Annotated in this window: 55 protein-coding genes (2 of these 55 running past the window's edge); 34 read left to right on the top strand and 21 right to left on the bottom strand. The window is 46.9% G+C overall.

Annotated elements, in window-relative coordinates:
• The 12 genes from ACXAH1_RS05980 to ACXAH1_RS05925 all read left to right on the top strand — a co-directional run.
• On the top strand, positions 1–254 hold the 3' portion of the coding sequence (locus ACXAH1_RS05980; RefSeq protein ID WP_253111266.1) for a hypothetical protein. It extends 64 nt beyond the left edge of the window; 254 of the gene's 318 nt are visible here — the last part of the coding sequence; its start codon lies beyond the left edge, outside the window; the stop codon is at positions 252–254.
• A 600-nt stretch (positions 255–854) separates the two neighbouring features.
• Positions 855–1,445 carry a hypothetical protein gene (locus ACXAH1_RS05975; RefSeq protein ID WP_475194771.1) on the top strand — a complete coding sequence of 197 codons (591 nt, stop codon included), beginning with the start codon at positions 855–857 and terminating at the stop codon, positions 1,443–1,445.
• Between the two features lie 120 nt (positions 1,446–1,565).
• Positions 1,566–2,291, top strand: coding sequence for a hypothetical protein (locus ACXAH1_RS05970; RefSeq protein WP_475194769.1), 726 nt, complete (start codon positions 1,566–1,568; stop codon positions 2,289–2,291).
• A gap of 344 nt (positions 2,292–2,635) precedes the next feature.
• Positions 2,636–3,169: a hypothetical protein gene (locus tag ACXAH1_RS05965; RefSeq protein ID WP_475194767.1), complete on the top strand. Its 534-nt coding sequence runs from the start codon at positions 2,636–2,638 to the stop codon at positions 3,167–3,169.
• Between the two features lie 96 nt (positions 3,170–3,265).
• The gene (locus tag ACXAH1_RS05960) at positions 3,266–3,634 is read left to right on the top strand and encodes a hypothetical protein (protein WP_475194764.1); all 369 of its coding nucleotides are present in this window, start codon (positions 3,266–3,268) and stop codon (positions 3,632–3,634) included.
• Between the two features lie 569 nt (positions 3,635–4,203).
• Complete coding sequence (locus ACXAH1_RS05955) at positions 4,204–4,584, top strand: hypothetical protein (RefSeq protein WP_128064665.1); 381 nt, start codon at positions 4,204–4,206, stop codon at positions 4,582–4,584.
• Between the two features lie 92 nt (positions 4,585–4,676).
• Entirely contained in the window at positions 4,677–5,135 is a 459-nt protein-coding gene (locus ACXAH1_RS05950) for a hypothetical protein (protein WP_475194762.1), read from the top strand.
• Between the two features lie 284 nt (positions 5,136–5,419).
• Positions 5,420–5,770 carry a hypothetical protein gene (locus tag ACXAH1_RS05945; RefSeq protein ID WP_475194760.1) on the top strand — a complete coding sequence of 117 codons (351 nt, stop codon included), beginning with the start codon at positions 5,420–5,422 and terminating at the stop codon, positions 5,768–5,770.
• A 142-nt stretch (positions 5,771–5,912) separates the two neighbouring features.
• Positions 5,913–6,317, top strand: coding sequence for an MAPEG family protein (locus tag ACXAH1_RS05940; RefSeq protein ID WP_475194758.1), 405 nt, complete (start codon positions 5,913–5,915; stop codon positions 6,315–6,317).
• 61 nt (positions 6,318–6,378) lie between these two features.
• Positions 6,379–6,762, top strand: coding sequence for a hypothetical protein (locus ACXAH1_RS05935; protein WP_475194755.1), 384 nt, complete (start codon positions 6,379–6,381; stop codon positions 6,760–6,762).
• Between the two features lie 745 nt (positions 6,763–7,507).
• Positions 7,508–7,927 carry a helix-turn-helix domain-containing protein gene (locus ACXAH1_RS05930; RefSeq protein WP_475194752.1) on the top strand — a complete coding sequence of 140 codons (420 nt, stop codon included), beginning with the start codon at positions 7,508–7,510 and terminating at the stop codon, positions 7,925–7,927.
• Positions 7,928–7,998: 71 nt separating this feature from the next.
• Positions 7,999–8,406 carry a VOC family protein gene (locus ACXAH1_RS05925; protein ID WP_475194750.1) on the top strand — a complete coding sequence of 136 codons (408 nt, stop codon included), beginning with the start codon at positions 7,999–8,001 and terminating at the stop codon, positions 8,404–8,406.
• Positions 8,407–8,576: 170 nt separating this feature from the next.
• On the opposite strand, the gene ACXAH1_RS05920 is transcribed toward ACXAH1_RS05925, so the two are convergent.
• Together ACXAH1_RS05920 and ACXAH1_RS05915 are read right to left on the bottom strand one after the other, a co-directional pair.
• Positions 8,577–9,755: a hypothetical protein gene (locus ACXAH1_RS05920; RefSeq protein ID WP_475194747.1), complete on the bottom strand. Its 1,179-nt coding sequence runs from the start codon at positions 9,753–9,755 to the stop codon at positions 8,577–8,579.
• Between the two features lie 19 nt (positions 9,756–9,774).
• Complete coding sequence (locus tag ACXAH1_RS05915; protein ID WP_475194745.1) at positions 9,775–10,299, bottom strand: hypothetical protein; 525 nt, start codon at positions 10,297–10,299, stop codon at positions 9,775–9,777.
• Between the two features lie 390 nt (positions 10,300–10,689).
• Between ACXAH1_RS05915 and ACXAH1_RS05910 the strand changes: the two genes are divergently transcribed.
• From ACXAH1_RS05910 to ACXAH1_RS05900, 3 genes are all read left to right on the top strand, one after another.
• Entirely contained in the window at positions 10,690–11,439 is a 750-nt protein-coding gene (locus ACXAH1_RS05910; protein ID WP_475194743.1) for a type 1 glutamine amidotransferase domain-containing protein, read from the top strand.
• 420 nt (positions 11,440–11,859) lie between these two features.
• The gene (locus ACXAH1_RS05905) at positions 11,860–12,042 is read left to right on the top strand and encodes a hypothetical protein (protein WP_475194741.1); all 183 of its coding nucleotides are present in this window, start codon (positions 11,860–11,862) and stop codon (positions 12,040–12,042) included.
• A 339-nt stretch (positions 12,043–12,381) separates the two neighbouring features.
• Positions 12,382–13,272, top strand: coding sequence for a DUF1444 family protein (locus ACXAH1_RS05900; RefSeq protein WP_475194736.1), 891 nt, complete (start codon positions 12,382–12,384; stop codon positions 13,270–13,272).
• Between the two features lie 93 nt (positions 13,273–13,365).
• Here the strand turns inward: ACXAH1_RS05900 and ACXAH1_RS05895 are convergent, their stop codons facing one another.
• A complete protein-coding gene (locus ACXAH1_RS05895; protein ID WP_138544338.1) occupies positions 13,366–14,022 on the bottom strand; it encodes a VC0807 family protein in 657 nt (218 codons plus the stop codon).
• Between the two features lie 182 nt (positions 14,023–14,204).
• Positions 14,205–15,743 carry a choice-of-anchor A family protein gene (locus ACXAH1_RS05890; protein ID WP_475194733.1) on the bottom strand — a complete coding sequence of 513 codons (1,539 nt, stop codon included), beginning with the start codon at positions 15,741–15,743 and terminating at the stop codon, positions 14,205–14,207.
• A 376-nt stretch (positions 15,744–16,119) separates the two neighbouring features.
• On the opposite strand from ACXAH1_RS05890, the gene ACXAH1_RS05885 reads away from it, so the two are divergent.
• The 3 genes from ACXAH1_RS05885 (at position 16,120) to ACXAH1_RS05875 (ending at position 25,896) form a co-directional block, all read left to right on the top strand.
• The gene (locus ACXAH1_RS05885; protein ID WP_475194729.1) at positions 16,120–17,157 is read left to right on the top strand and encodes an acyltransferase family protein; all 1,038 of its coding nucleotides are present in this window, start codon (positions 16,120–16,122) and stop codon (positions 17,155–17,157) included.
• A gap of 260 nt (positions 17,158–17,417) precedes the next feature.
• The gene (locus ACXAH1_RS05880) at positions 17,418–24,185 is read left to right on the top strand and encodes a leucine-rich repeat domain-containing protein (protein WP_475194727.1); all 6,768 of its coding nucleotides are present in this window, start codon (positions 17,418–17,420) and stop codon (positions 24,183–24,185) included.
• 283 nt (positions 24,186–24,468) lie between these two features.
• The gene (locus tag ACXAH1_RS05875; protein WP_475194724.1) at positions 24,469–25,896 is read left to right on the top strand and encodes an MATE family efflux transporter; all 1,428 of its coding nucleotides are present in this window, start codon (positions 24,469–24,471) and stop codon (positions 25,894–25,896) included.
• A gap of 46 nt (positions 25,897–25,942) precedes the next feature.
• On the opposite strand, the gene ACXAH1_RS05870 is transcribed toward ACXAH1_RS05875, so the two are convergent.
• Positions 25,943–26,887: an endonuclease/exonuclease/phosphatase family protein gene (locus tag ACXAH1_RS05870; RefSeq protein ID WP_475194722.1), complete on the bottom strand. Its 945-nt coding sequence runs from the start codon at positions 26,885–26,887 to the stop codon at positions 25,943–25,945.
• Between the two features lie 224 nt (positions 26,888–27,111).
• Between ACXAH1_RS05870 and ACXAH1_RS05865 the strand changes: the two genes are divergently transcribed.
• Positions 27,112–27,720: a TetR/AcrR family transcriptional regulator C-terminal domain-containing protein gene (locus ACXAH1_RS05865; protein ID WP_475194720.1), complete on the top strand. Its 609-nt coding sequence runs from the start codon at positions 27,112–27,114 to the stop codon at positions 27,718–27,720.
• Between the two features lie 212 nt (positions 27,721–27,932).
• Positions 27,933–28,406, top strand: a complete 474-nt coding sequence (locus tag ACXAH1_RS05860; protein ID WP_475194717.1) for a DM13 domain-containing protein — start codon at positions 27,933–27,935, stop codon at positions 28,404–28,406.
• 69 nt (positions 28,407–28,475) lie between these two features.
• On the opposite strand, the gene ACXAH1_RS05855 is transcribed toward ACXAH1_RS05860, so the two are convergent.
• Entirely contained in the window at positions 28,476–28,634 is a 159-nt protein-coding gene (locus ACXAH1_RS05855) for a YqaE/Pmp3 family membrane protein (RefSeq protein WP_046006022.1), read from the bottom strand.
• Between the two features lie 132 nt (positions 28,635–28,766).
• On the opposite strand from ACXAH1_RS05855, the gene ACXAH1_RS05850 reads away from it, so the two are divergent.
• The 3 genes from ACXAH1_RS05850 (at position 28,767) to ACXAH1_RS05840 (ending at position 32,137) form a co-directional block, all read left to right on the top strand.
• Complete coding sequence (locus ACXAH1_RS05850; RefSeq protein WP_475194715.1) at positions 28,767–29,216, top strand: MgtC/SapB family protein; 450 nt, start codon at positions 28,767–28,769, stop codon at positions 29,214–29,216.
• A complete protein-coding gene (locus ACXAH1_RS05845) occupies positions 29,209–30,555 on the top strand; it encodes a DUF2254 domain-containing protein (RefSeq protein ID WP_475194713.1) in 1,347 nt (448 codons plus the stop codon). The genes ACXAH1_RS05850 and ACXAH1_RS05845 overlap by 8 nt, the downstream gene beginning before the upstream one ends.
• A 151-nt stretch (positions 30,556–30,706) precedes the next feature.
• On the top strand, positions 30,707–32,137 hold the full coding sequence (locus ACXAH1_RS05840) for a glycerophosphodiester phosphodiesterase family protein (RefSeq protein ID WP_475194711.1): 1,431 nt from the start codon (positions 30,707–30,709) through the stop codon (positions 32,135–32,137).
• A 63-nt stretch (positions 32,138–32,200) separates the two neighbouring features.
• Here ACXAH1_RS05840 and ACXAH1_RS05835 read toward each other — a convergent pair whose 3' ends face one another.
• From ACXAH1_RS05835 to ACXAH1_RS05815, 5 genes are all read right to left on the bottom strand, one after another.
• Positions 32,201–32,971, bottom strand: a complete 771-nt coding sequence (locus ACXAH1_RS05835; RefSeq protein ID WP_475194710.1) for a MipA/OmpV family protein — start codon at positions 32,969–32,971, stop codon at positions 32,201–32,203.
• A gap of 119 nt (positions 32,972–33,090) precedes the next feature.
• Entirely contained in the window at positions 33,091–34,443 is a 1,353-nt protein-coding gene (locus ACXAH1_RS05830) for a DUF1501 domain-containing protein (protein ID WP_253110731.1), read from the bottom strand.
• A 10-nt stretch (positions 34,444–34,453) separates the two neighbouring features.
• Positions 34,454–36,319: a DUF1800 domain-containing protein gene (locus ACXAH1_RS05825; RefSeq protein WP_475194706.1), complete on the bottom strand. Its 1,866-nt coding sequence runs from the start codon at positions 36,317–36,319 to the stop codon at positions 34,454–34,456.
• Between the two features lie 506 nt (positions 36,320–36,825).
• A complete protein-coding gene (locus ACXAH1_RS05820) occupies positions 36,826–38,208 on the bottom strand; it encodes a HAMP domain-containing sensor histidine kinase (RefSeq protein WP_475194703.1) in 1,383 nt (460 codons plus the stop codon).
• Complete coding sequence (locus tag ACXAH1_RS05815) at positions 38,201–38,884, bottom strand: response regulator transcription factor (protein WP_475194702.1); 684 nt, start codon at positions 38,882–38,884, stop codon at positions 38,201–38,203. The genes ACXAH1_RS05820 and ACXAH1_RS05815 overlap by 8 nt, the downstream gene beginning before the upstream one ends.
• Positions 38,885–39,020: 136 nt before the next feature.
• On the opposite strand from ACXAH1_RS05815, the gene ACXAH1_RS05810 reads away from it, so the two are divergent.
• The gene (locus ACXAH1_RS05810; protein WP_138544277.1) at positions 39,021–39,215 is read left to right on the top strand and encodes a hypothetical protein; all 195 of its coding nucleotides are present in this window, start codon (positions 39,021–39,023) and stop codon (positions 39,213–39,215) included.
• Between the two features lie 43 nt (positions 39,216–39,258).
• Here the strand turns inward: ACXAH1_RS05810 and ACXAH1_RS05805 are convergent, their stop codons facing one another.
• A complete protein-coding gene (locus ACXAH1_RS05805; protein ID WP_475194700.1) occupies positions 39,259–39,765 on the bottom strand; it encodes a lactoylglutathione lyase family protein in 507 nt (168 codons plus the stop codon).
• A gap of 94 nt (positions 39,766–39,859) precedes the next feature.
• Here ACXAH1_RS05805 and ACXAH1_RS05800 point away from each other — a divergent pair, with 94 nt between their 5' ends.
• From ACXAH1_RS05800 to ACXAH1_RS05790, 3 genes are all read left to right on the top strand, one after another.
• Positions 39,860–40,729: a LysR family transcriptional regulator gene (locus tag ACXAH1_RS05800; RefSeq protein WP_475194698.1), complete on the top strand. Its 870-nt coding sequence runs from the start codon at positions 39,860–39,862 to the stop codon at positions 40,727–40,729.
• Positions 40,730–40,844: 115 nt separating this feature from the next.
• The gene (locus ACXAH1_RS05795; protein ID WP_138544280.1) at positions 40,845–41,180 is read left to right on the top strand and encodes a zinc ribbon domain-containing protein YjdM; all 336 of its coding nucleotides are present in this window, start codon (positions 40,845–40,847) and stop codon (positions 41,178–41,180) included.
• 331 nt (positions 41,181–41,511) lie between these two features.
• Positions 41,512–42,003, top strand: coding sequence for a lipocalin family protein (locus ACXAH1_RS05790; protein WP_475195123.1), 492 nt, complete (start codon positions 41,512–41,514; stop codon positions 42,001–42,003).
• Between the two features lie 8 nt (positions 42,004–42,011).
• Here ACXAH1_RS05790 and ACXAH1_RS05785 read toward each other — a convergent pair whose 3' ends face one another.
• From ACXAH1_RS05785 to ACXAH1_RS05765, 5 genes are all read right to left on the bottom strand, one after another.
• A complete protein-coding gene (locus ACXAH1_RS05785) occupies positions 42,012–43,301 on the bottom strand; it encodes a sensor histidine kinase (RefSeq protein WP_475194697.1) in 1,290 nt (429 codons plus the stop codon).
• Between the two features lie 2 nt (positions 43,302–43,303).
• Positions 43,304–44,671 carry a sigma-54-dependent transcriptional regulator gene (locus ACXAH1_RS05780; protein WP_475194695.1) on the bottom strand — a complete coding sequence of 456 codons (1,368 nt, stop codon included), beginning with the start codon at positions 44,669–44,671 and terminating at the stop codon, positions 43,304–43,306.
• A gap of 61 nt (positions 44,672–44,732) precedes the next feature.
• Positions 44,733–47,120 carry an ABC transporter permease gene (locus tag ACXAH1_RS05775; RefSeq protein WP_475194692.1) on the bottom strand — a complete coding sequence of 796 codons (2,388 nt, stop codon included), beginning with the start codon at positions 47,118–47,120 and terminating at the stop codon, positions 44,733–44,735.
• A complete protein-coding gene (locus ACXAH1_RS05770) occupies positions 47,117–47,824 on the bottom strand; it encodes an ABC transporter ATP-binding protein (RefSeq protein ID WP_475194689.1) in 708 nt (235 codons plus the stop codon). Before ACXAH1_RS05770 ends, ACXAH1_RS05775 begins: the two co-directional genes overlap by 4 nt.
• A 10-nt stretch (positions 47,825–47,834) precedes the next feature.
• Complete coding sequence (locus tag ACXAH1_RS05765) at positions 47,835–49,082, bottom strand: HlyD family secretion protein (RefSeq protein ID WP_475194686.1); 1,248 nt, start codon at positions 49,080–49,082, stop codon at positions 47,835–47,837.
• 792 nt (positions 49,083–49,874) lie between these two features.
• On the opposite strand from ACXAH1_RS05765, the gene ACXAH1_RS05760 reads away from it, so the two are divergent.
• The 3 genes from ACXAH1_RS05760 to ACXAH1_RS05750 all read left to right on the top strand — a co-directional run bounded on the left by ACXAH1_RS05760 (position 49,875) and on the right by ACXAH1_RS05750 (position 51,386).
• On the top strand, positions 49,875–50,219 hold the full coding sequence (locus ACXAH1_RS05760; RefSeq protein ID WP_475194682.1) for a hypothetical protein: 345 nt from the start codon (positions 49,875–49,877) through the stop codon (positions 50,217–50,219).
• A 257-nt stretch (positions 50,220–50,476) separates the two neighbouring features.
• Positions 50,477–50,830, top strand: a complete 354-nt coding sequence (locus tag ACXAH1_RS05755) for a DUF1428 domain-containing protein (RefSeq protein WP_475194679.1) — start codon at positions 50,477–50,479, stop codon at positions 50,828–50,830.
• A gap of 151 nt (positions 50,831–50,981) precedes the next feature.
• Positions 50,982–51,386, top strand: coding sequence for a GFA family protein (locus ACXAH1_RS05750; protein WP_475194675.1), 405 nt, complete (start codon positions 50,982–50,984; stop codon positions 51,384–51,386).
• Positions 51,387–51,414: 28 nt separating this feature from the next.
• Here the strand turns inward: ACXAH1_RS05750 and ACXAH1_RS05745 are convergent, their stop codons facing one another.
• The 4 genes from ACXAH1_RS05745 to ACXAH1_RS05730 are packed head-to-tail and all read right to left on the bottom strand — an operon-like array spanning position 51,415 to position 54,041.
• On the bottom strand, positions 51,415–52,290 hold the full coding sequence (locus ACXAH1_RS05745) for a phosphotransferase family protein (protein WP_475194672.1): 876 nt from the start codon (positions 52,288–52,290) through the stop codon (positions 51,415–51,417).
• 29 nt (positions 52,291–52,319) lie between these two features.
• On the bottom strand, positions 52,320–52,877 hold the full coding sequence (locus ACXAH1_RS05740; RefSeq protein WP_475194669.1) for a carboxymuconolactone decarboxylase family protein: 558 nt from the start codon (positions 52,875–52,877) through the stop codon (positions 52,320–52,322).
• Between the two features lie 24 nt (positions 52,878–52,901).
• Positions 52,902–53,450, bottom strand: coding sequence for a redoxin domain-containing protein (locus tag ACXAH1_RS05735; RefSeq protein ID WP_138552379.1), 549 nt, complete (start codon positions 53,448–53,450; stop codon positions 52,902–52,904).
• Between the two features lie 9 nt (positions 53,451–53,459).
• The gene (locus tag ACXAH1_RS05730) at positions 53,460–54,041 is read right to left on the bottom strand and encodes an NAD(P)H-dependent oxidoreductase (RefSeq protein WP_475194666.1); all 582 of its coding nucleotides are present in this window, start codon (positions 54,039–54,041) and stop codon (positions 53,460–53,462) included.
• A 108-nt stretch (positions 54,042–54,149) separates the two neighbouring features.
• On the opposite strand from ACXAH1_RS05730, the gene ACXAH1_RS05725 reads away from it, so the two are divergent.
• From ACXAH1_RS05725 to ACXAH1_RS05710, 4 genes are all read left to right on the top strand, one after another.
• The gene (locus ACXAH1_RS05725; RefSeq protein WP_138544303.1) at positions 54,150–54,509 is read left to right on the top strand and encodes a winged helix-turn-helix transcriptional regulator; all 360 of its coding nucleotides are present in this window, start codon (positions 54,150–54,152) and stop codon (positions 54,507–54,509) included.
• A gap of 331 nt (positions 54,510–54,840) precedes the next feature.
• Positions 54,841–55,161 (top strand): 2Fe-2S iron-sulfur cluster-binding protein, encoded by a 321-nt coding sequence (locus tag ACXAH1_RS05720; protein ID WP_054015748.1) that lies wholly within the window; start codon positions 54,841–54,843, stop codon positions 55,159–55,161.
• Positions 55,154–56,542 carry an FAD/NAD(P)-dependent oxidoreductase gene (locus ACXAH1_RS05715; protein ID WP_475194662.1) on the top strand — a complete coding sequence of 463 codons (1,389 nt, stop codon included), beginning with the start codon at positions 55,154–55,156 and terminating at the stop codon, positions 56,540–56,542. The genes ACXAH1_RS05720 and ACXAH1_RS05715 overlap by 8 nt, the downstream gene beginning before the upstream one ends.
• A 5-nt stretch (positions 56,543–56,547) precedes the next feature.
• A protein-coding gene (locus ACXAH1_RS05710; RefSeq protein WP_290444347.1) for an NAD(P)/FAD-dependent oxidoreductase crosses the window boundary here: on the top strand, positions 56,548–57,671 show its 5' portion. It continues 103 nt past the right edge of the window; 1,124 of the gene's 1,227 nt are visible here — the first part of the coding sequence; it begins with the start codon at positions 56,548–56,550; its stop codon lies off the right edge, out of view.

Below are 57,671 nucleotides of genomic sequence, written 5' to 3'. Positions count from 1 at the left end.
CAGATTGTCCCGCAGCCAAAGTTCTTAATATTCAAATTGAAGGACAGAAAGTAATGTATCAACAAGAAGGAGCCAGTTGGAGAACTCTAGGGTTTCTTAATAAAGATGACGGTACGAAAGAAAGGTATAGTGCATTACTCACGGCGCAAGCAACCGGAAAAAAAGTTGTGATAGGTTATTCCGTTGATAATTATGATTGTTCAGCCGCTAATTATATGACAGAAGCTCATATGATCAGGATCTATAATCAATAAGTAAATATAAAAAATTGCTTAATCGGACATAAAAAAGTTGGCTATTTCACCTTCTTCAATATTGTAGTCAAACTATTTTAAGCCGCTCAACAAAGCTCTGGGGGGATCCCCTCATAATTGAGGCCTCCAGAGCCGATATATCAAGCACACGTATTCGCGCATAGCCCAGTATAATTGTACTCCCGTCATAACATAATTTTTTCGTCACCTAACCTCTTTACCAAATCTGACAGTAGACAGCAACGCACGAGCCCTGATTGTATATACTTGGAACTTTCTTCGCCAATTTAAGTGCTGAGCATACATGGCGAGCCACCAGTAAATAATCGTTGCAACTCAACTGTAAAACACCGCGCGAGTAATAACTGAATGTCGAGCCGGTTTGGGCATTGACTTTTACTATGTCTCAGGCACTGTCCGTTTGTGGGCTGTTTTTCTGGGCATATTTCATGTAGAGTGGGGTATCACATATGGTGTTGTTATCTGGTTTATTTTTTGCTGTATCAGTTTGACTAAACAAGTCCGTTTGTTCATCATGTTAACTTGAAAAACAAGTACCCGGCGGCTTGAGGTTGCGGTGGTAAATGCCTAGGGAGAGATATGCGATATATACTGTTTTTGGCGTTTGTTTTATCCCTAAACGCCTACTCTAAGTCCATGTTAATTCCATCTGTACATAGCTTGAAGCTAGGGCAGGCAGAAATTCTTCCATTCAGCATTAATTGTATAAATGAGTGCTTTTTCTCTTTTCACCTTGTTGTGAGTAAATTTGATATGGATAGTAGCGCTGAGTCCGGGGCTATGTACCGACTTTGGAATAAGGAAAAAACGGCCGGAATATTGCTCGGCTTAGCTGTAAATAAAAAATCAAAAACGCCTGAAATGACTGTCCAATATTTTGGAGAGGGTAGTACAAATAAAAAAGTTGTAATGGGTGGCTCTAAAATTGAGGAGTGGGAAGGTTTTAAAGTATCCTGGAACGAATCAATATTTAATATCACTAATATGAGAGTGAAAAAATATAAGGGTTACAGTCAGCTAAAGGAAAGTGGCATTTCTCATAAAGGCAAGCTATTTTTTAAGCCGCACTCGGTGGAGTACCTTTTTCTTGGGGTTGACTTAAAGCACTATTTGGATATTGGTGAGCAAAATATCAATGAAGACTGGCGCTACAGTGTAAGCGGCAATTAACAAAATTTAGTCGGGTTCGTAACAGTTGGTTAGTTCCACTTCGTTTGGCATTAAAGCCAGCTGTTACTGAACATTTACGCCGACGTTCGATACCACAAAAATGGATATTTTGGAGTCCACATGAAAAAAAATAGAATTACAATATTATTCCTGTTATTGGTCTTAGGTGGTTGTGCGTCCTATACCACTCCGGGTGGTGGTGTGCAGCTTAGCAATTTGGCAGACGCAGACATCAATGAGTTAATGTCAAAAGAACCGGCGGCTTCTTTTCCTGCGAGACTATCAGTGGCACGAGTCCAGGCGCCCGGATATCAATCATACAAATTAAATAGCTTTGGTCATGGTCGATATAGCGTGGTTACAACACGTGAAGTGGAGTCCGAAGATGATTTCAGAAAGCTTTCCGAGCTTCCTCAAATTCAAGGCATTGCCCCGTTAAACAGAATTTTACTGCCAACAAACCTGGATTCAATCAAATCACTCCGCGAAGCTTCAGCGCGCTTAAAAACGGACATTCTGCTTATATATACCTTTGATACTTCCTTTCATGCAGGCGAGCAAAAATTTGCTCCGTTAAACGTCATTTCACTTGGCTTTCTTAAGAACAAAGAAGTTTCGGTTACAACCACGGTATCAGCTGCATTTTTTGATGTACGTACAGAGTATTTATTCGGTTTGTCTGAAGCAACAGCACGAGAGAGTAAAAACGCAAGCATTTGGGGCACATCTGATGCTGTAGATGATATGCGAGTCACAACAGAAAAAGCGGCTTTTCAAAAACTGCTGCCAGAAATTGAGAAAACCTGGGCAGGTATAGTGCAACAATATGCGAGTAAAGGCGTCTAACACGTGCGGTCAACATTGATGCACGCATTATGCGCTATGAATAAGTTATTTGCTTTTGCTCTTTTACTACTTGCGCACTCAACCGTTTGGGCGCAGTGTTCTTCTTCACAACAGGCAGCAGCGCTTGAATTAGATGTGAAACATATTCCCGCCGGCACTGCAGCTGGGGGGAATCACGAGCATATCGTGTAGGAGGATAGCACACGCATGGGGTGTTATCTGGCTAGTTTTGGCTACATAAACTAGATTAAATAAGGCTGTATGTATCTAACATATAGACTATAAATACAAATTTCTGAGGGATTCCTCAAAGCAGAGCGTTAATCGCAAATCAAGGAGAGGTTATGAAAAAGCTTTTTTTAGTTTTTGTAGCACTATGTCTATTTGGCTGCTCGAGCATTCCGATCTCGACCATGCTTAAATATCGCAACTTTGACGAACAGAGTTTTACTGCGTTAAACCCTTCGCAAATACGCTCGAAAGTTAAGGTATCCAAACCTTTTACCTTAAACATGGAAAAAATGAATCTAAGTCTCAGTTTAGAGAATGAAAAAGGGGTTAGTCATTTTACGTTTCCACTCATTCTCGAAAAACAGGATAGGATAGATGCGCAAGAAGGCTTCTTTTCATCTGAACCTGCAAAAACTGAATACACATTCAGGCTGTCAGAGCTCGCAGTCAACAATTTCCTGAAAACGCAAAATTTATTGTCACAAGAAGTACAACAAAAAATTTCTTTCTCTATCGGTGCTGGCTTCAACGAAGAACCACAAGAAAGGCAAACTGTTCATATTTCAATTTCGCTTCAACTCGATGATAAGGAAGGGTATTTTACACTCATTGATGAAGCCGAGGTCGAACTTGGACAGGACGGCTGACAAGGGCTCAAAAGGATGCAAAACGCTTGGCTTTCATTCTAGGGTAGTTAATTTTAGCCAGACACCTATACACCCAGTAGTAATGCGTTTGGAGCTATGAATAATCCGTTAATTACACTGTTACTTGGGACTTTGACATCCCCAGGAGTGGCTGAAAACGTGCTGTGGCGTGCCGATAACGGTGCTCAAGCTCATTGTATCAAAGATAAAGACACTGTTTGCTTTGTTGCGATTAATGGAACTACCACCCAAGTGCGTGAAATTGAAAGTAAGAATACTGGTAAGCTGGGCATTACACCTAAAGCGCATTACGAGAAAGTCGTTACGTTTCCATCAAAATGGATAAGCTCTACTAATCAAGGCGACCTGATTGAGTTCACAACACTGGCTTGGTTAAAGAGTGAAAGGTATACAGTCAGAGGCGTGGTTTTCGTTGATAATAATGGCAAATATACACATCAATAATAGCGCACCTCACATACCAATTTAGTACTTGCCTGGTCGGTGTTGCTGGAATGACATAGGGCTGTTGAGTAACGGTAGGACTCTTCATATTTAGCCCCGGCTTGGTAAGCCAAACTGATAGGTATCGAGCAAAGTTTCGGTTGCCAGTATTAATGTATTGAGAGGTCAGGCATGAATTTTCTGGTTTTAATGAATCTTTTAGTCTCAGTTAGCTTGCATGCAAGCACATTCAAACTGGTCGGAGAGACTAGCGGCTCAATGAGTCTGATTTTAGAACAATTGGGTAACCCCACTGAACGTGGAGAGTTTACCGCGCCAAACTTTCAAATTAGAGGGATTGTCCCGGCGACATGTTCTGTAAACTCTTTGCAAGAGATCGAAGTTTGGGCTTACAAAAGAGAGGGTGGCTTCTATCAACTAATATTTAAGGAAAACGACTTGGTATGTTTAAGATGGTCGTCGGGACCCGAATCCTTTTCAAATATACAACTATAACAATAGAATATGGCGTCTATAGCTAGTTTCTTGGAATTCCCGAGGCTTCAGTATTTAAAATTGAGAGTATGTTTATGAAAAAATGGCAACTTCTTTTCGGCTTTGCAGCATTTGTTACTGTGAGTGAGCTAATTGGCCTGCCATTTAAAGAGAATGTTGATCTTAGTAATTTCGTATCCCTCATTGTGTCAGGTATTTTACTAATCCCCTTGTATGGGTATGCTTTCAATGTGGCAATTGGGAGTAAAGCCATAGCGATTGCCATATTTGTATTCACTGCAGTAGTGCCTGGTGGCTTCACTCTTATTTTCGGTGTTGCTTTTACTATTCAGCATTTTAGTGTTGTGCAGCTTGTATTTTCAACAGGCTCATTCGCCTTGCTACTTTTCATGCTTTACCCCGTTTTTATGTACGCATTTAAGTCTGATGAACTTTGGTTAAAAAACACCAAGTAATGCCATTGAGTAATGAGAAAAAACAGGCCTGTACCTGGTTCTCGTCTGGCATATCTACTACTTTATTAATCCTATCAAGGTGTTATCTCTGTATGATTAAATTTTCTAGTGCGCTTTTGATATTCATGCTTCTTCCTCAGCTTGCCTGCGCTTGCATGTTTCCAGAGCAAGGAGAGGAATATGATGCGTTAATTAAAATTGAAAAGCAGCAGGGTGAAAATACGTATAAACTCTCAGTTCCGCGGCTCGTTAAAAATTCTAGTGGCTGGCCAACTGTTACTTTAATCTACTCTTCTGATGATTCAGATAAAAACTGTAGAGAAGAAACTCTTAGTGACGGGACGCTGCTGTCGTGCTTCCCACAAAACGTTATTCGCGAGGAAATAGTTCTGAATAGCGCTTGGGGAAAAGCAATAGACTGGATATCAAGCAAACCTCTATATGAAGGAGTGTTTGAAGTTATAGAGCGAGAAAACTTTTCCGTAGAATTATCCGTGATGTGGGAAACCGAGGTTTGTTTAACAGTTGGGCGTGCAGAAATTATCAAGTAGCGTGCGCTGCAATGGACTAAGTCGTCAACCGATCACTATAAATGTTTAATCTGCTTGTATTTAGTTGCTATTGAGGAAAATTTCGGTTGCCTATATTAATGAATTGGAGAGCTGTATTTTCTGAGCACATTGTGCAGGCTAGGTGTATTACACTCTATGTTGTTAATCTGCGTTCCTGTCGGCAAAATAAATTGGAGCAGGCAACACCATGTGTGGCTATCATATTGACTTTAATTATAAACTCTGGGAATTGCTCTGGTGAGTGGGGTTATTTGGGAGAGCCGGTGACTAAGTTAATTATTTCAGTATTATTTTTTGTTTTTCTAAATACCCACTCCAGAGGGTCAGCGTTAGACGTCGATTTCTTTTATCTTCAGTACATTATGGAGAGTGTTCAAGACAACTCTCCCGGAAAAAATAAATGCAGATACGCATCAGGCGATGAAACACTACTAAATGAGTTTTTGAACGCAAACAATAAAGGTGTTATCAGGGCTAAGTATTCTGGCATTGATAAAAGCGAGATAAGAGTATTTGTACCTCTTCTTAAGTGGAAAAGGCCGGGGCTATATTTGACTATCCAGTTAAGCGGTAATCTTTGCGAAAGTTTTACACTGAGTGAGGTGATGAATTAAGCTAAGCCCGTAAAAATGACAAGAGGCTATGGCGGAAATTGCTAAATTTCCATAGGTTACGCTTTTCCGATGCTTTTCAAATTTGCTTGTAGATATACAAAGAATGCTCATATTGAATGTGAGCTGACCGAGGGAACTAAAAATGGATGCGCTTTTAACACCAATGCTTATGCACATTTTGTTGTGTGCAGTACTTTATGTACTCTTAACGGTTGCCAGAGCGCCTGCTGTTTGGGGTCTGGGTTCCAGGCAAGATGGCTCAAACCCTTTCGTAGATATCCAGCCCAGGATCAGTGCCAATCTCAGTAACCAGTTTGAATGGCCAATATTTTTCTATGTTGTTTGTTTAGCCCTAATTTTTACAGGTGAAGCCATTAATCCAATTCAGGTATACCTGGCATGGGGCTTCGTCCTTGGCCGCTTTGTCCATAGCTGCGTTCAAGTCTTTACATCTAATGTTAGGATGCGGGGCATTGTGTTTACTATTAACTTTGTTGCGGTATTGGCGATGTGGGGCGTGCTTTGCATTGACAGGGGCATTATATAAATTAGGTTTTATAGGTGTTTTTACACAAAAATCAGAGATGAAACGATAGGGCAGTCTGGTCATGTCACCAAGTATTTTTTTGCTTGCGCTATGTGTTCGTTTTAATAAAAAACTGAGGGCTCCAATGAGGGTTTCTAAAACAGAAAAGCGGTTTTTGATTTGTAATTTGCTGGGAGCTTGCGCTTTTATCTGGATTGCTTCTAAAACCTGGATTCACCCTGAACTTGTCGATGTGGGTGGGGCCAGTGCTGGAAACGCAGTGGTTTGGTTTTTCACTGCATTGCCTGTTTTAATTGTGTTTCTTGTAATTAATTCTGTGATAATAGTATTTGCCATTGTACGCTGGGTGACAGCACAAAGTTGGCCACTAACTTATGTTTCGTTACTATCTCTGTTGATATGGCCTTTAGTTATTATGATTGATAGTTCCAGGCATGGATTGTAAAAAGATTATATTTAGCATGAAATATTGATTGCTAGCATTCCCCCTAAGCTAGGTAGTGTTAGGCATTAATATGCCCATGTTGGAGCATTGTTTACAGATGAAATATTTAACCACAGCGCTAATCTCTTTGTTTTTGAACTTTATTGTCGAAGCTGCCGATTGTAAGAAGATATACTCAAACGAGTACTTTTATCTATGTACTGAAAACAATGTGGATGGTACGTTGTTTCCTTTTCCTGTCTACGATGTTTATGCTGTTCACCTCAAAACTGGAAATAAAAGCTTTATTGCGTACGAGAGCTTTGTTAATGATGTCTCTAAGATAACCAAAGTAAGCAACGACGAGTTTTTCTATAAAGCTTTTATGGGGGGGCAATAGTCCACCATCTGAAAATCGTCACGTATTACTGGTCATCAATCAGCTTGAAGTTAAAAATGCAGGCGTGTTTTCTGGGTATGAAGATATAGACAATGATGGCAAGCTCGACTACTTTTTACTGTCTTTATCTGAATCGGGTTCAGCGAGTGCTTTTGACACATATACTAAAAGTAAGCTAATACTCAAAAGCAATGAGTTAGTGAGAACAGAGTAATATTTTAGCAAGGGCACTACAAGGCTGCTCTCCAAAGTGCACCCCTTTGTTGTTAGCTCTTACCTGCGTTAATTTCTCTGGAAGTTAGTTTGAAAGGTCTCTATGAGCTATTGTAAATGCTTCATATCTACATGGACTGACAGGTATATTTTATGGCAACACACAACAAAATTAAAAAATTGAATGCTGGCAGGGACTATATTGCAGATCATTTTCAGGGGCAGCTCTGTCTATCCGATATCGCCAGGAGTTCATACATGTCTCCTTATCACTTTTTGCGTGTGTTCAAGGAAATGTATGGAGAAACCCCCAACGAGTTTCTGGTCCGGCTTAGAATCGAACAAGCTAAGAAAATGCTCATTACCGAAAACCTGAGTGTTTCCGAGGTTTGCGAACAGGTAGGATACGCAAGTCTTGGTAGCTTCTCTTCGTTGTTTGCAAAGCAAGTGGGTATGGCTCCGACTTCCTATCGCCGTAAACTTTGGGCTTTGTCTTCAGAGGCTTATCGCTTCCCCGCGCAAGCTATACCGGCATGTTATGCCTATCACTTTTTGGGTAAACTGACAAAGTGAGCAATATTGGAGAAATATCTTTTTGATTGTTTCTATACAATAAAGATAAATCAACTACAGGAAATAGGAAAATGATCACATCTATAGCGCATGCCACAGTATATGTACTAAATCAGGAAGAAGCGCTTGATTTTTATAAAAATAAACTCGGATTTGAGGTGGGTGACGATATGAAAGTGGAAGGGGACTTTCGATGGCTCACTGTTTACCCGAAATCTAAGCCACAGCTTCAGCTGGTATTGGCTGAGCCCAAAGAAGGCCCAATGTTCAGCAAAGACGCTGCCGAAAAAATACGCGGTTTAATTGCAGAGGGCGCATTTGGGGCGGGTGTGTTTGAAACCGAAAACTGCCAAAAAACCTACGAAGAACTGGTGGCCAAAGGCGTGGAGTTTATCCAGCCACCAACAGAGCAGCTTTACGGTATCGAGGCGATGGCGCTGGACAACTCCGGGAACTGGTTTAGCTTGGTGCAACGATAACGCAAAAGTCAGCGTATCAAACTTGCAGGAGGCCTGTTTATACCAATCCAATTAGTACTTAACCAATTGGGGAGAGTTACTCGCCTCAAGATTGGCTAATTGATTATGCGAATTGGTATTATTTGCGAGGTTCTCCTTGTTATTCAGATCTCTTAACCTGAGTCATTAAGCTAATTCTCAGTCTGTCCTTCATATGCCGAGTGCTGACAAATCTTTTCTCGTTTGCGATATTTTCCTTTGCAGCTTCGATTAAAGCCCGCTAAAAAGTATCCAGCTAATGCTCTGCTTTCGAATTGTTCAGACAGTTTATCCATTATCTGAAAGTAATGCCTGGAATTATTCACGCTATACAAATAGGGGGCACCTGTATAGTCGAGCATGTTTTCCGGGGTTCCTTCTGACTTGAATGTATAAGCTGAATTTGTTGAGGTGTTAATGAGTGCCACAGATTCAATAAAGGTCCTTTTTTCAAATATATCCGACTCATCACAGCGATAGACTATTTGTGCGGCGTAAGTCGTTTGAGTATTTGGCTCCATCCGCCTGTCTACGACATCGTATAACTTGTAAATTACTTCTTTGCCCGGTCCGCCATAGCCACGTTTGAATTGCAGATTGCCACCACCCCCTATCGTTGCGACACCAAACGCAGCAATAAGGGTTTTATCCACTTGAGAGATGTTATCCACTTTTTTCCTGTCATCTCGCTTTATTGTTTGCCCGCAAGACGTGTTTATTGACTTCGCCTCGGTGCTGGTATGCCCATACCTGGGATGGCGAAGTGTTGCATAGGTAACAACAGACTTATGATTGAGCTTTTCCAGCTGGTCTTTGGTTATGTAGCCCGTAATTTCATCTATTGAGTTTCTGTTTCCCCGGTTTCCTACTAGCTTAAATATCTCAGTGCCTGCAATAGTGAGCGGCTCTGCTCTAAATACTTCACCAGCATTAATTTTTAGTGACTGATCATCATCTTGTGGATCACACAAAATGGTAAAGCACACAGAATGGGCTTTGTTGAAAATAATGTCCTGTTCGCCATATACGGTTTTGAAAGGCCCTTTTGACACTGCTTGTTCAAGGAGAAATACTCTTACACCATCCTGAGTTGTTGCGGCCAAATATTGCTTTCCAACTTTTAAATCGGGCTCTTCTTTATCTATGTCAAACAGTAAAAAAGTTCTGGGTATAAAAGTAACGACCCTATACTTGGCGCCTTCTTTTTGGGTTGCTAAGCCAAAAGTTTCGAACAGAGTCACATGGGCTTCTTCTGAGCCATTTGCAAAGCTGTGTATAGGAATTAGCGACGCAATCGCCACTGAAACTGGAGCAAATATGGTTAAATGCATGTGAGTTCCCTCTGATTAACTATGTGTTACTCGGTAATTTATTGATGGCTGAGGTTTTAATGACTCCAAGAAGGGCCGCGTACTGTCTTTTCAAACTATTCAGGTCAGCCTGGTACTCATTGGTCTTGCTGCCATCAAACGCTCTAAACTTTTGGTTTAATGATCCCACAGCTGAAACAAAGGCCGCGGATTCATCGGTGATCTGATGCCTGTGCACTGACAGAACTTCTATGCTGGATTCTATTTTTACCCTCAACAGAAATAGCTGTTGTTGCGTCTCTTCTGTTGGCGGAAGCGCTAATGATATTGACTCGGCAAGCAATGAAATGTAGGCCGAAAAAGTAGTTTGTAATACCTTAGCTTCGCCCAGCACAAACTCACTGTCGAGCCTGAGTATGGCTTCTTTTTCTATCTGTTCTTTGCGGCTGGTGTCAGAGCATTTTTGTACGCCAAAAACGATCAATGCAGCGATCAGCCCAAAGATAAGTTTATCGATAAGTTGCTTAATGATTTCTTCTTTTGCTAGCTGGCGGAGATCACTCATGTGCTTTCTCCCCGTGTATAAGGTTTGGGACAGGGAACACGGGCAGAGGCAGGCCCGGATTAATCGTTAATGGGTCATCCTGAAAAAAAGGTTGTGTTATATCTTTTTTATCCATAACCAGGCCAACAAATCCTTAGCTATCTGCGCCTTGCGCTCTGGCAAGGTGTCTCCTACAAATGCTAGATACTTCAGGTCATCCTGACCCAGGAGCTATCCGTTACCAGTGGATCCGCAATTTCAGACTATTACTGTTTTTAGTATAGTTCATACTGTGACAGTTTTTGACTTAGATAGCTTTTCTGCTTTAAGCGCTAATTTTATATCTGTTTAAACCTTTTCAATATGCTCTGCGTCTTATCAAAAAAATACCCATTTAAATTAAGGAAAGAAATGAAAATTATAACCTTTGTATTGGTGGCCCTGTTCCTAATTTCTTCTCATGTTGTTGCACAACCAAATAAGAAAGTACTGGTTGTGGTGTCGAATGAAGTTGACATGGGAGACCCTGAAAAGCATGACGCCAGAAACAATTTATGGGAATTTGCACCGCCATATCATATTTTTGTAAGCCATGGTTTTGATGTTGATTTCGTCTCACCCAAAGGAGGCAAAGTAGAATTTATGATGGATCCGCTGGGGATCAGCAGTTATACCATCAAATATGAAGGTTTTCTGGAGCGAGCAAACCGCTCATTGACACCTGCCCAGGTCAATCCAAGTGACTACTGGGGTGTCTTTATCGGTGGCGGTTATGGGGTAATGTTCGACGTAGCAGATAATACAGGCATACAGTCTATCATTAGACGAGTTTACGAGTCGGGCGGTATTGTTGGAGTTGGTGGTCATGGTGCGGCAGGCATTGCGAACGTCACGCTATCGAACGGTGAGTTCCTGGTTAAAGGCAAAAAAGTAGCCGGCTTCCCTAATTCGACTGAACAGTCAAAATCCTGGGCTAAGCAGGGCACGCTGTTGCCTTTTCTGATTGAAAGTCAGCTGAACAAAAACGGTGCTATCGCGCAAAATAAACAGACGCTCAAGGATAAGCATGCTGTGATTGTCGATAAGCGGATAGTATCAACGATGTTTCTGCCCTCTGCGGCGTTGGTTGCTAAAGAAATGATCATCGCAAACGCACAATAGAAGTATTTCATCTTGGAGTGGTTGGTATCAGCTACCATCGCAGATACCAGCTACTTCAGCCTGTTACCCTCCATCTAAAAAAATGCATTGATTGAAACCACTTTATTACGCGTGGCTTTTATCAGCGGGTATTAACCATCAACTGTTGTTTTTCAGTTCTTCCGATCTTACTAAGCGCTGCAACTCAGACCTCTTTATCTCAACTTACAAGCGGGTAGGCCAGCTCTGCGAGGTTAGCCACTGTGTGATGAAGTGGATGTACAAAAGCTGGGTTAATGTACTTCTTTTCTCAATTTATCAGATAGTTGAGAAAGTTTTTTCCTACTACATGGTGTAAAATCCGGCGACTTAATTAGGTGAGTGAAGATATCGCCACTAACTAATTCGGCGCAAAAGGCGCTGTAACTATGGAAAGACTTAATGGCTAAGTGCCATTTTATTCCTGATTCATTTGACCCGCCAGTTCGCTTTGAAACGCAGCACTTCTATTTTCGTGTTTTAGATAGCAGCGTCGCAGCACTTGGTTACGAAGCCGTGATGTCGAGCCTGCGCAGGTTGCAGGGGTCTTTGGTCCAGACTTTGACTGGCCTAAGGCAGACATGACGTTCAATGAGGATCAACAAAGCCTGAAAGTGCATGAGCGTGAGTTTGAATTGCGTCAGGCGTTTGCATATTCAGTATTTGACCCTACTCAGGGTAAATGTCTGGGCTCTGTATAAACAGACCCAAGTCGATCGCCACATTACGACTGTGAGGTGTACATGTGGATCCGCACTGATAGCCAAACGCAGGATGAGTTGCTTTTCAACACAGTTCAAAGCTGGTTAAAGACGTGCTGGCCGTTTGATAAAGCCGCGTTCCCGGGCAGAACACTCTCATGGGAAGAATGGACACAGAGTTAGGTGATGTGCGGCATAAGACTAATTTATAACAGGAAAGGTAATGAATAAAATATTGATAATGCTGGTGGCATTTTTCTTATCGGCGAGTGCATTTTCAACAGAGTCGCTCTTAAGTGAGCGAGCGTTCACTGAAAATTTCATAAAACATATTAAGAAGAACGGGAGTAAAGGGGACTATGAATTTGAAAGTGAACTAAAAATCAGAGCAAAAGATGATAAGAGTGGTGAGCATATTATTTATATGGGGAATGCTTACGATACTTACCGCTCTGGGCACAAAACCTTAGAGCAGGTCTATACGAGCTATTCTGCGGCGTTAAACAATCAACTAACTGCACTGAAAAATACAGAAGTTCAGACCATCATGCCTGTCATTAAGCCAATTGATTATCTTGAAGGCGTTAAAAGACAGCTCAAGGAAGCTGGCTATGAGGGAGAGGCGCTGCCATTTTTCTACCAGCAACTCAACGAGGACCTAATCAGGCTGTTTGCATTTGACTCTGAGGATAGCATGCGATTTGTATCGCCTGATGATGTTAAGCGGCACGATATTGAAGCCACTATCTCGGATATTGCCGGTCAAAATATGCGTCGTTACTTTGAGAGTTTTGATACTGGGGTACAGAAGCTGGATACCGAAGGTGAGGGAGACGTCTACGTATTTGTGGCTGATGATAACTATGAAGCCTCTGTGCTAACTGTCTTCGATCATTTGCAAAGTAAATTGAATCTGAAAGGCGAGCCAATCATCTTCGTCCCCGCAAGAAATATTGTCATTATTGCCGATATAACGGAGCTCGCTGCGGTACAAAAAGCACATATGATAGCCGTGGGCGTCTACTCAGAGTATAGCTATACAAGTTCACCTCATGGCTACGTTTATCAGGGGGGAGAGTGGATAAGGATCACGCCTGACTTGTCAAAGGAATAAGTTAATACTCAGTGTGTCAGGCGTGTTTTCTACAGCAGGCAATATGAAGTGCTATACAGAGCATTTATGCTCGGTATAGCACTAAGCATGCAATCACTCCTGATCGTGAAACATTTCTTCGAGCTTAAGCCCGGTCAATTTTTTCAATGAATTGAGCAGGTAATAGAGTGCGATAAAAAAGACGATCATCGTCGGCACCATGATCACCGGATAGCTTAGAGCGGTCATTCGACCCAGCTCATTATTGTAAGCTTCTGTACCCGCAGGGCTGACCACTATCATTTTGGCCAGGATATAGTTCAGCGCAGAAGACAGGAAAAACGCGCTGGCGAGAATTTTTGACGCGCCCATCTGAACCTTGCTCAACTTATCGCTATTGCCCTTTTCTGCCAGTGCTTTTTCTATTCCTTCAATGTCCATAACCGTGTCGTTAAACATCAGGGTTTTCAGCAAAGGGTACTTAGTATATTGGCTGACAATAATACCAATACCGATAAGACCCGGGATCAGCGCTTCCTTGATGGCGATGTACTTAGCATCCAGCTCCAGCAGGCTGATCCCTCCGGTGAGCAGTACAGAGACGATCCCCAGTCCGGAAATAAAACTAAACTTGCCGGTATTCTTGCGCTCCCAAAGGCCAAATCCGAGAGGAAAAAGCAGTGCGATGACCACACCGAGTGCCGGACCCAGATATTGCTCGCCCGAAAATTTAGTCAGGATAACCACTGGAATAATAATGTTAAATATCATCTGGCTGAAAAAGCCACTTTGTTTCTTATTGGACGACGACACTTTGTCCCCTGTAGTTCTAAACAACGAATGGCCTGAGTTTACGGCAAAGCGGGGCAAAAGGGCAACTTTGGGCGTAAGACGAGTAGCTGATAAAAAAGAAGCTGCATATAGCAGCTTCCAGATAGCAAGAGAATGAAGGGTTAGTTACAGAAGTTCTTAACCCAGGTTAGATCATTCACTCGATGCGGAACATGGAACAGTTTGGTTGCGGCAGCTGTTTGAGGATCGAGCTCGTAAATCGCTGCATCGGCATTGCGCTCACGACCTGAAACGTACAGTGTCCCCTCAGGTGAAATAGCCAGTCCGGAAGCCCAGTTTACGCCATGCTTGCCTATCAATGTCAGTTCTAGGTTTGCATCTGCGCTGTACAGTGCAGTGCCGGTCAGGACATACAGAGTATTGCCGTCTGCTGAGTAGGCAATATCACCATTTTTAAAATCTTCATCTGAGGCTTTCATTTTACCCAGTACGCGCTTTTCACCCGTTGTTACGTCATAATCGTAGGCGTAAGTGCGGCTGGTGGCTTTTAGCACGTCACCGGATACGTCGTAAGCCAGTCGGATCACTTTATAGCCGTCGGTGACAGACTCCAGTGCTTGTGTCTGCGTGCTGAGGTCATAGCTGTAAATATGAGAAGCGCGTGTTTTACTGCTCTGCTGATCAATAAAATACAGTTTGCCGTTGTATGAAGCGATATTCGACGCAGTATTGTTCAGGTTGATCACTTTGTCAGACTGACCTGAGCTTAGATCTATCTGGTGAACATAACCCTGTTCGGCATCGCCGTAATAGTTAATGGCATATAACCCGCCCTTGCAGACAGCGTTGTCACTTGGGAGCTGACCAATGAAGGCTCCGCCGCGTAATTCCATAGAGCCGCTGAAGCTGTTCGCAACAATGGGCATAGTCGCCGTGCCATGGGGAGCCGTAATATCTGCTTGAGGTGCTAAAATCACGCCTTCCGTTTGCAAACCCGCCAGATTAAGTGTGGTTGCATTCGTAAAGTTAAAAATAGTGCGGTGCCTATGCTGGGTCAGCGTCGCGTAGCTCTTGTTATTTAGCGGAGCGAAGTTATGTCCGTCACCTGAAATATTGAAAACAATCGTGGCATTGTCTGGAATACCTGATACATCAAAGGTATGGCTAGCCTGAACGTCGTGGCCAGACAAGTTAAATACTTGCAGCTCGTTGCTGTTATCACCTGTCAGGTATAAACCACCCCATTGTTTCAGGATGTCACCAGTTTGTGGCAGGGCTGCCAGGCTGGCTGAGAGTGCCAACATATCAGACTGAGCATCAGCAAAGTCAACAGGCAAGGTCGTGGCATTGGCAGTCACCTGAGCACCGGCTTCCAAACCTAAACGCACTGCTTCGCTGATTTTATCTGTCTGGCCACCAGCAATAATATGACCGACATATTGTCTGCCATTGATGTACTGAATGTCGCCACCTGCAACCAGGTAGTGTGTGTTAAGGGCACTGCTATGGCCATATCCGATAGAATAGCCATTGAGGCTGACGTCATCGCCTGCAAATACGGCACCCAGTGCATTTCCCGATGTTGAATAAAAATCATCAAATACCAGCGCGGCATAACCTTTATTCAGATCATGCTCAGATGATGCGCTTACCGAAAATGCACAGGCAACCAGTGCGCCTGCGAACAGCTTTTTCTTCATTAAGTTCTCCACGAGTTAGGCCTGCGGCTATGCTTAAGCGCAGCTGCCCTTGTCAAAAATTCGCCTATTCTAGTTCTTTTATACTAATTTGTCTTTATTTTTCTTTGCGTTTGTACCTTATTTGTGATTTTTTCGGGTTCAGCGTGAGCCAGGGGAGAATGAAAAGTGAGCTATGCCAGGAGCATGAAGCAAACAATGCTGCGCCACTTTGATACTGAGATACTGCTAAAAAATGCCTGGCTAGATTTTGCAACAGACTGGTGCGCTTTTGTGTATAAAGTGCCTGAGTTGTTTAATCCAGTGGATCAAATAAAATGCACCCGTTGGGCATCAAAGTGCCCCTCAAGGATAATAACAATAATTACAGGACCTCATCATGGAGATCAGAAAGCTCAATACCCTGAGAGGAATAGCCGCACTCATCGTATTTATAACGCATTTCAGTGATATCACACATTGGCTGGACGGCGCGCTGGGAGGCGGGGCAGGCGCATATGGCGTGATGCTGTTTTTCCTGCTGAGTGGCTTTTTAATGTCTTACCTTTATCTGGATAAGGACTTTGGTACAAACAGTGTAAAGCGCTACCTGGTTGCGCGCTTTGCCCGTGTTGTGCCGCTTTATGTGCTGGTGGTCTTGGCGTCGTTTGCGCTGACAAAGGTTGGCAGCGATCTGCTCTATCATATTCCCGATCATCAGGCATTGCTGGGGCACCTTTTGTTCCTTTACGGCGACAGCGTGCTCTGGTCTATTCCACCCGAAGTTCAGTTTTATTTTGTGTTTGTGCTGCTGTGGGCACTCGCCGTGAACCGGCGTGGTTATATTTACCTGCTGATTGTTGGGTGCCTGTTACTGTTATTTTTTACAAACTTTCCTCGTATCTATGGCGACATTTACGGTGTGCCATATAATCAGTTCACCGTGCTGCGCAGTTTGCCTTATTTCTTTATTGGCGTGGTATTCGGATTACATTACAAAACCCTGACTATTCCTGCGTATCTGAAGAAACATCGGTTTGTGTTTGTATTGTGTCTAATTCCCCTGATGTACCCAGAGTTATCGCCCATTACTTCGGACGCCAAAAACCGCATGTGGCTCAGTTATGAGGTACTGTTGGTCATGAGCTGTGTGTTTTTCTGTGTGGTTTTTCTGGTACCCGACAACAATATCCTGCTGGCCAACAAGGTTGGGGACTTCTTTGGCAAAATCTCTTATTCCCTGTATTTGTTACATATGCCAGTGATCACTTTGATACATCAATTTGACTGGGCTGTTGAGATTAAACTTATCGTTTCATTTGCATCGAGCACGGCGATTGCGTTTGTGTCTTTCGTTTGTATTGAAAAGCCAGTTGCCGGCTTTGTCAGACGTTCAGCTGATATGGGTAATTCGATACGACCCATTAGAGGGGTCTAAAGCAGGGCGTTTGTAACCGGGTGTGCCTAAGAGCATCGCGAAAATAATGCGGCACAAAGTCTTCGCGAGTCGAGCACAGACCAGCCGATTGTATTTTCTTGTATCTAATATAGAAATGACCACTATTTTGAAGCTTGGTGAGTTTTCTCAACAAAATATTGTGCAAAATAGCATCGTTTTTATTTGACCTGTACGGCGATTCAATTAGAATCGCCTCTTTTTTGTTCGAGTATCTGTTGCTGAAAGTGAGGCATTGCATAGTGGTAAACAATATCGTTGGTGTAGCGAGAAGGTCCCTGGTGATCGCGCTGCTGGGTTTTGGGCTAAGTGCTTGTGGAGGAGGTGGCGGTGATTCATCAACGGGATCTCAAACAAACACTCAAACAGGCAATGGCGGGTCTACGGTTTCTCCGAAAAACACAGTACCGACTGTGTCAATCACCGGAGCGCAAAGCGTAAACGAAAATGAAACCTTGACTCTAACTGCCGTTGCCGATGATCCCGATGGCCAGATTAGTAGTTATGCGTGGTCATATCAGTCTGATGCTCAATTGCAGCTAAGTGGTGAAGACAGCTCGACGCTAAATATTATAACTAAAGGTATCGATGAAGATACCCAGGTAACAGTATCTCTGACCGTCACTGATAACCTGGGCTCGCAGGCAACTGCCACTTATCCGGTGACTATTAAGAATGTGTTGGAACCATTCTCGATTGAGGTAATCGGTGAAAGCGCATATAAAGAACAAACCGACTTTAAACTCACCGTTGTGCCTTCTGTGGATGCCAGCCAAATCTCGCAGATCACCTGGACACACGATGCCGCGGTTGAGTTGCTGCTCAGTGGTGCGGATAAACCTGAGCTCACCGTTAGCCCCCCGGATCTGACGGATAATTTGGGTGTAAATTTTACAGTCGATGTTGAGCACATTGATGGTCGAATACAATCTGAGTCGCATTGGGTACAAATCCAGGCATTCCCGAATGTCTTGCCGGTGGTTTCTGTGTCTGCGGTTGAAGAAGTGACAGAGGGAGTCACCTTCACTTTGACAGCCGATGCCTCAGATAGTGATGGTCAGATAGCGAACTACTCCTGGTCATATAACTCTGAGCTGCAACTGGTTGTGTCAGATGTCACAGAGCGAACCTTGCAGGTGACAGTGCCCGATATAACCTCAGACAAGACCGCTCACTTTCGTGTGACAGTTAAAGACAATCAGGGAGCAACGGCGACGGCTGCACATTCTGTCGTTGTTCGGGCACTCCCTAATGTTGCGCCAACGGCAGTCATTCAGGGTGAAACAACTCTGCTTGAAGGCCAACAGCTAATACTCACAGCACAGGCCAGTGACAGTGATGGTGAAATTGAGCAGTATAGCTGGAGTCATACAGCATCTGTTGACCTGGTATTAGACACCTCAGTGGAGGGGCAGCTTAGCCTTTCAACCCCTGATATTATGCTTGATAGTACTGCCACTGTGTATCTTGAAGTCACCGATAATCAAGGTGCGGTTACTAAAGTTGCACATAACATAGAGATAAAAGCGCTGCCAAATGTTGTACCGCAAGTGAACATTAGTGGTCCGGTACAGGCCAGCGAACGCACAACTTTCTCTCTGGTGGGTGATGCGAAAGACTCTGATGGTGAAATTGTCGCTTATCAGTGGTATCACGATTCAAATCTGGCTCTGATATTAGACGGAAGTGAGCATGCCAGCCTGTCGGTGACCAGCCCGGATATTCAGCAAGCGCAAGAAGTCACATTTACCTTGACTGTAACGGATAATCAGCAAGCGCAATCCAGTTATACTCACCTGGTAACCATTGAACCCAATAAGGTCGAACTCACCATACAGGGTAAGGTGACGGATGCCCCGATCCCATTTGCCGATGTCGTGCTGGACGTCGCACAGAGCAGCTTTACCGCGCAGGCAGATGAACAGGGCGATTACCAGCTGACCTTTAGTGTCGATGAGAGTGAAGTAAATGCGCTGGGTACTTTGCGCGCAACCGACGCCCAAACGCAAGGGCGTGTAGAGCTTGTATCGCAGTTGGGCGCCGTGTCTGAGCTTCAGGAGGCTGCCGGAGAAGACAGTACACTCAGTAGTGATGAGCTATTCGAGGTGAACATCACTAACGTGACTACAGCAGAGTACGCTTTACTTCGGCGTATACACTCAACCGGTTTCAATGATACAAGCGAGCTCAAAGAAGCACGTAAGCACATTGCCGCGGGCGAAAAACTCTCGATTGCGTCACTATTAAAAGCAGTGATTGACCACGGGGTTGCTCTACCAGAAGGAGCTGCTTCGACACTGGCGCTTGCACAAAATGCCGAGTTGCTCGCTCAGCTGACGGACTCCCTGGACACAGAGCAGCCCGCGTTATTGGCGCAAATTGAAGAGGAAATTAAACAGGATGATACCTTAGTTGATGTCTCTGGTTTTTCGCCGTCAGGAACCTATTACTTGCTTGAAACTGGGGTTGTTGATGGTTTTGGCGCCAGCCTGGAGTTTTACGAAGACCAGACAGGTTCCCTTGCAGGCAGATCTCTGTCCAACTTCACTTGGGAGACACAGGGGCAGCAAATCCTGATCAACCTGGAGAGTGAACTTGATGTCAATACCAGCCAATTTAGCACCCGGGCGGGCTTTAAGACGACCCAGCTTACTCTGACTATTTTCGACAGTGCGGAGCACGCTCAGGCTGTCACTCTTGATTTTGTGCCAACCCAGGAATTGCCCCAGGCACCTGATGGCAGAGTCTCTGTCAATGCCCAATTGTTTGATAGCCGCCAGATCACTCAGCTAGCAGACGATGAGTTTATTGGTAAATGGTCGCTGCTTTTCAGTGATGACTATAGTGGACAAAGGCGTATTCGTTTTGACATGAATGCCGGTAATCAAAGTGAGGTGTTCGCTGATGAACCAATGCTCTCCGATGACGGAGGCTTTAAACTCATAGGTACTTGGTATTACACCCGGCCCTGGGAAGAGGTCAGGATCAATGCTCCCTTTTTTAACTTCGGATTTGTGCCGGTCAGGGAGACTGAATTTGGTTATCAGGGCCTGATGTTGTCGGGGTTCGATGAACACAGGCGGGTCGTTCAGGCAAATCTAATTAAGCATCAGGACATTAGCTTCGACGACATTGATTACCAGAAAATGTGGCGTCAGATAGCTAATAAGGGAGCGCAAAGCCAATTTAAGGTTGATAGCAAAGACAACTACCATTATCGGTGGCACAGAGATATTGAAGGGGTTAAGGAGAATGGGTCTTTGCATCAGTATCATTATGAGTTCGCCAATCAGACCGTGGCGTACTGTGACACCAGCCAACCAGAATGTGAGATTAGCAAAGTATTCCGTCACACACTGCTTGCTGTTCATGGTGATCACATTGCCGTGGAGCTTGCCACAGATGAATATAACAGAGGTGATTTCGGCATATCCTATGATATCTCAAGAAGTATACATTTTTATCGCCTGTCTGACAGAGACTGGAAACTGGGGCAGTTTGACAAGTCGCTCTACAAGACTGATCACTTTGGACAAGCACTAGATCATGGTCTGGGTCTTTATTATGTTAGTGATGATGGTGTGTCGCATATTGAACGAGACTCTCATTGTCCGACTAGCCCGTCACCAGCTCAATTGTGTTCCGACACCTTAATTATAAATGGCGTTGAGTACAAAGCACGGCTGGATGGCGCTCGAATCGAGCTTGAGCATCTTGTAACTGAAGCACGTTCGTATTTGTTGATCCAAAATGAATCTGAGTCTGAACTGGTGTTGTGTCATGTTACAGAGGGAGAATCCTGTCATGCCAATAATACGTTCCGCTTTAGCTACACCAAGCCGGCATTAAGCATTAGCTTTGCTATTGAAGGCCTAGGGGAGTTATCGCCAAGTACCTCTGACTATTATTATGGTGAAGCGTTCTTAGTTGCTGTGAACGTGCAGGAAGGTTCACGCCTGGCAAATATTGAAGGGTGTAATGGTTATCTTACTGAACTTCAGGGACAAGCCTATTATCGGGTAAATAACCCGGTTGCAGATTGTGAAATCAACGCCAGCTTTATTGAGGATTTTGTGCCGACAGAGTCATCCTTACTCGTCGATACAAGCGCGGAGGCTATCCCGACGGGTTGGTACTATGAAATGACGGGTGATAACCGTGGGGTATTTTATGGTACAGACACTAGTGCTAGTTTCTCAGTGACACAGAGTGAAGGTACTTCTGTCTTTACCTTCGATGATCAAAAGAAAGTAGCAGTACAGCTTAATTATAGCGAGTTAAAGTGGGTGAATGGGTTCACACTCACTCATCAGGGCCAGGATGTGGATATTCGCTGGAGTGCGTCTGACTGGCAATGGGGGAAGGTCAGTATGACGGAAGTGCGCTCTGTACAACCCAGTCACTATCTGGCGCCGCTTGACATAGGCAGAGATAATTTGATCGGTGAATGGTCAGTCACTTCTATTGAGCACGGAAAAACAGTTCGGCTGACTCTCAATGATGACCATACCGGAGTGTTATCGAGAATTGAGCCGGGAGTGGGTGTACCGTCACAGCTTACCTGGGAGTTGACCGCGCAGGGTGAAATCCGCTTGTATGGCGAACAGTCTGGTGATTCAGCCACAGTGAAGCTATATGAACAAAGGGAAGGGGGCTATGCCTTTGCCGTCGAGCAGGTTGAATTAGGTGGCATGTCAAGTGGTGCTAAGCCAACCTGGTTGAGTTACGGGGCAGGTTTGCTGGTTCCACTTAAAGGCATGACTATGGATGATTTGGCTGGGAGCTGGCGTTTCAATCTCAATGATTCATATTATGGTTTTGAATTGTATCAGGGCGGTGAGGTTCGCTCGGGTCGCTTTAGCGGCGCCGCGACAGCCAAGTTGGACAACCATCAACTCACAGTGACCGCTTTTTATAATGATATTTTAGCAAGGCATGATGCGTTATGTAGCGCTGACAGAGCAGAGTGTCAAGAGCAAATAGTTGGTTCGTATACTGTTTTATCCTTTATCTCAGGTCGCCTTTATGTGTATGAGCATAACGAATCGGGGTCAGCCGGGACTCTGGTAAAAGTGGATATTGACCCGGATGGCAAGCTCAATGGAATTGACTACTCCATGAGGTCAAACAACCAGTATTATCAGAAAACAGGGTCCTCACTTCGAAAGTGGTCTTTCTATCACCAAAGTGGTTATTCACATGGCACTTTGTTGATCGATGATAAATTCCCGCAGACCAAATATCTCGTCGACGAGCAAAATGGTCTTATTGAGTTATTGGATCTGAGTGGCGAGTTAGTTGACCAGTATAAAGTAATCGATAACGACGTTGACTCTATTACCTTGTGTCGATTAACTGATGGTCAATGCAATCCTGCTGAGCACGTTATTTTGTACTATCAGCCAGCCATGGTTGAAGTGGCTATTACTGCACCACAAAGTGTAAACATATCAAGTAACCTCACTTTACCTTATATCCAATATGGTAGTCATTTGGAGGTCTCTGTTTCTCTTGATTGGGACAGTGGTTTGTTTGTGTCGTCTTTCGAAGGCTGTGGTATCGAAAAGCCCAGGTATATTTTTGGCAACGGGTTATCTTTCAGAGTCGATTCGGTCACCGAGTCCTGCGATTTCAGGATAACCGTGGAGCAAGAGCCTGAGTCGCACGCTGACAGGTTAGGTATTACAGATGACTACCTGCGTGGTTGTATTGATGCTCAATCAGGCAACTATATTGAATATAGTTCTGAGTTGTCTTGCTATTATAACCGAGAAAATCAACCAACAGATTTAACTGGCTTAGAGAAGCTGCGGTACCTGCAATGGCTCCGTTTAGAAAATACCGTATTGAGTTCGGATGGGCTGCGCACAATTGAAAAACTGACAAACTTAAAAGAGCTGACCATCCGAAATGGTGAAAAGGACGATGGCGTGATTGAGATGGATTTAGCTAACCTACCGTCTCTTCGAACAATTGACTTAAGTCTTGGGAGCTTTGGTTCGGTTACGTTGCACAATGCACACTCACTGACAAAGCTAAATATCTCCGGGTCTGACGTTAGCGAGCTTGATATAGAAGAAGCTACGGGACTACAAACTCTCTCTGCATCGGGTATAAACGCGACCAGTTTGGATATCAGTCATAATACGCAGTTAACTGAATTGGACATATCTTATTCTCAGGTACTCGAAGTGGTTGGTGTGACGCAAGCGCACATGCTTGAATCCCTCTCGGCTATGAACTCCCAGTTAAATTACCTGGATTTAGGTCAATTCACGCACCTTGAAAAATTGGATATTCGAAGGACGCAGGTTGCAGCACTGGATATCACTTTTGCACAAAACCTGGTTGAGCTGAAAGCGTCAGATACGCCACTGAGTGTTCTGACACTCAGTCGAGAGTCAAATATCACTCTTTTGGAAATTAGAAATGTCCCTGTGACACAACTAAATACCCCGTTCATGAAAAAATTACGCAAACTTGTTGCGACGCGTTCTATGCTCTCGAGTCTCGACTTATCACTCAACTCTGAGTTGTCGACAATCTGGCTAGCAGACGCTCAATTAACGAGCGTTATCATGCCTGAAGAGGGGGGCAATATTTCAACCGTGGATTTGCTGAACAATCCCCTGACGGAGTTTATTGCCAATAAGCTTGATACCGATAGTTTAGTTCTGCGCGGTACCAGATTAACCTCGCTCGATTTGACAACAGTGAAGCGTGTTGACAAGCTAATTATATCTGAGACTAATATTAGGCAAGTAACCTTGCCTTCTGGCCTGAGTAGTTTGAGTGCATCCCGTGTCCCAATGACAGAGTTCACTATTCCTGATAATTCACAGTTAGATTATGTGGTTTTTCAGCACAATACGCTCAATGCGATTCATGGACTTGATGCTTTCATCGAAAGTGGCAGGCCATTAGCTCTATATCTGTATGACACTCAGGTGGATGAAGACCTACTGACACGGCTTGAATCGATAGAATCAATCTCAATTTTAGGCCGGTAAAAACCAGGTTGAGCGAAACTGGTCTGTGTTACCAGTTTCGCTCAGCTCCATCTGTTCGTTAATTCTGTCCAATTTGTTGCCAGCAAGAATAGACGGTTGTGACACCCATAAGTTATTCACCCCCCAATCTTGTTCGTTAATCGAATTCCCTCTCACACTGCGTGAACTATTGCCCTGGATCCGGGTCAGGTTTATTGGTAGCCAGTGACTGTCAGGTTAACTGCTGGCGAAGCACCAAATCTTAGGTAATACAACGTGTTATTCAGGGAGTAACTTCTCAATTATGGGTTCTGACAATTCACCGGCATTGAGCCTGGGCGAGCCGCTCCAGGTGTGTGATAAGCAAAGAAAACGGGCGGTGCGTAAGCGCTGGATCTTAACCGGCTCTACCAGCGCGGTTTTAAAGCAGCTGACCTTGCCTATGCTGTGGGCGATTCTGGCCTTATTCAGCGCCGACCTGATAGAGCTCTATTTCGCTTCTCGTCTGGGAGTGGATGAACTGACGGCAATGAGTTTTACCTTGCCTATTCAGGCAACCTTATTTGCATTTGCCATTGGTCTTGGCATTGTGGTTGCCACCCGGCTGACACAGGCTAAAGAAGTGGAGCAGCTGGCTGCCGTGAGCCTGATATTCACGGTACTGGTCGGCGCCGTGCTTGCGCTTGTTATTTGGCTGGGTTTACAGTCGCTGTTGACGATGCTGGGGTTTTTAGAATTTACCGCACGGGAGCAAGTTTGGCCTGCGCTTGAGCGCTATATGCAGTATCGCCTTGGCGCTGTAGTGTTTTTTTTCATCGTAATGGTTGTATTTGGGGTACTTCGAGCCTTTGGTAATATGCGTGGCGCCGCGCAGTTATTGGTGTTATTTGCTGGGTTACAGATAGTGATGAGCGCTGCACTATATACGCCCTGGGCGCAATCAGCTTTACCCTTAAGTGGGCTGGAGCGTCTTGGGGTTGCCCATTTTGTAGCGGCAATGAGTGCAAGTTTGTACGCTCTTTACTTGCTGCGTGTTAAAGAAAATATAGCGCTGAAAGTTCATTTGTTGTCACAGCAAAGTCGCCAGGCGTTTCGTCGTTTGTTCAGACTCTTCATTCCGGTTGTCGCTATGCAACTACTAACACCGCTGGCCCAGTCGTTATTAATGATGATCGTGGCTTCTCAGGGCAGTGACGCCGTTGCAGCCTTTGGCGTGGTGATGCGCATAGAGCCGCTTGCGCTGCTGTTGCCTATGGTGCTGACCACTTCACTGCCTATCTTCGTCGGCCAAAACTGGGCGGCGAACAAATCATTGCGGGTGCGCAGAGGAATAAAACAGGCGCTGGCCGTTTGTATTGTCTGGCAGGGCGCCATAGCCATTGCCTTATTCTGGGGGGCCGATATGCTGGGAGTTGGCTTTTGTAAACAGTCTTTTGTTAGCCAATCAATTGAGCTGGCGATGTGTATTCTGCCGATATCTTATGCGGCACTGGCAGGTGTGATGCTGTATGTGAGTTGCTGTAATGCCATAGGTCGCAGCGGGTTAGCGCTGAATGTCACGCTGGTGCGCTTGTTTGTATTATCGCTGCCGGGGGCGTTTATTGGCGCTCAGCTTAATGGCTTTCAGGGTATTGTCTGGGCACTGGCACTGGCAAACTTTTTGGTTGGAGCGTGGTTGTTGTATGGGGCCATGCATTCACGCAGTATGCAGCCAAGGGTAGCCACAGGCTGATAAGATACGCTGGGCCTGATAAGTCAGGCCCTGTGACCGAGCGGTGTTACTTCAGGTCGATACTTAATGCACAGTGATCTGCAAGCATATTGTCTGGGGTCATGTCAGCAAAGTAGTGGAACTGAGCACTCCCTGTCTGATAATCCTCTTTCATGGACTTAGCGACAAGAATATGATCAATCGGTGCCGGGTAGTATGGGTGGCAACCGGTCAGCATTTGATTTGCGTTGAACACCGGGGCTTTATCCATATTATTCGGGTGGGCATTTGCGGCACCCTGAGGGTAATACAGATCTCTGCTCAAACGATTGTAAGGTGCAGTCAGCCTGTGGTTAAAGTCACCCAGTACGATAAAGTTGGCTTGCGCTTTGGTTTTATTCTCGACCCAGTTATCTAAAATGGGCGCCTGCTGCGACAGGATCTTACAAGCTTCCTTATCGGAGCGTTTGTAGTCATCCACAAAGCAGCCACTTTTCAGGTGCACGTTCAATAAGTGAAGTGTTTCTCCCTGATAACTAAGCTGGATCTCAAGGCCATTTCTGAGGCCCGGCTTAACAGCTGAGAAAGTACTATGCTGGACGACTTTATCAATGGTCAGGGGCTTTTTCACCACGAAGGCCACTTTTTGTTGCGTTGAGTCGTTACCACTTTTACGACAGGTATAGGTTTTACTGTCGGCCCTGTCCGACATGACGATATGCCAGTGCTTATCCGAAAACACCTGACTGACGGCTGCTGCAGAGGCTACTTCCTGTAGCGCAATCACATCTGCGTTTAAGGCATGTGCGTACTGTTTTAAAGCGGTGATTTCGCCTGCCTCTCTTGGTTTACATCCGGTTTTATCCGATGCGGAAAGGTGCTCAATATTCCAGGTTGCGATACGCAGTTCTTGATTCGGCGTTGCATGACCCTGATGAGAATGAGACATAGCTGGTGCGGTAACTAGTAGTGCACAGAGTGCCAAAATCTGGGAGTGTACTGAGGGGATCATCGTGCTTCTAAATTCATAAAATTGCAATAGTGTTATAGTGTATCAAGATTATTGCTATTTGATGATACAAGTTAGAATATTTGCGTTAAATTCATCAAAAAATCAGATGCTCTGTTACTGGGTTTCCGGACAGGCTATTCAGCGTGACCAAGGATAAATTGAAAAGTAAACTAGTTAGTGTAAAAATACCCTCAGTATAATCCATAAAAAATTCACTCAATACCATGACCGTTAAAGTTACCCGCAGTATGCTCAAGCGTCAGGCCATTATAGATGGTGCTCTGAGCGCGTTTCAGCAATATGGTGTCAGCGACACCAGCATGGACAAGATTGCACAGACAGCTCAGGTTTCGAAGCGCACCGTTTACAATCATTTCGAGAGTAAAGAGCAGTTAGTTACCCATATCATCAAAGAAATTTGGCGTCAGAATATCCTCACCTGTGAGCTTGAGTATCAGCCAGACACCGAGTTGGATGTGCAGCTAGCCGCCTTATTAAAAAATGAGCTGGACTTTCTGAGTAACCAAAATTTGCAGGAGCTGATCCGGGTTGCGATTGGGTATTGTCTGTTTAATCCTGAGATATTTACCACCGAAATGAGCGAGTTTTTCGAGCAGGAAACCGCGTTAATCCGCTGGATAAAGCAGGCCGTTTCGGCAGGTCGATTGCGTCAGGTTGAACCGCATAAAGCACATGCTCAGTTGATCAGCCTGCTGAAAGGGCAGGCATTCTGGCCACAGATCTTACACCAGCAGTCGGCATTAACGAATGCGCAAATTGAGGAATTGACAGAGGATACGGTGGCTTTCTTTCTGGCGTATTATCAGGCGTGATGTCAGGTCGCAGCGACACACCTTTTGTCTTCGCAGCGGGTCACTAACAGCGCACGGAGAACACTCTGTTCTCAGGAGAAGAAATACGAGAGTGGGGCAACGCTTTCATTAAAAGTGGGTTATGCGTTTTAACGAAAGTTCTTGCCGAGAAGTATCTGAGAGAGCGTTGAGTTGTACTACACTAAGTGTCATCAACATTAAGGAAAGAAATAATGACAATACGTGCACTCGTTCTTATGATTACACATGCGTTTGTTGGGTTTGCTGGCTTCGCAGCTGGTATTTATATGTTACCCATTTTAATCGCGCCTCCTGCGCCGAATGAGGGGGCGGTCACCGCTGCATCCCTTGGGGCTGATTATTCAGCACAGTTTCGAAAGTCGTTGCAAGACAGCGATGCCCTGCATTGGGGCGAAGGAATGGTTTCTATCAGCAAAGATCACATTACCCTGCTTGGCGAGCTAGCCCCTGGCCCGGATTATCGGTTATACCTGTCTCCTCAGTTTGTGGAAACTGAAGCCGATTTTAGTCGCCTTAAAGCCAGCATGGTTGAAGTCGGTGATATCAAAACGTTTAGCAACTTTGTGGTCGATGTACCTAAGCAAATCAACCCGGCGGATTACAATACTGTGATTGTCTGGTGCGAGGCCTTTGGCGAGTTTATTACGGCGGCTCAGTATCAGTAGACTGCTTTTGTCGAAGAAAAGTAGGGAAAAGTTTACACGTTCCATCGTAAACTTTTCCCAATTGAATTGTTACTTTTTCGCAATCACCCAGACTGCATGAAGCACGCCCGGGAAGTAGCCTAATAGTGTCAGAAGCAAGTTGAGCCAAAATGATGCGCCCAGCCCCACTTGCAGAAATACGCCCAGCGGCGGCAGCAGGATTGCAATTATTACTCTGAGAATATCCATAATTCCTCCTAATATTAAATAAAATAGTGTGCGATTGACCCTCTGAATTAAGCAGGACTTATACCAGTTACAAGGTGGACTGAAAATTGCTCCTTACATTGCCAGGATTCAATAACCTATAAGCGAGCAGGTATGTCGGGCGTCGATTTTGAGCTAATTATCTATCATCTGTTTAAGATAGGCGTGGCGTTTATTCTGACTTTGCCAATGGCTGTAAATCGTGAAAGAAAGTCAGACAGTGCCAGGCTCAGAACTTTTCCACTCGTTACTATTGCGTGCTGCGCTTTTGTACTGGTTGGTATTGATGTTTATGAGCAGGGCGATGCTCAGGCCAGAGTAGTCTATGGCGTGATAACCGGGATTGGCTTTATCGGTGGTGGGGCGATTTACAAATGCGACCGTCACATAGAGGGGACGGCAACAGCCGCAGGGATTTGGCTGACTGGGGCAATTGGGATCTCGGTGGCATACAGCCGTTATGAAATTGCCATTGTGTTGAGTCTGACAAGCTATTGTGTCTTTAAGTTACTTGAGTATTACAAAGTAAAACCGCAGCCTGCTCAGGGGAGTGATCATGTTTGAGTCCATTCAGCTCAGAGGCTTTTACCTCACGGTGATCAACAGCATCGGATTTTACCCGGCGCTTTTGGTTGTCATCTCTATGATTTTGTCGATTGCTTTTGTCTCCGTGGAGTACCTGGACTTTATTCAGGCTTTAAAAGCGCGCATGGCCCTTTTCCTGGTAGACACAGAAGAAAATGCCAGAGCAATACTGACGGTGCTAATCGGCAGTGTCATTTCTCTCACTGTATTTAGTTTTTCTATGGTGATGGTGGTGCTCAACACCGCCGGTTCCAACCTGTCACCGCGTTTGATCCCTGGACTGGTCACCAGAAAGCCGCACCAGCTGGTGCTGGGCTTCTACCTAGGCACGATCATCTTTTCGACGATTATGTTGATCAATCTGGATAAGCAAGGCTCTGTCTCTGATGTGGCTAAAATCCCCTCTTTGGGGATCTTGTTTGCGCTGTTGATGGGTTTAGTCTCACTGATTTTATTTGTGTATTTTATTCACTCCATTTCACGTGAGGTACAGGTCGACAACGTACTCGACCGTTTGTTTCGTAAAACCAAGCAAGGCATTACCGAGGTGATTGCACAGCAGGCAAAGTGCAAAGGACACGATTTGCCGGATGTAAGTCACTGGTATCCTGTAACCAGCTTGTCCGATGGCTATTACAAGGGCATGGATAAATCCAGGTTGCTTAAGGTGGCAAAAAAGCACAACCTGACTTTGTATATCACCATTGCCCAATCTGATTTTGTCTTTAAAGGGCAAACCATTTTGCTATGTAATGAAGACATTAGAACACAGGATGAACTGCATCAGGAGATCAATGTCTGTATCATCTTTTATGTCGAAGAATACGTGAGCGATCACTATAGCTATGGACTCAAACAGATCTCAGAAATCGCCGTGAAAGCGCTCAGTCCGGGGATCAACGACCCGGGCACTGCTGTAAAAGCCATCGATATATTATGTGTGCTGCTGATCCGTGCATTACCCCTGGCAGGCTACACCAGCATCGACGAAGAAGACAGTGAAGCGCCTGCCATGTTCTGTTGTGAACCTTCCTTTGAACGTATCGTGTTCGATAACCTGGTACAGATAAAGTCATACGCCAGAAGTGATGTGTTTGTGGTGTGCAAGCTGATCCGCTCGGTGCACAGGGTGCTTTTATCTGTGGATAATGACCCACAGAGACGGGAGGTGTTGTTTTTGTATTTGCAATCTATTGTGTGTGATGCTAACGCAGCGTTGAACAATCGGTTTGACAAGGCAAAAATTATCAGCGCCCTTAAGGAGGTGCAAAGCACAGACCCGGAATACGGTGAGCAACTGCTCAAGGGGTTAGCGTAAACTGTTCAGCATAGTACTGACAATACGCTTAGGTTAAAGCGACATTAATAAAAGTATCATCCACTGTTCCTACTTCGGTAATAGAGCACCTCTATTGTTATTTCCCTTAAGAATAATAGCGCTTTCTTTTGACGTAAACTTAGGAATAACAATGAAAAAAATAACTTCACTCTCTGCTGTGATCGCGGCTTTGTTTTTGGCTGGCTGTGATGACGACAAAACCGAAGTGGTTGAGGTAGAAAAAGCCGTTGTTACCACAGACACAAAAACTCAGGTGGTAGAAGTCGAAAAAACAGTGGTAGTGACCGACACCGTCACTGAAATCAAAACAATTGAAGTACCGGTTGTGGTTGAAGTGCCAGCTGGTGGTGCTAATAATATGCAGGTTGGCACGCGCCCAGACTTTCTGATCCAGGACATGGATGAAGGCGAGTTAAAAGACAAACTGGCGCAATGCTCGAACGGCCCATTCTATAAAACTGACTTTTCTATTGGTCACCGCGGTGCACCAATGCAATTCCCTGAGCACACTAAAGAGTCTTACCTTGCGGCGGCTAAAATGGGCGCAGGTATTCTTGAGTGTGACGTTACCTTTACCAAAGACAAAGAGTTGGTATGTCGTCACTCTCAGTGCGACTTGCATACCACCACGAATATTCTGGAAACTGACTTAGCGCAGAATTGCTCTACGCCGTTTGAGCCTGCTGATCCGGAAAATGGGGTTGTGGCAAAGGCTAAGTGCTGTACGAGTGACATTACCCTGGCGGAGTTTAAAACGTTAGAAGGTAAAATGGACGCGTCTAACCCAAATGGGACCACCGTTGCTGAGTACATGGATGGTACGTCTAAGTGGCGCACGGACCTGTATTCTAGCCGCGGTACACTTATGACCCATGCTGAAAGTATTGCCTTATTCAAAGAGTTGGGTGTAAAAATGACACCTGAACTTAAGTCACCATCAGTGACCATGCCTTTCGATGGCTTTTCTCAGCAAGACTACGCGCAGAAGATGATCGACGAATATAAGGCCGCGGGTGTTGAGCCTAAGCATGTCTGGGCACAGTCGTTTAATCGTGATGACATTAATTACTGGATTGCGCAAAACCCTGAGTTTGGGACACAGGCAGTGTACCTGGATGACCGTTATGACGCACAAACCGTTGCCAATGAGCAGGGTGTCACACCACAGCAGCTGGTTAATAACCCTGAGCTGCTTGTTCCAACCATGGCTGAACTGGCGGCTGATGGCGTGAAGATCATCGCACCTCCTATGTGGGTGCTGGTCACCGAAGAAAATGGTGAGATGGTGCCTTCAGCCTATGCAAAGGCGGCTCGTGAAGCTGGGCTTGGGATCATCACCTGGACGCTGGAGCGTTCCGGTCACCTTGCCTCCGGCGGCGGTTGGTACTACCAAAGTGTCAACGGTGCACACCGTGGTGAAAACATGATCAACAATGACGGCGATACCTTTAAGCTACTCGACGTACTGGCTAAAGACGTGGGCGTAATGGGCGTATTCTCTGACTGGCCTGCAACTACGACCTACTACGCAAGCTGTATGGGCATGCCTGCGAGCATCTGATCCGGCACTCTTGATTTATAATAAAGGCCGCAGCTTTGAGTCTGAGCTGCGGCTTTTTTGTGTTTAAAAGAACTTACTGAACAGCAAGCGCGCTGCAAAGCTGGCGTCGCTGTCGACCAGGGGGCTGTCGGTGATGCTGTCGTCAAACCAGGTATAATCAAACGCCAGCTGGGTAAATCCGCCAAAGAAAATGGGTGTTGAGATAGAAAAGCCCAGCGCTACATTCGTGGCACTGTCGCCCACATATTGAGGTCGGGCGCTGGTGGCTTCGGACAGTCGCACGCCGTAGTAATATTCAACGTGGTGACTATCCAGGTAACTGACGCTCAGGCTAGGTTCATAGAAAAATGGCCCCGACTTATAGACCTTGGCAAGGCTAGTCGAGACCTCGTAGCCATCGGACTTATCCAGTACATCGTGAACGGCAGAAACGCCGAATTTCCAGTTTTCACGCTCGTATTTTATGCCCACGCCCGCATCCATGGAAAAGTCGCGCTCTGCCATACCCTTAAAAACATCGCTGTCGGACTCATCGAACCCCTGAAAGCGGGGCGAAGCCTGTAACACAAGCTCGATGTCATTTATTTCCAGAATTTCATAACTGATGAAGGGGCCGAGTATGGACAGTTTATCACCCCGATAGCCGAGGATGGGTAACGGGATCACCCGCCTGTCGTAGCCCTGGTAGATTTCCTCACTGACACCCAGCCCAATGCCGTACAAGAACCCCTTAGGCTCCATTTGGGCTCTTAAGGCTCCCCGTTCATCTGCTTGCGCCTGGAGCTGAGCAGAAACTACAAGCAAGGTACAAATACAAAGCGCGCGTTTTAACATAGTGTATCCTTATCCGAATTTATATTCTGTTGCCATGTAAGACAAAAGACAGACTGCCTGAGTGTTTACTCAGGCATACTCTGGTACGAACTATAGACAAGGATCGTTTAGTCTTGATGTCATTTAAACAAAGAAAGTGGACCACTGAAGTTATTTAGGTTGGGGAACATGGTGTTCAGTGTACTGGTATCCAAACCCATCCACTGCCCGAGGCTGGCTGCATACTGATCGACAGACGTGGTTGGGATCAGGCGGCCCCCCCCCGCGTCCAGCTCGTGATTGAGTGTTGCTTGTGGAATATCACCATAAATTGTCCCACCGTTGACAGCTCCGCCCATGACAAAGTGGTGGCCGGCCCAGCCGTGATCGGTGCCGTCTCCATTGATGGCCAGTGTGCGACCAAAGTCAGAGGCCGTGAACACAGTGACCTGCTCACTCAGATTGAGGCTTTCCATTGCAGTATTGAATGCCACCAAAGCGCCATCCAGGGCACTGTGCAATTTGGGCAGGTTTTGCGCTTGCCCTGAGTGAGTGTCAAATCCGCCCATAGCTACGACATAAACCTGTCTTGATGCCCCAAGTTGCTGGCGGGCGGCGATGCTTTTACTGACTGTTTGCAATTGTCTGCCCAGCGACGTAGTCGGAAAGTCGGGAAGTGTCACTGTGGTATTGGCCTGTGCAGCATTAAACTGACTGTTTGCCTGATAGGCATTGTTAATGGCATTAGTGACGTCTTGCTGCAGAAAGTTTTGTGCATTCTGAGGCTGATTACTGAAATGAGCAACCAGATCAGGGTGGTTGTCAAACTCTTCCAGGGCTTCTATGGTGGCTGCCTGGCCGTCACTGACATGGTATGGTGCCGTTTGTTTTCCGGTCAGCCATAATGCGCCATCTGCCGTGGTAATGGCATTAAACGGGGTATTGCTGGTCAGACCCTGAGCCATGAGTGCATCATTCATTAAGCCACCCCAACCAAATTGCGCGCCTTCTGCTGCGCCAGACATCCAGGTAGATTGCTGGTCGTTATGCGAAAACAGCCGTGGCGGCAGTCTTGCGGTGTCTTGAGCCATCATAGATGCCGTGACGGGGCTGAGTAAGGGCCCCACATTGCCAATGACAGCCAGCTTATTTTGCTGATATAAATTGGCCAGCCCAGCTAATTCCGCAGGCAGGGCAAAGCGGCGTGAGCCAAAACGCCCGGGTGTGGCAATAGGCAACAAATTAGCCAAAGTGCGTGGCGTTGTATACTTACCCAGCAGGCTTTGACGATGAGTAGCCCACTGCGTATAGCTTGATTCATCAAAGGGAATAATGGTGTCGTGATTGTCCATACCACCGTACAAAAATACGCAGACCAGTGCTTTATAATCACTATTCTGAGCAGGGCTATTCGCCAGTGCCTGGCCTAACTGAAACATAGATGACGCCATTAAAGAGGCACCGCTGAGTTTGATAAAGTCTCGTCTGTTCATAGCTGTGCTCCTATTTTTGGACTAAATAATCGGGTGAAGTCATCACCAGTAAAATGGCGAGGTGTACGAGTCTCAGGGGCTCTGCTTCATCGTTTTGGGCCACTGTTTGCAATATCTGCTTAATCTGCTGTTTGCTGGAGGCACTGAGTTGCCCGGCACACAGCAATAGATCCAGGCGGTTGACTAAGGCATCCGAGTCGCCCGCCAGCGCCTGTTCTGCGTCATAACTTGCCAGAAAGCTTTCCACGGCGTTTTCAGCATTCAGCGGAATATTTTCTTCGTCGTAAACGGCTTGCAGATCTTCCACATCCACTTCTTGCTGCAGGCCGGTGATGTAGTAAGTCATAAAGTTTGCATAGCCAGTGATGGTGCTGGCATTGGTGATTTGTAATTCAGGAGCCACCATGCCATTTGACGCACTCACGCTGCCAGGCGCGGTATAGCCCGGGCGGAAGAAGTTAAAAACACTGGGTGAGCGGTAGGGGTGCTGGCCCAGCATGCCGGCATCTCGGGTATCCCAGAGCATTTCCTGATATTCGGGGGTGATGTTTTTTACTGCAAAAGCCCGTGCCCATTGAGTAAAGCGTAAAATAGGCTCGCGGATTTTACCGCCGCGATCACTGGCACCTGCCCTGGCTTCTGAATCAAACAAGATGGCTGCCAGTGTTGCCGTTAAATCGCCACGACGGCCATCACCGACCCCTGTGCCATCGGGCAAAGTGGCGCGACCACTGCTAAAGGCGCTTGCAACACGGGCAACATAGTCAGGCGAAGGGTTTGACATGACCAGTCTCTGGATGAGCTGTTTAGAGACAAACGGGGGGACATTCGGGTGAGCAAAAATATGGTCCAGCGCCTGAGTTACAGAGGCTTTAGGCCCGGTACCCGCTGCAATGGTGGTGCCTAAAAAGTGTTTGCTTTTCTCGCTGTGGTTTTGTGGGTACACGGCCATCGGCAGGGCAAATTCATTTATTTCAGTTTCTTCCGATGTCTCGTAGTCCATGTCTAAGCCGGTAAACACCCGAGCCAGCCCGGTGATGTCCTGGTTGGTGTAGAGTTCTTTGATTGTGCCGCTCTGATCTTGTTGGGGCGTACCATCTTGATTCAATGCAACAATGCCAACGGTAAACAATTGCAGTAACTCCCGGGCATAGTTTTCATCTGGCATCCGGCCTGTGACCTCATCTCCTTTGAGGTTGCCCATGTAGGTCAGGTAAAACCCCATAGCAGGAGAATAGGTTACGGCTTCCAGTAGTTCCCGATAGTTGCCAAAGGCATGTTGGATCAGAATATCCTGATATGAGGCAACCGCTTCGGGAATATCCGTGAGCTCTTCGCCGCCGGCATTCGATACTACCAGTATTTCCGACAGGGCAAATGCCATTCTCTGACGCAACTGATCTTCGCCGGCGATGGCATTGCGCCAGAAAGCCACACTGGTTGATTCGATATACAGAGCATTAAAATCATCTTCTGCGGTGGGCGGCGGAGTAAACTCGGACACAACGGGCATGATCAGGCTGGGTGGCAGCTTAAGCTGTGCCGTGAACCAGTCTGATGCACTTTTGCCTGTGAGCGACGCCAGGTCTTCTGGTCGAGTGCCAAAAGTGGCCTGCTGTAAAAATCTGGAAGTACTGATGGACGTTGCAAAGGTTTGGTCTGCCAACGGGGTATCGTCGTCCGGTGTGTCGCCGATGCTGCCATCGTTGTTATTTTGATCATCGTTACCCGTACCACCATTGTTTGAATTACCTGAGTCTGGTGAGGAAGGGACGGGGTTATTGGAGGTGTTCTGGCTGCCGTCACTGCCACCACACCCGGTCAGGTTCATACACAGGCTGAGCAGCAGTATGTTAAGCGGGGTTAATCTAAACATGATTTCACTCTCTTACTTAGGAATAGATTAAGTCTAGAGTGAAACGCACCAAAACGGTCATACAGTTGCCATACGGCTTTTTTACAAAATTGTATGCTACTGGCAACGCCTCCGTTCAATTTGGCTTTTTCGCTACGCTTGGTGGTTCCCGGCTCAGGGGCCGGGATGACGGAGCTCAATACAGTCTCGGCCATTTTGTGCGCCGGCACGGGAGCCGCTTATCGACAGCGTTTTAGTTCTACTTAGCTTTTTCGCTACGCTTGGTGGTTCCCGGCTCGGGGGCCGGGATGACGGATCTCAATACAGTCTCGGTCATTCCGTGCACTGACATGGGAGTCGCTTATCGACAGCGTTTTAGTTCTACTTAGCTTTTTCGCTACGCTTGGTGGCTCTGGGGCCGGGATGACGGATCTCAATACACTCTCGGTCATTCCGTGCACCGGCACGGGGTGACCAAATAGCGAAGTGTGCTTTGGCGGTAAATAAGTGACTTACATCCGCTATAACTAATCACTCCGTGCAGAGCGTGTGGGGATCTCAATATTAAATACGGCACCTGGCTGTTGTTCAAGCAGGCATAGCTGCGCTTTGTGTACGTCGCAAATGGCTCGCACTATGCTTAGCCCAAGGCCATTGCCAGGGCGACCACGGCTGATATCTGCACGATAGAACTTATCAAAGACTTTGTGCTGGTCGCCTTGCGGGATCCCGGGGCCATCGTCACCAACTTGTAGCAGGGCGCTGTCGGTATGACTTTGCAGCCTCAGCCAGACATGCGACAGTTCATGACTATGCTCCAGCGAGTTTTCCAACAAATTACAGATCAGCTGACCCAAGAGATCTCTGTCGCCGTGGCAGTGTACTGACGGCACAATGGATACATCAAAACGGCGGCCACTGTCTTCAAAGACGGGCAGGTAGCTTTGTGCCAGTTCATCGAGTAATGCCGACAAATCAAACGTTTTAAAGCCCTGTATATGTTTGCCAGACTCAATGGCATTGAGTCGCACCAGATTGTTAAATGTATTGATGACCTGAGCCAGCTCACTGCTTGCTTTATCAATATGGCCTTCCAGTGCTGCAATGTCGTCGAGGTCCTGATACATACTCTGAAGGCGGTTGGAAATTCGCGATAAAGGGGTTTTCAGGTCATGAGCAATGCCCACTGACATGGTTTTCATATTGCCGTGCAGGCGGGTTATTTCATCCAGCATCTGGTTAATAGCAAGACTGAGTGCCACAATATCGGGGTGAGAGGTTGAAGCTTCAGTGCGCTTTGAATCAGGTGAGTGCGCCACTTTTTCTAACTGAGCCGATAAATCCTGTAGCGGGCGGGTTCGTTTGAGCTGCAGCCATACGATCACAGCCAAAATGAATGGCAGGCTCAACAGAGCAAACCACCCTGAGAGCTGCTCATAAAACTCGGCTTTTTGAGCATGCATGTCGTCGCGTTTTTGCCAGTAATGAATATGTAAGCCATCGGATAAATCGAGCCTGGCAGAAAGTAGCTCTGTGTCGCCCTCTTCGCCAAGGGAAACACTTTGCCACTGTGCAGAGGTTGCAGCGCTCAGCTCCGTGTTGGCGCCAAAAAGCAGCTTGTCCTGCTCATATATGGCAACCAACCAGCCGTCATCAAGCAGATGTGCCCGTGCCTCGGTGTCGGACCAGATCAGGTCCTCATCCAGTTCGAACTCTTGCAACACGTGCTCAAGGCCGTGCTCATCGAGCATTATCTTAACCTCAGCCAGAAACTCGCTAAATTCGCTCTGCTGCTCCTGTTTGTCCTGCCAAACAAGTAACTGACTGATGATCCATAGCAGCAACAGCATGCCTGCCCAAAGTGTGCCACCCACCAGGGTCGTTTGTGTCAGGTGGTAACGGCTAATCATCAGACTGGCCTGTCAGCAGGTATCCGCTGCCGCGAATGGTTTTGATCATATCAAAGGCAAAAGGTTTATCCAGTTTGTTGCGCAGCCGGCTGACATGGGTTTGCACTAAGCTGGTTTTGGGATCGAAGCTAAACCCCCAGACTTGTTCCAACAGCATCGTTTTGGTGATCAGCTGTTCCGGGTTTTGCATCATATATTCAAGTATCTGGTACTCTTTGGGCATCAGTTCTATTTCTTGTCCTGCTCTTATCACCTGACGGGAAGTGCGGTTGAGCGTGAGCTCGCCCAAAAATAACTCTTGTGTGTCAGCGCGTAAGGGCTGGCGTCTGGCCAGGGCTTTTAAACGAGCATACAGTTCAGCAAATGCAAAGGGTTTAACCAGATAATCATCGGCTCCGGCTTCGAGCCCGGCCACCCGATCGGCTGTATCGCTCAGTGCTGTGAGCATAATAATGGGGGTTGTAACTTTGCTGGCGCGTAAAACCCTGACTGCGTCCAGACCATCCATATTAGGTAACAGGCGGTCGAAAATGATGGCATCAAAAGAAGTAGCAGACGCGCTCAACATGGCTTGTTCTGCGTTGTCGCAATGCTGTACACGGGCATTGTGCTGTGTCAGTCCTGCACAGATAAAATCGGCGGTATCCGGGTCGTCTTCAACTAATAAAATATGCATACAAACCTGAGGTTATCGTCACTCAGTTAAAGCATATCGCATTTTTGCCTTGGGTTGGCATACAATTTTGTATTGTACTGTGCCTGCGTGTGTGTATAAAATTAAACCAACTCAGGCACAGAATAAGGAAATAAATATGGCAGACAAGCAAGCCGAATCAGGACCTAACCCGGGCCTGTATATTGCGGTTGGTGCAGGGATCGGTACGGCAATGGGGGTGACTTTTGGGGTCGCATTTGACATTCTGGCTTTTACCATTGCTCCGTGCGCCGGGGCTGGCATGGCGCTGAGCGTTGCGTTTTGGGGCGCCAACAAGCAAGCTGATAAATAAGCCGGTAAGTAAGCAGGGCCGGCATGTTCAGCCCTGCAAATTGTTATTCCTGATAGGCGCCTGCGCTGTAAATCAACTCATAGCTGTGGCTGTATATCTCGACTATGTTACCAAACGGGTCTTCCATATAAATCATGCGATAAGGTTTTTCGCCCGGGTAGTAATAGCGGGGTTTTTCCATACGCCTTTTACCACCTGCGGCCACTATTTTATCCGTCAGCCCTTCTACATCGGGGTCTTGCACACAGAAATGAAAAACGCCGGTTTTCCAGTATTCAAAATTGTTGTCGGGGTTGGTTTGATTGTCGAACTGAAATAATTCGACGCCAATGCGATCGCCGGTAGACAGGTGTGCTATGCGAAAGCGTTTCCAGCCCGGACCAAATACGTCGGTGCACATTTCACCTATGGCGCTGTCATCTTCAATAATTTCAGTCGGTGCCATAATGACATACCAGCCCATTACCTGAGTATAAAACTCAACGGCTTTCTCCAGATCGGGGACCGAAATGCCGATATGCGAAAAATTACGTGGGTAAACCTGGCTCATAGAATACTCTCCTCTGTTTGAATGATGAACAGGTTACAAACACTCAACCATCAAGTAAAATTATTAAAAATTATCTCAATAAATATATTTTGTAATGATAAATAACAGCTGGCTACGAACATTTTGTACCCTTGCCGAAGTCGAACACTTCACGAGAACGGCTGAGCAGCTGCATATGACGCAATCGGGTGTGAGCCAGCATGTGCAGAAGCTTGAAGCGCATTTGGGTGTTCCTTTGCTGCTGCGTGACAGCAAACAAGTGGTGCTGACGGAAGCTGGAAAACAACTGCGTATACAGGCACAACACATACTGCAAAGCTTATCGGATCTTGAGGTTAGTATAGGAGAAGATCCGGCTTTTGAGGGGGAAGTCAAAGTGATGTCACCGGGCAGTGTGGGGCTTCGGTTGTATCCACATTTGTTGGCACTACAGGCGTGTCATCCTAAACTTATAATCGACCACAGATTTGCACCTAATCAGGCCATTGAAAAAGCCGTGGCTGATGGCGATGCGGATATGGGTTTCACAACAGTGCAGGCAAAATCGGCCGATATCATCAGCGAGGTGATCGCCACTGAACCTTTATTATTGGTGACACCCGCTGAGGTAAATCAGCCAGACTGGGAAACGTTGTTATCGTTGGGCTTTATTGATCACCCCGATGGTGCACATCATGCCGAGCTATTGCTCAGCGCCAATTACATGCAGTTCCGGCACTGTAGTGAATTTGAGCGCAAAGGGTTTTCTAACCAGATCAGCCTGATTTTGGAGCCTGTGAGCCGGGGTTTGGGGTTTACTGTTTTGCCTGCCTACGCCGTTGAGGCTTTTGCAAGGCATGAACAGATAAAGGTGCATACGCTCGCTCATCCGGTGAGTGAAACTATATATTTGTGTACGACCAAACGTGGCATCTTACCTGCCAGAATCGACACAGTGATTGAGCATGCTAAAACCAGTCTGTAAGGCCAGTTATATTATTTATGGCTGCACTAAATCAATAAATATTGGCTTAGTACTGGCACATCTGGGACTGAGCCATTACTATGCAGCCAAATGAATCAAAAAGTAGTAAGTAAGCATGTCTTTACCTCCTTGCCCAAAATGTAATTCTGAATACGTTTATCAGGATCAAAGCAACCTGGTGTGCCCAGAGTGTGCCTATGAGTGGAATCCCAACGAAGTCAACGATGATGACGTGGTAAAAGTGAAAGATGCGAACGGTGCGTTGCTGGCCGACGGCGATAAAGTGACCGTGATTAAAGATTTGAAAATCAAAGGGAGTTCTCAGGTCATTAAAATTGGTACTAAAGCGTTGGTCCGCCGTGTACTGGACAAAAAAGACCACGAACTGGATTGTAAGGTCGACGGCGTAGGCGAAATGATGGTGACTGCTAAATTCGTTAAAAAAGCCTGATTGTTCTTTCCCGGCTCGGGGGCAGGGATTGACGGATCTCAACATCCCCTCGGTCATTTCGACACTCTCTCCGTCACCCCAACAGTCCCTCAGTCATCCCGTGCACCGACACGGGATCTACTCACCGACAACGTCTTAGTTCAACTTGGCTTATTTGTGCCAGCTTTGCTGATCACCCTGCTTTGCATTGCCGTTGCCTGCTACAATGTGTATTACTGGATTGCGGAACGTCGAAAAAAGCGTACAAAGCAGTGAACCTGCGCTATTTCCTGATCGTACTACCTGCTTTGGGTTATACAAGGAACACACATTGAAAACACTGCTAATTATCATGATGGCGTTTATTCTCAGCAGTTGTCTGGGTATGCCACAGAGCGTGCAGCCCGTTAATAATTTTGAGCTGAACCGTTACCTTGGTAAGTGGTATGAAATTGCCAGACTGGATCATTCCTTCGAACGCGGACTTTCTCGTGTAACGGCGCAATACAGTATGCGCGAAGATGGCGGCGTAAAGGTCATTAATCGTGGCTTTAACGCCGAAGAAAATCAGTGGCGCGAAGCCGAGGGCAAAGCGTTTTTTGTCAACCAGGACGATGAAGCCTATCTGAAGGTCTCGTTTTTTGGTCCGTTTTACGGTGCCTATGTGGTGTTTGAGCTGGACCATCAAAACTATCAATATGCATTTGTGTCTGGCCCCGATAGCGACTTTCTGTGGCTGCTCTCAAGAACCCCGGAAGTAGACCAGGCAATTATCGACAAGTTTGTCAGTATGGCCTCAGAACGTGGCTTTGATACCAACTCACTGATTTTTGTTGAGCAGTAATATCTTGCTCAGCTCTGAGTCAATGGCAGCTGAATACGGGCTCTGGCACCGGATCTGTCAGTGCGATTAACCAGTGTCAGGCGACCATTGTGCTGCTCAATAATGTTTTTACACAGTACCAGCCCAATGCCTTTGCCATTTGCTTTGGTGGTATAAAAAGGCACAAACAGGTTGTCGGGATTACTAATGCCCTGACCCTCATCCAGAATATCAATAAAGGCGTATTGTGCTGTTTTACTGGCAGTAATGGTGACAGCAGCGGTCTGTGCACTGGCCTCCAGCGCATTGGTGATCAAATTAATCAGCACTTGCTCCATCAGGCTGACATCTACTGGTAGCGTGAATTCTTGTTCAACTTTACAGCAAACCCGTGGCTCATATAAAGCCTGCATTGGGGTCAGCAGGGCGCTTATGGTGATCACTTTGGGGTGTAGCTGATGCTGTCTTGCAACACTGGCATAGCGATTAACGAACGACATCAGCCCATCGCTGCGCTGTACAATCACCATTAAGGCCTGCTCGAAATCGGCCTGAGTGTCTTTACCTGGCTGCAGGGTTTGTAATGTCTGTGCCAATGACTTGATGGGGGAGAGTGAGTTGTGGATCTCATGGCTCAGAATGCGAATCATCTTTTGCCAGGCGTCACGCTGCGCCTGACTCACCACCGACTGTACATCGGTGAGGATTAATAAGTGGGCATGACTGTCATTAATGGGGAGCTGGCTTTGACGGATCTGCCATTGCTGAGCAAGAGAGGGGTGACTGAATTGCCACTGACCATTAGACTGCACCAGACTAAAATGGTGTGCTTTGGTCAGTCGTTGCGTTTGCCAGGGTTTTCCTGTCCAGTTTGAGAAGGCCTCATTGGCATGAACCAGAGCATTACTTTCATCAAACACGACAATGGGACTAGGCAGCTGCTCAATCAGCTGAAACAGTAAGATGGCCTGATGATCGCGTGCCGATTTATATGTCTGCAAATGCTCACACAGTTGACTGGTTTCTGTTTGTAGCTGAGCCAGAATGCCGCTTTGATCGCGCGTATAAAACCGTTGCCCATAATCCTCTAAGCGCATGGCCTCGACTGTGTTAGTCAGATGATAAAAGGGCTGAACAACGCGGGTTTTAATGCTGTGTAGCAGTAGTGCAGCGGGGCAAAGTACCACAACACAGTTGGTAAGCACGCCCAGCCAGCCACTACCAAGGCTGAGCAGCAGTGCGGTGCTGAGCAAGGCAAACAGCAACCAGATTATCAGGCAAAATCCAGAAACAAGATGTTCGTAATTTAATTTAATCACGGTTAAGACTGCCGGGTTTTGATGCTAAATTTGTCCATGCGGCGGTACAGCGCACTTTTGCTGATCCCCAGCAATGCCGACGCCTCCTCGACGTTGTCCTGACACTGAGTGAGTGCCATTTTGATCAGTTTCTGCTCGGCCTGCTCCAGCGTGACCAGTTCCTTTATCGAGCTGTTCTGCTCGCTGCTGGCCGGTTTGATGTTAAGCTGACTGGCAGTGATTTCGGCCTCGTCACACATCAGTACTGCCCGCTCCATAATATGGCTTAATTCTCGCACATTGCCCGGCCAGTGATAGGCCTGCAGTACTTTACGGGCACACTCTGATAAAGGCGCTTCGGGCAGTTCATAGCGCTGCGCGTGAATCGATATAAAGTGCTCGGCGAGCGGAATAACTTCGTCACTACGTTGTCTCAGAGGTGGTAGTGTCAGCTCGATGGTATTGAGCCTGAAATACAGATCCTGACGAAATGCTCCTTGCGTTTGCAGAGTATCGAGATCTGCATTCGTAGCGCTAATAAGTCGGCAATCTGCGTGACAGGTTGTGTCGGAGCCGACCGGTTCGTATTCGCCATTTTCCAGCACCCGTAACAACTTAGCCTGCTGAGATTCGTTTAGCGTCGCGATTTCATCTAAAAATAAGGTGCCGCTGCTTGCCTGACTGAAGCGGCCTTCTCGGTCCTGCCTGGCATCGGTGAATGCGCCTTTGACATGACCAAACAGCTCGCTTTCAAACAAGGTATCCGGGATTGCCGCCATGTTAACGCTGACGAGTTTACCTGTTCGCAGGCTTTGCTGGTGGAGGTATTGTGCAACCTGGGATTTTCCTGTGCCGTTTTCGCCTCGCAACAGGATATTGGCGCCGGTCGGGGCGACCCGGTCCAGCTGCTTTTTAAGTGCCTGCATTTGCGGGCTGATCCACAGCAGGGGTCTTTCGGCGGGCGCCTTTTGCAAGACCGGAACGATGGCCTGTCTTGCATGGGCCATATGTCGCAGCCCCAGATGCTTTTTGATTATCATCAGTACAGCGTGGTTGTCCCACGGCTTGGCAAAAAAATCCACTGCACCACGCTGCATGGCTTCGACGGCCAGATTAACACTGGACCAGGCTGTCATGGCAATAAATGCCGGGCTGGATGGCGTCTGCGCCGCATGCTCTGTGAGGAAGTTAAGCCCTTCCTGACCTGAGGTAGTATCCAGCTCATAATTCATATCGAGCAGCACCAGATCGATTGAGTGCTGTGCCAGAGCCTGTGCCGCAGCACTCAGGGTGTCACATTGAATGGTGGTAAAGCCGCTATTTTTCAGCAGTATATGAAGACTCAGGCGAATATCAGCCTTGTCATCAACGATAAGTACGGTACCTTGCATGATTAAACTGGCAGACGCCGTTCGACGCCTGCATTTCCTCATTTACTTTTTATTAGAATGGTTATTCATTTCTCAGTGCCCGAATAGGATCCTGGCGGATCACCTTTTGCACCGGCAGATAGCTTGCAATTAGCGCAACCAATAGCATAACCGGAATGCTGCTAACAACAGCCAGCCAGTTTACATCGACAGGTCCATTGCCAATACGCGACCACAGCAGGTATCCAAGACTGGCAAACAACAGGCTCATAGCCAGGCCGGTGAATATGGGCACAAAACTCTGTTTTACAATCATAGCAATCAGCTTATGTGTATGCGCACCCAAAGACAGGTGAATGCCCAGTTCGTAGCGACGCATCTGGACACTGTATGTGAGTACACCATAAATGCCTGCGCCAGCCAGGCTAAGTGTCAGTACAAGCAGTGCTACTGTCAGCATGGCCTGCAGCCAGGTTTGTCTGAGTCGCTGACTGAGCATATCATCCACTTTCCTGAAATCCGAGAAGTTTAAGGTCGGATGGATGTCCTTTAAGACGTTGCCCAGTTGCGAGTGCGACAGCGGTCCACTGGCTTTAATAATAAACGCATTACTACCTTCGGTAAGAGGCACATAATAGCGTTCCAGCTCGTATCCTAAAGGGCCTGTAGGCACATACACATCACCAACAATGCCAACCACCTGCCTGGGCGTTTCCTGATCGATATACAGCGTCTGACCCAGAGGGCTGGTTTCGCCATACAGGCGCCTGGCCAGAGAGTCGGAGAGCACAATCTCATTATTGTCTTCACCGGATGCTGCGATAGGCGTGAAGCTGCGGCCTTGCGTGATTGGCAATGACAGGGCAGTGAAGGCATCCTGATCAAAAAATGCCAGGCTCATGATCCCGATCAGCTCAACCTTTTCGTCGTATAGATAGTTTTTCCAGCCCATGGCCAGTGGTGAGGTGGCGCTGGCCGCAACCGTTTCAATATTGGCCTGTGTGCCCAGGGTGTTTTTAACCTGCCTGGATAACTCAAACGGATCAATGTCGGTAGCGCTGCCATCGACACGGACGTAATAAAGGTGCTCGGTGTTAAACCCGGTTGGGTGTGTCATTTCCTGATAAGCAGGCAATAGTTTATTGGCAGCTAAAAATAACAACAGACTGGCGAACATCACCTGTAGTGCAACCAGAATATGGCGAGTGCGGGCTGAGATCTGTGCACTGGTGCCTTTACCGCTGGCGTGCAGGGCATTGGTCAGGGCCTGGTAGTTGACCTGGCGACTGGTGATGGCCGCTATTACCAGGGCTATGATCAGTGCCAGCAAGACTGCAACAATCACGGTTGGCGCATCAAGCGATAAGGATTGCATGCGAGTAAACAGGTAACTCAGGTCGTCGGCCAGTAGCACGTTAAGCCACTCCGCGGCCAGCAATCCTAAAACCGTTGCTGCGCCAATCAACAAGATACTTTCACAAAACATACTGATAAAAATATGTTGTGGTTTGGCACCCAGCGCTGCCTGAATGGCCATCGTTCTTTGTTTCTGGGCACCACGAGACAAAAACAGGTTAGTTACATTGGTCAGGGCGATCAACACTAGCACCGCGGCTGAAAATAACAAGCTTAGAGCCAAAGTGTCGCTTTCTGCGATGATCCTGCTGCGTAGCGGTGTAAAGCGGGCACCAATGGCAGTGTCGGGTGCCACATTGTCACGAGACTGATATAAGGCATCGATTTGTTCGCCAAGCGAGTGATTCGCCTGTTCAGGGTTTACGCCCGGCTTAAAACGAGCAATCCCATTAAACTGACTGCTGATGCTGTTCCAGTGACTGGTGGTGCTAAGCGCCTCAGGAAAACTGCTAAATCCGCTGATGGCAAAGCTTCTGAAAATTTCAGGCACTTCAAAGTCAGCGGCAGTCACCCCGACGATTTCGTAGGCAACCCGGTTGAGCTGGGTGAAGGACCCGATAACCTCAGGATCGGCGTTAAACTTGTCCTGCCAGGCCTGATAGCTCAGCACCAGTACCTTTTGTTCATCGCCTACGCTTTCATTGCTGTTCAGCGCGCGACCCAGATGCATAGGGACGCCCAGCAAAGAGAAGAACTCCGGAGAGACACGGAGAATATCAACCGTGGGGCGTTGGTCTACATCCATCAGACGCGGTGATGTCAGGTGTAGCATCGCCATTTCGTCAATAAACTGCTGATCCTGATGGATCAGAAACTGGGTGGGTAACATCTGAAAGCCATACTGGGTTTCGCCATTAATGGTTTCACTTTGGTCGGTGACCCATAAGGTGTCGGCGTTGGGGTAGGGCAGAGGTTTGGTTAGTAACCTGTGATTGATATTGATCACCACACACAGCGCAGCAAGCGTGAGCGCAAGTGTGAGGATCACTGTAAGACTAAAGCCGGGCAACTTTTTCAGGTTGGAGGCGGCCAGTTTAAGTTCTTCTTTGATCATCCCACCATCTCCAGATTGACCTCGTCGACCATCACCCCGTCAAGCAGAAACAGCTTACGACCAGCCATATCAGCATATCTGGGGTCGTGCGTTACCATACACATGGTGGTGCCTTGTGCATTTAAATCGTGCAGCATCTGCATAACGGCATCGCCATTTTTGGAGTCCAGGTTTCCGGTGGGCTCATCAATGAGCAGGATATCGGGCTTGTTAACCAGTGCTCGGGCAATGGCAATGCGCTGCTGCTGACCACCGGAGAGTTGATTGGGCTGATGATCTACCCTGTGGGTCATTTGCACCAGTTCCAGGCACTGCATAACGCGTTCTTTAAGTTGTGAACCGCTTAAAGGCTGTTCACTGTACTTAACAGGCAGTGCCAGATTGTCGAACACATTCAGCTCATCAATCAGGTTAAATGACTGAAAGACAAAGCCAATGTGCTTGTTTCTTAGAGTAGCACGCTGGTTGACACTGAGCCGGCTGACATCGTTACCGGCAATCTTATAGCGACCGCCAGTTGGCGTGTCCAGCAGGCCCAGAATGTTGAGCAGTGTCGACTTGCCACATCCCGACGGACCTGAGATAGAGACGTACTCCCCTTCGTTAATGCGCAGGTTTACGCCCCGTAAGGCTTGTGTTTCTAAGCCACTGAGCAGGAAGTGTTTGGTGATATCGGTGAGTTCAATAACGCATTGGTTGTTCATTGTTGTTTCCTTATTTACTCAGGTACACGACCAGCTCATCCTGATAGGATGCCATATCCGACAGAATAAAGCGCTGCTGTGGCTGTGCGCCGGATAGCAACTGAATATACTGTGCGGTCTGGGCGCCATAGTGTACCTCAATGGCGTGTGCTTGTTGGGTATTGGGTTCGATACGATACAAAGTGGCAGTGCTGAAAGCCTTGGCACCAACGGGTTTGTCGATATACAGCGCATCCTCAAGGGTGCTGATATGTATAGTTCCTTCAATGTTTAGCTCGGGCCGGGCGCTGTCGGGCAGCACGGCAGGCAGGGCCACTTCGACTTCAATATTGCCGTTTTGCACCATTGGGTTGATCCGCGAGACCGTGCCGGTGATAAGGTCGGCGCGGGTATTCACTTGTACCGACTGCTTAAGTTTAATTTGTTCAGCATAGGCCTGCGGGATTTGCAGCTGAGCATATAAATCTTTAGTGCTGCCAACCAGTGCAAGTTGCGCGCCCAGCGGCACACTTTGCCCCAGCTCCACATGGAGTTGTTGCACAACGCCAGTGATCCCCGCACGCACAGTCAGTTGGTCTACCCGGTGCTGAATTAACTGATATGCCTCTTCGGCGGCTTCTATATCGGAGTTGGCCAGTTGTAAATTGGCCTGATGTAAGGTTTTAAGCTGAGCGATACGGCGCTGTTCGATATCAATTCGCCGCTTAAGCTGGCGGTGCTCTAGTACGGTGCGCTGATAATCCAGCTTAGAAACGGCACCATCTTCAACCAGCCCAGCCTGCGCAGAGACCTCGAGTTCAGCACTTTCCAGTTCAGACTTTAAGATCTCCAGGCTGGCTTGATGCGACAGCATTTCCCGCTGTTGATTAATATCGGATTGTAAATACTGATCTTTGGCCTGTTGAAGTGCTCGTTTTGCATCTTTAAGCGACTGGGAAAGGTTGGCATCCTTTAGCTTCATAATCACGCTGCTGGGCGTGACCTCAGCACCGGGACGCAGCATAATCTCCTCAACCGTGGCCTCACTGGCGGCGCTGATCAGACGTGGCGTGCGCGACTTGAGTTGACCAAACCCCGCCACTGAAATGGTCAAATCGCCTTGTCTGACTTTACCAATCCAGGCATTCTCTGCGGGCAAAGACGCCTGCGCAGCTGGCTGAGCAACCATCCAGCCAGTCACAATGATGACCAAAGCGATGCCACCCAGCCACAACCAGTTTACTTTTATGTTGTTTTTCTGTTCGACCTGTATGTCCATACCATTTCCTCTGTGGGCATTTGGGTAGAGTCATTACAAGTCATATGCCAACTTTTAAGTTGTTGTATTTTATGGTTTTGTGTGTTTTTTGAGTGTAGGGGAGGCGTAGCAATTTGTGGATTTGAAATTGCGATTTTTGGAAATGGGAGAAAAAGTCTGGGTGACAATCATTGGTTTTGTACCTCTCTGATAAACTGCAGCAGTTCTTGAGTAGAATTTACACGTACAGCTCAACGGGGGCTAAATTCGGCCAGGTTAATAACGAAGGTAAATCGGCAGTCACCTAAAAGTTGGTGCGCTTCCAAGTTGGAATCTCAGGGCATTGAATGGTTGTGTTTCTGCTGTGTATTATTTTCCATCCAAAAAGTTAACCATTGGGTAACTGGAAACACTTGGGCACCATTGGCTCCAATGTTGGAGAGGTTATTTGAATGCAATTGGCAAAATGAGCTGTAAGAAAGCTTCAACCAGAAAGAAAAAAATTCTAAGATATCCAAAGTTTGCTGTGACTATTTGAGGTAATCTAGATAATACATATGAGTGGCTTTAGAGTTAAGAAATAAAGAACTGGTGAAGCTCTCGAAGTGAATTAGGGCGTTTAGCATGAATGTGTAGCAGGCTGTTCTAGTCATGTCTTGTAAGATCCTAGAATCACATATAGTGTTGCTGGTTATCTGTTTGGTTAGCAATGAGACAGTATTGGTGTAATCGTCGCTTAATTGATTTCATCATATTGATTTTTTATATAAAAATATACTTCACAGTAAGGTGTTAGAGCTTCTAGGAGATAAAATGAAGTCGTTTAAATCTTTATTGCTATCACTTTTGTGTTTTAGCTCATTTGCCGTTTTTGCTGGTGTTTGTGTTCCAGACCATTGCTCCAATGTTTATATTGAAAGGCTCTATGTCGAGGCATCAGGAAAAATATTTATTGGAACAAGCGGAGATGAAAAAATTCTAAACTGTAATGCTGAATCTGGTGTTTACGTGATCATTCCGGCAGGAACCCCCGGGGCTGATCTTTTGTACTCTACTTTACTTACAGCCCAAACTACAAACTCACCAATAGGGGTCTTACAGGTTGATGACAATCTGCCCGGTTGTGTGGTTCAGTATATTACTCTAGACAAGAAGTAAACTTGGGGATACATGCCAGTAAAACGCGGTCAGTAATGAGTCGCAATGAGTCATCAGCAATGAGTATTTGATTTCCTTTTTGTCGGGGGCGTGAGTTAACCATTTCAGTCAACAGGATGATGTATTGTTTTCCTCTGCCATTTATTTTGGCCTGCTATGATTAGCAGGCTGGGTGTGGTAATGCGCGCGATTTAACGCGTTACCAGATCTGGATTTAGGTTCAGGGTATATGAAAAACCAAGGTAAAGGAGAGAAATATGTCATATGTAGATTGTTTTGTCGCAGCAGTACCGAATGACAATAGAGAAAAGTACATTGAGCACGCAACAGTGTCAGCGGTCGTATTTAAAGAGCATGGTGCGTTAGAAGTTGTAGAAAATTGGGGTGACGATGTACCGCAAGGAGAAGTGACTTCTCTGCCTCTGGCGGTTAAGGCGCAGGACAATGAAGTTGTGGTCTTTTCTTGGGTAGTCTGGCCGTCTAAAGAGGCACGTGACGCAGGTTGGCGTGCCATTATGGAAGACCCAAGAATGTCTGCGGAAAATAATCCGATGCCATTTGATGGCAAGCGCCTAATCTACGGTGGGTTTAATACGATACTTACTGCATAGTTGCCAGGCCAGGCAAACAGATCATGCAAAATACTTACATTGCGAAACCCATTCAGTAACTAAGCTAATTGGTGGTTTCGCAGTGCAATCTTGATTTTTTTGGTATTGTTTGAATTGAATTTTGTGGCTCGTAGCCGGGAAACTGAAACCTATGAAAAATGAATATCATGGCTCATGTTTGTGCGGGCAGATTACCTTCACTGTCTCCGGTTTCAGCACCAGAGTGGCGAATTGCCACTGTACTATGTGTCGTAAATTTCACGGCGCTGCTTTTGGTACTTTGGTGTCTGTGACTGATTTAAACTGGTTGTCGGGAAAAGACTGCTTAAAAGAGTTCACAGCTCCCAATGGCACCACGCGTACTTTTTGTGATACCTGTGGCTCAAGCCTTGGTTTTCGAAGTAAAGGCGCGCCACCAGAAGACATTGAAGTCGCCATATCCACATTCGACTCAGATATTCCAGTGAAAGTGGATGCACAGATTTTTACCAGCAGCAAAGCGAATTGGTGTTCGCTACAGGCTGATATTCCAACCTTCAAAAACGCACGAACGTAATCCAGCGTGTCGAACTGGCAATACGACTTCAGCTGGCTGCATTCAGAAGTATTGATATGGCCTCTTCAAAGCGCGCCAGTTTACCGACCTTCAAACCGTTGTTTGTCAGATACAAATAATCGTTAAATAAACGTACTAAACTCCAGCATATGACGCGTTTTTGCAACTGTATTTGTTCCGCCGGGCACTGAGTGTAAAGCGCAATGGCGCGGGTTTGTAACGCTGAGTCAACGATGGGGCCGTTGCCGTGCCAGTTGAGCAGGGCCAGGTCGAATGCGGGGTCGCCAAAATGTGCGCGCTCCCAGTCAATGGGGATGAGCTGCTGAGCTGGCGTAACGATGAGATTGCCGGGGTGGAAGTCACCGTGATTGAGCGTAAAGGTACTGAGCTGGTCAAAACAGGGCTGGCGCGCCTGCAATACCGTATACAGTGAGGAGTAGAGTTTGGTCAGTTTGGCATGCTCTGCGGTCCGACTACGAAAGTATCGCCAGATAGCGGTGAGGTGTTTTGCCGGGTTCAGTATGAGGCTGGCAGGGGCACTGACTTTGCCGTGACGCGCATGAGTTATCTGGTGGACTTGTTTAAGCAGGGTGATCACCTGTTCGATATCTAATGCCGCCCAGTCACTTATGCTTGTTCCTTCAATATAGGGTCGTAATAACGTCTGCGGGCCAGTTTCACTTTGATGAAATTCAACCGGTAGCATAAAGCGAGAGAGTGTCAGCAATGAGTATACATAGGCCTCAGTTTCCAGCCCTGAATGATTGCGTCCAAGTGAGCGTTTACATACCCAAAGGCTTCCGTCACCTCTTTTCAGCAGAGTGGTGTTATGGGTCAGGCCGCCACTAAGCGGCCTGTGCTGTGTACTCTCGTCGCGCAGCTCTGGCAAAGCATTTACACTCATGCGTATATTTTGCAAATTGGCGCAGACGATTACCGTGAATTCGGATGCGTCCACTGGTAGGGTTGCATGGGCGGATCCAGCTCGGTTTTGGCCAGGGCATTGGTAAAATTGGAGATAAGCTTGGCAGCCAGACCGGTCAATACTTCCAGCGCCTGCTGCTTGTTGTATCCGGCAGCGAGGAAAGCATTCAGTGCGTCGTCGCCAATGTGACCCTGTTTGGCCAGCAAAGCTTTTACAAAGTCCTGTAGTGCCTGAAGCTTGCTGTCGGGCAGCGATGTGCCTTCGCGCAGTGCGGTGATCAGCGTCTCGGGCATACCGGCTGATTTCATCATCCAGGTGTGGCCCGGCACACAATAGTGGCAGTTATTTTCGTAGTTGGCTGTCATAAAGACCACTTGTTGTTCAACCGCTGACAGGCTGGTCTCTTGCATAAAAGCGCTAAAGGTGTCGTTATACGCTTTGTAGGTTACAGCCGATTCTGCCAGTACCTTGTGCAGGTTGGGCAACATACCAAAACTGGCCAGCGACTGTTCCATCAGCGGCTTTGATTTTTCTGGTGCCGTATCGGGCTCATAATAGGTAAACATGGTTTTTCTCCTGTGCAATTCGGCTTAGCGGTGCATACCGCGAATGGGATAGTTGTTATCCGGGTCGCGGATCCAGGCCAGCCCATTCACCAGAGAAGTCAGGTCCGGACGAACAAACGGGTTGTTCGAGATATCTGTCACCTGAATGTTTCCCTGTTGATTAACTACAAAGAGTCCGGGTTCCGCAAACGGATGATCGGTTTCCTGTGCGGAGCGCGGATCAGAGATAAAAAGGCCCAGCGTTTGCATTTCTTCAAGGCTCAGACCATAGCCCAGTGCAAACGATACGTTGAGCTGCTCACTGTGGCTTTGGAGTTGCGCCAGGCTATCTCCCGAGACAGCAACAATGTCTACTTTGATGTCGGCGAGCTTGTTTTTGAATTGCTCAAGCTCATTGAGATAGCGAGTACACAAAGGGCAATGGCGACCTCGGTAAATCAGCACCAACTGCCAGCGGTCGTCATCATTGGCTTGTGCCAGAGGGCGTGTACTGCCGTCGGCCAGAGTGACCTGAATATCCGGAAACGGGCTACCGGGGTGAAGTTTTTGAGTGTACTGGTACGCTTGGCTCATGGCAGTTCCTTAAAAGTAGGTATTTAAATGGGTCTCAAAGCGAGCAAGGTCGCGTTCAATGTCTGCGTTTTTCATCACATCAAAACAGCTAAACGTAGGTATAGACTGCATGCCAAAGAACTTAAAGTTCATATGGGCCGGAAATAGCAAGTCATCTACACTTTTACCTTCAAAAAACTCGTGTTCGTCGTTAAATGACTCTGCCGGGGCATTAAAAGTCACAGACAGCATATAACGCGTATTGCTGAGTGTGCCACCGCGGCCATAATTGGCTTTGGGGTTGTCTGCCGAACGGCCGTCGCCATCACACAAAGCACCACCCATACCTGCGGTGTACACTTCATCCATGTATTTTTTAAACGACCAGGGCAGGCCCATCCAGTTAATGGGGGACTGAAGCAGTACCACATCCGCCCAGCGATGCAACTCAAGTTGTTGTTCAATATCCAGCGGTTCATCCATAGTGACAACCCGAGTCTCAACCCCTTTGGCATTCAGATAAGACACCATTTTATCCACTAGGGTTGCGTTGAGTTTTCCCTCAGAAAACGGGTAATACTGATGGGCGTTAATGATCAGGGCTTTGTTCATGTTAATTCTCCGGTAGGCTTAATTACTAACCTGGTTTATAATAGTAACCTGTAACCTTTATTCAATTAGTTTACTTTTGGTAACCACCCTATAATTGGAGTGCAGACTGTGGAAAGTGTTGTTAAAACAGATAGTAAGGGAAGAAAAAAAGTTTTAAATGCATGCGAGGAACCTTGTGCTATTGAAAAGGGTATGCGCCTGATCGGTGGAAAGTGGACGGGATCCATTATCTATCATCTCAAAGATGAGCCGGTGCGCTTTAACGATCTGGCCAGAATGCTCGGAGGCGCCAGCAAAAAAATGATCGATCAACGCCTGAAGGAGCTGGAAGCTCAGGGCATGGTGCTGCGCACCGTTGTGAATGAACGCCCAGTCGCAGTAACCTATGAGCTGACCGAGTTTGGTCGCTCGGCATTGCATATACTGGAGCAACTGCGCGTCTGGTCTGAGTCTCACCAAGTGAGCTAGTTCTAAAGTACGGGTACACACAACGGCATATGCTCTAAAAACCGGCATGCCCAGATCCAGATCAAATTTTGTTTATTCAATGTAAATAAATATGGAATAATTGTTTATTCCGAGTTAATCTTCTCTCGTTCACAGGAGATGAGCTAAATGTGCCTAAAATAGGGCATAGACGAGCGAAAGGAACCGGAAAAACGGTTACACACTTTTAAGCAGTTAACTTTTAATTATCATTTTAAGTTACCCTCAGCGTCAGTGGCTCTCCGCCTGTCCTGTTTATCAATCGTACTGATTTTGCGGTTGATGATGTATCACTACACGAGAGAGACAAGCTATGAAATCACTTAAGCGTACCAGAGACATTACGCCTCTGCCCTCGCGCAATTTCAAAATTACCGTCGATGATCAACCTGTTGAAGCCTGTGAAGGTGAGACCGTGTTGTCTGTGTTACTCGCGGCAAACTATGCCAGAGTGATGGAAAATGATCGCAAAGTGGCCTCAGGTGCCTATTGTGGCATGGGTGTATGTCATTGTTGTCAGGTAAAAATCAATGCAAAGCACAAACAGCGGGCCTGCCAGACATTGGTAGAGCCACGCATGTCGGTTGAAACCCTGACCAATCGTTTCAAGGAAGAGGGGATCAAACATGACTAGTCAGATACATGATCAGGTTGTGATCGTGGGAGGCGGCCCGGCTGGTACTGCGGCGGCGGCGGAATTGGCACGTCATGGTTTAAAATCGGTGATCATCGATGAGGCCCCAAAACTGGGTGGTGTGATCTATCGTGGTCCGTTGCGCCAGACTGATTCTTTGCCGCACCTGGATGATAATTTAAAGCGTGCCATGACGGCACTGCAAACCCGGTATCAGGCGCATAGTGACTCTATTGAAGTTAAAACACAAACACGGGTACTGGGCCCTGAAGGGAGCAATCAGTTGTTGCTCAGCGATAATTCAGGCCTGAGCCGTCAGCCTTACGCGCACCTGATCCTCGCAACGGGTTGTCATGAGCGCAGTGTACCGTTTCCCGGCTGGCAGTTACCCGGTGTTATGCTACTGGGCGGTGTGCAGTTGCAGCTTAAAAGTGGCCTGGTCAGACCGGGCCAGCGAATGGCACTGGTTGGCACTGGGCCTTTGTTACCCTTGGTTGCCTGCCAGTTACATAAAGCAGGTGTTGATGTGGTGGGTGTCTTTGAAGCCAGTCCATTTGCCAAACTGGCAAAAGAAGCCGTTGCGCTGCTTAACAAGCCCAAGTTAACGCTCTCAGGCATGAGCATGATGAGCTATCTCAAAAAGCACAAGATTCCTTTCAAATATGGCTGGGGTATCGTCAGCGCCCAGGGGGATGAGCAACTTAAGAGCATTCAGGTTGCGCCTTATGACAGCCAGTGGCGTCCTCAACGTGACCTGGCAGTTAAGGTAGAAGTGGATGCAATCGGGGTTGGCTACGGCTTTGTAGCACGCACACAGTTAGCCATGTTGCTGGGTCTGGAGCATAACTACACTAAGGTCAGTGGCTATGTACCTGCGCTTGATGAATGGCATCAGAGCCAAAACCATGCCGCGTTTGTGGTGGGCGACAGTAATGGTCTGCTGGGCGCCGATGCGGCTATCTGTGAGGGGCAGCTGGCAGCGCTGCGTCTTGCCTGGCAATGCGGAAGAATTACCGAATCTCAAATGCTTAGTCGTGCAACCAAAGTAAAGAATAAGCTCGCCCGGATCAAAAAGTTCCGCTTTGGCTTTGATCGCTTTTCAGACAGACAGCCTGGTTTATTGACGTTGGCAGCGCCCGAAACTGTGGTGTGTCGTTGTGAACAGGTTCGCCGTGAGCAGCTGGACGAAGCCATTGCGCAAGGTGTGAAAGACATCACCAGCCTGAAGATGCGTACCCGGATCGGTATGGGGGATTGTCAGGGGAAAACCTGCAGCTCATATGCGCTGGATTACCTGCACGAAGCAGGCCTGACGGAAAACATCGGTGTGATCAAACCGCGTTTTCCCCTTGATCCTATCCCCTTTACTTTAATGGAATGAACACAATGAAAAAATATGATGTTGTCATCGCAGGTGGCGGTGCCGTGGGTGCAGCGTGCGCATACTTTTTGAGTCGCGATACAGATTTAAAAATCGCGCTAATTGATTTGAAGAAACCTGGTAATGCTTCACGCGCTTCTGCAGGCGGATTGTGGGCTATCGGCGAATCGGTCGGTCTGGGCTGTGGTGTGATCTTTTTTAAGACCTTGTCCAAGTTGCACAGCGAAGCCCAGGGTAAGGAAGTGCCCGTGATGCGCCCGCATCAGTTACCAGACTGCTTTTTTGAATTTGCCCTGACCTCAAACAATATGTACCCGGCATTACATCAGGAAATGCTTGAAAAACATGGTGTTGACTTTAAATTTGAGCGCACGGGTCTGAAATTCATTATGTATAACGAAGAAGACAGGTTATACGCTGAGCAGATCACAGAGGGGATCCCACATCTGGCCGATCAGGTGCGCTGGCTGGATGCAGAAGAGCTCAAAAAGGAAGAACCCTATGTGACGGACGATGCTATTGGGGCCATTGACTTTATTTGTGATCACCAGGTGAACCCGTATCGTCTGGTCGACGCCTACCTGGAAGGGGCCCGTCAGAATGGGGTGTCTTTATATCTGAACACTGAAGTAACCTCAGTGATCCGTAACGGCAATGTGGTGGAAGGGGTGAAGACCCATGACCAAGTGTTCTTCTGCGATACACTGATCAACGCGTCCGGCGCCTGGGCGAATGAACTGTATCAGCAAGCAACGGGACGCACTATGCCGGTTTATCCGGTGAAAGGACAAATTGTGCTCTCAGAGCGGATGCCGAAGATCATGAATGGCTGCATCAGCACCAGCGATTGTTACATTGCACAAAAGGACAACGGCGAGATCCTGATTGGCTCATCCACCGAAGAAAAGGGGTTTGATACCACTAACAGTCTGGACAAGATCCAGGAGCTGTCACAGGGTGCGATGAAGTGTCTGCCAATTCTCAAAGAGTCGAGCATAAAGCGTTGCTGGGCAGGTTTGCGACCAGGCACGCCGGACGAGTTGCCAATCCTGGGCCCGGTTGAGGGGATAGAAGGATATCTGAATGCCTGTGGTCATTTCCGTACTGGTATTCTGACGTCTGCGATTAC

It is taken from the genome of Pseudoalteromonas sp. AWH4_217, assembly GCF_056161105.1.
This window is presented reverse-complemented; position numbering and strand designations above follow the sequence as displayed.

Bases quoted from the DNA above. Each gene is read 5' to 3' on its own strand.
- ACXAH1_RS05975 (WP_475194771.1), top strand. From the start codon at position 855: ATGCGATATATACTGTTTTTGGCGTTTGTTTTATCCCTAAACGCCTAC.
- ACXAH1_RS05970 (WP_475194769.1), top strand. From the start codon at position 1,566: ATGAAAAAAAATAGAATTACAATATTATTCCTGTTATTGGTCTTAGGT.
- ACXAH1_RS05965 (WP_475194767.1), top strand. From the start codon at position 2,636: ATGAAAAAGCTTTTTTTAGTTTTTGTAGCACTATGTCTATTTGGCTGC.
- ACXAH1_RS05960 (WP_475194764.1), top strand. From the start codon at position 3,266: ATGAATAATCCGTTAATTACACTGTTACTTGGGACTTTGACATCCCCA.
- ACXAH1_RS05955 (WP_128064665.1), top strand. From the start codon at position 4,204: ATGAAAAAATGGCAACTTCTTTTCGGCTTTGCAGCATTTGTTACTGTG.
- ACXAH1_RS05950 (WP_475194762.1), top strand. From the start codon at position 4,677: ATGATTAAATTTTCTAGTGCGCTTTTGATATTCATGCTTCTTCCTCAG.
- ACXAH1_RS05940 (WP_475194758.1), top strand. From the start codon at position 5,913: ATGGATGCGCTTTTAACACCAATGCTTATGCACATTTTGTTGTGTGCA.
- ACXAH1_RS05935 (WP_475194755.1), top strand. From the start codon at position 6,379: ATGTCACCAAGTATTTTTTTGCTTGCGCTATGTGTTCGTTTTAATAAA.
- ACXAH1_RS05930 (WP_475194752.1), top strand. From the start codon at position 7,508: ATGGCAACACACAACAAAATTAAAAAATTGAATGCTGGCAGGGACTAT.
- ACXAH1_RS05925 (WP_475194750.1), top strand. From the start codon at position 7,999: ATGATCACATCTATAGCGCATGCCACAGTATATGTACTAAATCAGGAA.
- ACXAH1_RS05920 (WP_475194747.1), bottom strand. From the start codon at position 9,755: ATGCATTTAACCATATTTGCTCCAGTTTCAGTGGCGATTGCGTCGCTA.
- ACXAH1_RS05915 (WP_475194745.1), bottom strand. From the start codon at position 10,299: ATGAGTGATCTCCGCCAGCTAGCAAAAGAAGAAATCATTAAGCAACTT.
- ACXAH1_RS05910 (WP_475194743.1), top strand. From the start codon at position 10,690: ATGAAAATTATAACCTTTGTATTGGTGGCCCTGTTCCTAATTTCTTCT.
- ACXAH1_RS05905 (WP_475194741.1), top strand. From the start codon at position 11,860: ATGGCTAAGTGCCATTTTATTCCTGATTCATTTGACCCGCCAGTTCGC.
- ACXAH1_RS05900 (WP_475194736.1), top strand. From the start codon at position 12,382: ATGAATAAAATATTGATAATGCTGGTGGCATTTTTCTTATCGGCGAGT.
- ACXAH1_RS05895 (WP_138544338.1), bottom strand. From the start codon at position 14,022: ATGATATTTAACATTATTATTCCAGTGGTTATCCTGACTAAATTTTCG.
- ACXAH1_RS05890 (WP_475194733.1), bottom strand. From the start codon at position 15,743: ATGAAGAAAAAGCTGTTCGCAGGCGCACTGGTTGCCTGTGCATTTTCG.
- ACXAH1_RS05885 (WP_475194729.1), top strand. From the start codon at position 16,120: ATGGAGATCAGAAAGCTCAATACCCTGAGAGGAATAGCCGCACTCATC.
- ACXAH1_RS05875 (WP_475194724.1), top strand. From the start codon at position 24,469: ATGGGTTCTGACAATTCACCGGCATTGAGCCTGGGCGAGCCGCTCCAG.
- ACXAH1_RS05870 (WP_475194722.1), bottom strand. From the start codon at position 26,887: ATGATCCCCTCAGTACACTCCCAGATTTTGGCACTCTGTGCACTACTA.
- ACXAH1_RS05865 (WP_475194720.1), top strand. From the start codon at position 27,112: ATGACCGTTAAAGTTACCCGCAGTATGCTCAAGCGTCAGGCCATTATA.
- ACXAH1_RS05860 (WP_475194717.1), top strand. From the start codon at position 27,933: ATGACAATACGTGCACTCGTTCTTATGATTACACATGCGTTTGTTGGG.
- ACXAH1_RS05855 (WP_046006022.1), bottom strand. From the start codon at position 28,634: ATGGATATTCTCAGAGTAATAATTGCAATCCTGCTGCCGCCGCTGGGC.
- ACXAH1_RS05850 (WP_475194715.1), top strand. From the start codon at position 28,767: ATGTCGGGCGTCGATTTTGAGCTAATTATCTATCATCTGTTTAAGATA.
- ACXAH1_RS05845 (WP_475194713.1), top strand. From the start codon at position 29,209: ATGTTTGAGTCCATTCAGCTCAGAGGCTTTTACCTCACGGTGATCAAC.
- ACXAH1_RS05840 (WP_475194711.1), top strand. From the start codon at position 30,707: ATGAAAAAAATAACTTCACTCTCTGCTGTGATCGCGGCTTTGTTTTTG.
- ACXAH1_RS05835 (WP_475194710.1), bottom strand. From the start codon at position 32,971: ATGTTAAAACGCGCGCTTTGTATTTGTACCTTGCTTGTAGTTTCTGCT.
- ACXAH1_RS05830 (WP_253110731.1), bottom strand. From the start codon at position 34,443: ATGAACAGACGAGACTTTATCAAACTCAGCGGTGCCTCTTTAATGGCG.
- ACXAH1_RS05825 (WP_475194706.1), bottom strand. From the start codon at position 36,319: ATGTTTAGATTAACCCCGCTTAACATACTGCTGCTCAGCCTGTGTATG.
- ACXAH1_RS05820 (WP_475194703.1), bottom strand. From the start codon at position 38,208: ATGATTAGCCGTTACCACCTGACACAAACGACCCTGGTGGGTGGCACA.
- ACXAH1_RS05815 (WP_475194702.1), bottom strand. From the start codon at position 38,884: ATGCATATTTTATTAGTTGAAGACGACCCGGATACCGCCGATTTTATC.
- ACXAH1_RS05810 (WP_138544277.1), top strand. From the start codon at position 39,021: ATGGCAGACAAGCAAGCCGAATCAGGACCTAACCCGGGCCTGTATATT.
- ACXAH1_RS05805 (WP_475194700.1), bottom strand. From the start codon at position 39,765: ATGAGCCAGGTTTACCCACGTAATTTTTCGCATATCGGCATTTCGGTC.
- ACXAH1_RS05800 (WP_475194698.1), top strand. From the start codon at position 39,860: ATGATAAATAACAGCTGGCTACGAACATTTTGTACCCTTGCCGAAGTC.
- ACXAH1_RS05795 (WP_138544280.1), top strand. From the start codon at position 40,845: ATGTCTTTACCTCCTTGCCCAAAATGTAATTCTGAATACGTTTATCAG.
- ACXAH1_RS05790 (WP_475195123.1), top strand. From the start codon at position 41,512: ATGATGGCGTTTATTCTCAGCAGTTGTCTGGGTATGCCACAGAGCGTG.
- ACXAH1_RS05780 (WP_475194695.1), bottom strand. From the start codon at position 44,671: ATGCAAGGTACCGTACTTATCGTTGATGACAAGGCTGATATTCGCCTG.
- ACXAH1_RS05775 (WP_475194692.1), bottom strand. From the start codon at position 47,120: ATGATCAAAGAAGAACTTAAACTGGCCGCCTCCAACCTGAAAAAGTTG.
- ACXAH1_RS05770 (WP_475194689.1), bottom strand. From the start codon at position 47,824: ATGAACAACCAATGCGTTATTGAACTCACCGATATCACCAAACACTTC.
- ACXAH1_RS05765 (WP_475194686.1), bottom strand. From the start codon at position 49,082: ATGGACATACAGGTCGAACAGAAAAACAACATAAAAGTAAACTGGTTG.
- ACXAH1_RS05760 (WP_475194682.1), top strand. From the start codon at position 49,875: ATGAAGTCGTTTAAATCTTTATTGCTATCACTTTTGTGTTTTAGCTCA.
- ACXAH1_RS05755 (WP_475194679.1), top strand. From the start codon at position 50,477: ATGTCATATGTAGATTGTTTTGTCGCAGCAGTACCGAATGACAATAGA.
- ACXAH1_RS05750 (WP_475194675.1), top strand. From the start codon at position 50,982: ATGAAAAATGAATATCATGGCTCATGTTTGTGCGGGCAGATTACCTTC.
- ACXAH1_RS05745 (WP_475194672.1), bottom strand. From the start codon at position 52,290: ATGAGTGTAAATGCTTTGCCAGAGCTGCGCGACGAGAGTACACAGCAC.
- ACXAH1_RS05740 (WP_475194669.1), bottom strand. From the start codon at position 52,877: ATGTTTACCTATTATGAGCCCGATACGGCACCAGAAAAATCAAAGCCG.
- ACXAH1_RS05735 (WP_138552379.1), bottom strand. From the start codon at position 53,450: ATGAGCCAAGCGTACCAGTACACTCAAAAACTTCACCCCGGTAGCCCG.
- ACXAH1_RS05730 (WP_475194666.1), bottom strand. From the start codon at position 54,041: ATGAACAAAGCCCTGATCATTAACGCCCATCAGTATTACCCGTTTTCT.
- ACXAH1_RS05720 (WP_054015748.1), top strand. From the start codon at position 54,841: ATGAAATCACTTAAGCGTACCAGAGACATTACGCCTCTGCCCTCGCGC.
- ACXAH1_RS05715 (WP_475194662.1), top strand. From the start codon at position 55,154: ATGACTAGTCAGATACATGATCAGGTTGTGATCGTGGGAGGCGGCCCG.